This is a genomic window from Edaphosphingomonas laterariae, from assembly GCF_900188165.1.
Lineage (GTDB): Bacteria > Pseudomonadota > Alphaproteobacteria > Sphingomonadales > Sphingomonadaceae > Sphingomonas_E > Sphingomonas_E laterariae.
Map to the genome: position 1 here is coordinate 224,861 of NZ_FZOS01000002.1, position 52,991 is coordinate 277,851.

At 64.9% G+C, this 52,991-nt stretch carries 69 protein-coding genes (1 of these 69 cut by a window edge); 52 read left to right on the plus strand and 17 right to left on the minus strand.

Translation table 11 applies throughout. From position 1 onward, the window contains the following. Positions 1 to 106 precede the first annotated feature (106 nt). Complete coding sequence (locus CHB74_RS03465) at positions 107 to 2,473, plus strand: arylsulfatase (protein WP_089218213.1); 2,367 nt, start codon at positions 107 to 109, stop codon at positions 2,471 to 2,473. 92 nt (positions 2,474 to 2,565) lie between these two features. Here the strand turns inward: CHB74_RS03465 and CHB74_RS03470 are convergent, their stop codons facing one another. From CHB74_RS03470 to lptF, 7 genes are all read right to left on the minus strand, one after another. Continuing rightward, positions 2,566 to 4,797, minus strand: a complete 2,232-nt coding sequence (locus CHB74_RS03470) for a TonB-dependent receptor (RefSeq protein WP_089218214.1) — start codon at positions 4,795 to 4,797, stop codon at positions 2,566 to 2,568. A 480-nt stretch (positions 4,798 to 5,277) separates the two neighbouring features. Then, positions 5,278 to 5,934, minus strand: coding sequence for a DUF6515 family protein (locus CHB74_RS22605; RefSeq protein ID WP_144033701.1), 657 nt, complete (start codon positions 5,932 to 5,934; stop codon positions 5,278 to 5,280). Then, positions 5,931 to 6,725, minus strand: coding sequence for a DUF2092 domain-containing protein (locus tag CHB74_RS03480; protein ID WP_089218216.1), 795 nt, complete (start codon positions 6,723 to 6,725; stop codon positions 5,931 to 5,933). Before CHB74_RS03480 ends, CHB74_RS22605 begins: the two co-directional genes overlap by 4 nt. Before the next feature lie 156 nt (positions 6,726 to 6,881). Beyond that, complete coding sequence (locus CHB74_RS03485) at positions 6,882 to 8,036, minus strand: N-acetyltransferase (RefSeq protein ID WP_089218217.1); 1,155 nt, start codon at positions 8,034 to 8,036, stop codon at positions 6,882 to 6,884. Positions 8,037 to 8,041: 5 nt separating this feature from the next. Continuing rightward, positions 8,042 to 8,809 carry a sterol desaturase family protein gene (locus CHB74_RS03490; protein ID WP_425442231.1) on the minus strand — a complete coding sequence of 256 codons (768 nt, stop codon included), beginning with the start codon at positions 8,807 to 8,809 and terminating at the stop codon, positions 8,042 to 8,044. 122 nt (positions 8,810 to 8,931) lie between these two features. Beyond that, positions 8,932 to 10,026 carry an LPS export ABC transporter permease LptG gene (gene lptG, locus CHB74_RS03495; RefSeq protein ID WP_089218219.1) on the minus strand — a complete coding sequence of 365 codons (1,095 nt, stop codon included), beginning with the start codon at positions 10,024 to 10,026 and terminating at the stop codon, positions 8,932 to 8,934. Next, a complete protein-coding gene (gene lptF / locus CHB74_RS03500) occupies positions 10,023 to 11,231 on the minus strand; it encodes an LPS export ABC transporter permease LptF (protein ID WP_089218220.1) in 1,209 nt (402 codons plus the stop codon). Before lptF ends, lptG begins: the two co-directional genes overlap by 4 nt. 124 nt (positions 11,232 to 11,355) lie before the next feature. On the opposite strand from lptF, the gene CHB74_RS03505 reads away from it, so the two are divergent. Genes CHB74_RS03505 through CHB74_RS03515 form a run of 3 tightly spaced genes read left to right on the plus strand, consistent with a single transcriptional unit; the run spans position 11,356 to position 13,775 of the window. Further along, positions 11,356 to 11,886 carry a DUF2141 domain-containing protein gene (locus CHB74_RS03505; protein WP_089218221.1) on the plus strand — a complete coding sequence of 177 codons (531 nt, stop codon included), beginning with the start codon at positions 11,356 to 11,358 and terminating at the stop codon, positions 11,884 to 11,886. Positions 11,887 to 11,890: 4 nt separating this feature from the next. After that, the gene (locus CHB74_RS03510) at positions 11,891 to 12,853 is read left to right on the plus strand and encodes a diacylglycerol/lipid kinase family protein (protein WP_089218222.1); all 963 of its coding nucleotides are present in this window, start codon (positions 11,891 to 11,893) and stop codon (positions 12,851 to 12,853) included. A gap of 19 nt (positions 12,854 to 12,872) precedes the next feature. Then, complete coding sequence (locus tag CHB74_RS03515; RefSeq protein ID WP_089218223.1) at positions 12,873 to 13,775, plus strand: hypothetical protein; 903 nt, start codon at positions 12,873 to 12,875, stop codon at positions 13,773 to 13,775. Between the two features lie 432 nt (positions 13,776 to 14,207). On the opposite strand, the gene CHB74_RS03520 is transcribed toward CHB74_RS03515, so the two are convergent. Both CHB74_RS03520 and CHB74_RS21900 read right to left on the minus strand, forming a co-directional pair. After that, positions 14,208 to 14,912: a BRO-N domain-containing protein gene (locus CHB74_RS03520; RefSeq protein WP_179220701.1), complete on the minus strand. Its 705-nt coding sequence runs from the start codon at positions 14,910 to 14,912 to the stop codon at positions 14,208 to 14,210. A gap of 8 nt (positions 14,913 to 14,920) precedes the next feature. Then, a complete protein-coding gene (locus tag CHB74_RS21900; protein ID WP_179220702.1) occupies positions 14,921 to 15,073 on the minus strand; it encodes a ribbon-helix-helix domain-containing protein in 153 nt (50 codons plus the stop codon). Positions 15,074 to 15,250: 177 nt separating this feature from the next. On the opposite strand from CHB74_RS21900, the gene CHB74_RS21530 reads away from it, so the two are divergent. Continuing rightward, the gene (locus CHB74_RS21530; RefSeq protein WP_144033702.1) at positions 15,251 to 15,466 is read left to right on the plus strand and encodes a hypothetical protein; all 216 of its coding nucleotides are present in this window, start codon (positions 15,251 to 15,253) and stop codon (positions 15,464 to 15,466) included. Between the two features lie 120 nt (positions 15,467 to 15,586). Here the strand turns inward: CHB74_RS21530 and CHB74_RS21535 are convergent, their stop codons facing one another. Then, positions 15,587 to 15,904 (minus strand): hypothetical protein, encoded by a 318-nt coding sequence (locus CHB74_RS21535; RefSeq protein WP_144033703.1) that lies wholly within the window; start codon positions 15,902 to 15,904, stop codon positions 15,587 to 15,589. 219 nt (positions 15,905 to 16,123) lie between these two features. Here CHB74_RS21535 and CHB74_RS03525 point away from each other — a divergent pair, with 219 nt between their 5' ends. Further along, entirely contained in the window at positions 16,124 to 16,462 is a 339-nt protein-coding gene (locus CHB74_RS03525; protein ID WP_144033704.1) for a hypothetical protein, read from the plus strand. Between the two features lie 9 nt (positions 16,463 to 16,471). Here CHB74_RS03525 and CHB74_RS03530 read toward each other — a convergent pair whose 3' ends face one another. Genes CHB74_RS03530 through CHB74_RS03540 form a run of 3 tightly spaced genes read right to left on the minus strand, consistent with a single transcriptional unit; the run spans position 16,472 to position 19,647 of the window. Next, positions 16,472 to 16,765, minus strand: a complete 294-nt coding sequence (locus CHB74_RS03530) for a hypothetical protein (protein WP_089218226.1) — start codon at positions 16,763 to 16,765, stop codon at positions 16,472 to 16,474. 24 nt (positions 16,766 to 16,789) lie between these two features. Continuing rightward, positions 16,790 to 17,839, minus strand: coding sequence for a phage portal protein (locus CHB74_RS03535; RefSeq protein ID WP_089218227.1), 1,050 nt, complete (start codon positions 17,837 to 17,839; stop codon positions 16,790 to 16,792). Continuing rightward, positions 17,839 to 19,647: a terminase large subunit domain-containing protein gene (locus tag CHB74_RS03540; protein WP_245842584.1), complete on the minus strand. Its 1,809-nt coding sequence runs from the start codon at positions 19,645 to 19,647 to the stop codon at positions 17,839 to 17,841. The genes CHB74_RS03535 and CHB74_RS03540 overlap by 1 nt, the downstream gene beginning before the upstream one ends. 194 nt (positions 19,648 to 19,841) lie before the next feature. Between CHB74_RS03540 and CHB74_RS03545 the strand changes: the two genes are divergently transcribed. From CHB74_RS03545 to CHB74_RS03700, 30 genes are all read left to right on the plus strand, one after another. Then, a complete protein-coding gene (locus tag CHB74_RS03545) occupies positions 19,842 to 20,654 on the plus strand; it encodes a GPO family capsid scaffolding protein (protein ID WP_089218229.1) in 813 nt (270 codons plus the stop codon). A gap of 56 nt (positions 20,655 to 20,710) precedes the next feature. Continuing rightward, complete coding sequence (locus tag CHB74_RS03550; RefSeq protein WP_089218230.1) at positions 20,711 to 21,793, plus strand: phage major capsid protein, P2 family; 1,083 nt, start codon at positions 20,711 to 20,713, stop codon at positions 21,791 to 21,793. A 49-nt stretch (positions 21,794 to 21,842) separates the two neighbouring features. Then, positions 21,843 to 22,724 carry a phage terminase small subunit gene (gene gpM / locus CHB74_RS03555; RefSeq protein WP_089218231.1) on the plus strand — a complete coding sequence of 294 codons (882 nt, stop codon included), beginning with the start codon at positions 21,843 to 21,845 and terminating at the stop codon, positions 22,722 to 22,724. 112 nt (positions 22,725 to 22,836) lie between these two features. Beyond that, positions 22,837 to 23,319: a head completion/stabilization protein gene (locus CHB74_RS03560; RefSeq protein ID WP_089218232.1), complete on the plus strand. Its 483-nt coding sequence runs from the start codon at positions 22,837 to 22,839 to the stop codon at positions 23,317 to 23,319. Beyond that, positions 23,319 to 23,531 carry a tail protein X gene (locus tag CHB74_RS03565; protein ID WP_089218233.1) on the plus strand — a complete coding sequence of 71 codons (213 nt, stop codon included), beginning with the start codon at positions 23,319 to 23,321 and terminating at the stop codon, positions 23,529 to 23,531. The genes CHB74_RS03560 and CHB74_RS03565 overlap by 1 nt, the downstream gene beginning before the upstream one ends. A gap of 3 nt (positions 23,532 to 23,534) precedes the next feature. After that, entirely contained in the window at positions 23,535 to 23,867 is a 333-nt protein-coding gene (locus CHB74_RS03570) for a hypothetical protein (protein ID WP_089218234.1), read from the plus strand. Between the two features lie 300 nt (positions 23,868 to 24,167). Further along, positions 24,168 to 24,665, plus strand: a complete 498-nt coding sequence (locus CHB74_RS03580) for an N-acetylmuramoyl-L-alanine amidase (RefSeq protein ID WP_089218236.1) — start codon at positions 24,168 to 24,170, stop codon at positions 24,663 to 24,665. 2 nt (positions 24,666 to 24,667) lie between these two features. Beyond that, positions 24,668 to 25,141, plus strand: coding sequence for a hypothetical protein (locus CHB74_RS03585; protein ID WP_089218237.1), 474 nt, complete (start codon positions 24,668 to 24,670; stop codon positions 25,139 to 25,141). 31 nt (positions 25,142 to 25,172) lie between these two features. Continuing rightward, positions 25,173 to 25,370 (plus strand): hypothetical protein, encoded by a 198-nt coding sequence (locus CHB74_RS03590; RefSeq protein ID WP_245842586.1) that lies wholly within the window; start codon positions 25,173 to 25,175, stop codon positions 25,368 to 25,370. After that, entirely contained in the window at positions 25,370 to 25,864 is a 495-nt protein-coding gene (locus CHB74_RS03595; protein WP_089218239.1) for a phage tail protein, read from the plus strand. The genes CHB74_RS03590 and CHB74_RS03595 overlap by 1 nt, the downstream gene beginning before the upstream one ends. Position 25,865: 1 nt before the next feature. Continuing rightward, complete coding sequence (locus CHB74_RS03600) at positions 25,866 to 26,549, plus strand: phage virion morphogenesis protein (protein ID WP_245842588.1); 684 nt, start codon at positions 25,866 to 25,868, stop codon at positions 26,547 to 26,549. Between the two features lie 76 nt (positions 26,550 to 26,625). Further along, entirely contained in the window at positions 26,626 to 27,528 is a 903-nt protein-coding gene (locus CHB74_RS03605; RefSeq protein ID WP_089218309.1) for a baseplate assembly protein, read from the plus strand. Positions 27,529 to 27,531: 3 nt separating this feature from the next. Then, the gene (locus CHB74_RS22210) at positions 27,532 to 28,530 is read left to right on the plus strand and encodes a phage tail protein I (protein ID WP_218821375.1); all 999 of its coding nucleotides are present in this window, start codon (positions 27,532 to 27,534) and stop codon (positions 28,528 to 28,530) included. Then, positions 28,527 to 28,883 carry a winged helix-turn-helix domain-containing protein gene (locus CHB74_RS03615; protein ID WP_089218240.1) on the plus strand — a complete coding sequence of 119 codons (357 nt, stop codon included), beginning with the start codon at positions 28,527 to 28,529 and terminating at the stop codon, positions 28,881 to 28,883. The genes CHB74_RS22210 and CHB74_RS03615 overlap by 4 nt, the downstream gene beginning before the upstream one ends. Continuing rightward, on the plus strand, positions 28,880 to 29,287 hold the full coding sequence (locus CHB74_RS03620) for a phage tail fiber protein (protein WP_089218241.1): 408 nt from the start codon (positions 28,880 to 28,882) through the stop codon (positions 29,285 to 29,287). The genes CHB74_RS03615 and CHB74_RS03620 overlap by 4 nt, the downstream gene beginning before the upstream one ends. A 39-nt stretch (positions 29,288 to 29,326) precedes the next feature. After that, on the plus strand, positions 29,327 to 31,606 hold the full coding sequence (locus CHB74_RS03625; protein ID WP_089218242.1) for a gp53-like domain-containing protein: 2,280 nt from the start codon (positions 29,327 to 29,329) through the stop codon (positions 31,604 to 31,606). A gap of 12 nt (positions 31,607 to 31,618) precedes the next feature. Next, the gene (locus CHB74_RS03630) at positions 31,619 to 32,011 is read left to right on the plus strand and encodes a tail fiber assembly protein (protein ID WP_089218243.1); all 393 of its coding nucleotides are present in this window, start codon (positions 31,619 to 31,621) and stop codon (positions 32,009 to 32,011) included. A 22-nt stretch (positions 32,012 to 32,033) separates the two neighbouring features. Further along, complete coding sequence (locus CHB74_RS03635) at positions 32,034 to 32,258, plus strand: hypothetical protein (RefSeq protein WP_089218244.1); 225 nt, start codon at positions 32,034 to 32,036, stop codon at positions 32,256 to 32,258. Positions 32,259 to 32,423: 165 nt separating this feature from the next. Then, positions 32,424 to 33,245, plus strand: a complete 822-nt coding sequence (locus CHB74_RS03640; protein WP_089218245.1) for a DNA adenine methylase — start codon at positions 32,424 to 32,426, stop codon at positions 33,243 to 33,245. A gap of 101 nt (positions 33,246 to 33,346) precedes the next feature. Next, positions 33,347 to 34,756, plus strand: a complete 1,410-nt coding sequence (locus CHB74_RS03645; RefSeq protein ID WP_089218246.1) for an SGNH/GDSL hydrolase family protein — start codon at positions 33,347 to 33,349, stop codon at positions 34,754 to 34,756. Between the two features lie 567 nt (positions 34,757 to 35,323). Further along, positions 35,324 to 35,875 (plus strand): phage baseplate assembly protein V, encoded by a 552-nt coding sequence (locus tag CHB74_RS03655; protein WP_089218248.1) that lies wholly within the window; start codon positions 35,324 to 35,326, stop codon positions 35,873 to 35,875. After that, positions 35,872 to 36,321, plus strand: a complete 450-nt coding sequence (locus CHB74_RS03660; protein WP_144033705.1) for a hypothetical protein — start codon at positions 35,872 to 35,874, stop codon at positions 36,319 to 36,321. Before CHB74_RS03655 ends, CHB74_RS03660 begins: the two co-directional genes overlap by 4 nt. A gap of 2 nt (positions 36,322 to 36,323) precedes the next feature. Then, entirely contained in the window at positions 36,324 to 36,671 is a 348-nt protein-coding gene (locus CHB74_RS03665; RefSeq protein WP_089218250.1) for a GPW/gp25 family protein, read from the plus strand. 11 nt (positions 36,672 to 36,682) lie between these two features. Further along, positions 36,683 to 37,846, plus strand: coding sequence for a phage tail sheath subtilisin-like domain-containing protein (locus CHB74_RS03670; protein WP_089218251.1), 1,164 nt, complete (start codon positions 36,683 to 36,685; stop codon positions 37,844 to 37,846). 44 nt (positions 37,847 to 37,890) lie between these two features. Beyond that, positions 37,891 to 38,397, plus strand: a complete 507-nt coding sequence (locus CHB74_RS03675) for a phage major tail tube protein (RefSeq protein WP_089218252.1) — start codon at positions 37,891 to 37,893, stop codon at positions 38,395 to 38,397. Positions 38,398 to 38,473: 76 nt separating this feature from the next. After that, positions 38,474 to 38,794, plus strand: coding sequence for a phage tail assembly protein (locus CHB74_RS03680; RefSeq protein ID WP_089218253.1), 321 nt, complete (start codon positions 38,474 to 38,476; stop codon positions 38,792 to 38,794). A gap of 8 nt (positions 38,795 to 38,802) precedes the next feature. Then, a complete protein-coding gene (locus tag CHB74_RS03685; protein WP_218821376.1) occupies positions 38,803 to 38,925 on the plus strand; it encodes a GpE family phage tail protein in 123 nt (40 codons plus the stop codon). A 12-nt stretch (positions 38,926 to 38,937) separates the two neighbouring features. Continuing rightward, positions 38,938 to 41,481, plus strand: a complete 2,544-nt coding sequence (locus CHB74_RS03690; RefSeq protein ID WP_144033706.1) for a phage tail tape measure protein — start codon at positions 38,938 to 38,940, stop codon at positions 41,479 to 41,481. Then, positions 41,478 to 41,891 carry a phage tail protein gene (locus CHB74_RS03695; RefSeq protein ID WP_245842589.1) on the plus strand — a complete coding sequence of 138 codons (414 nt, stop codon included), beginning with the start codon at positions 41,478 to 41,480 and terminating at the stop codon, positions 41,889 to 41,891. The genes CHB74_RS03690 and CHB74_RS03695 overlap by 4 nt, the downstream gene beginning before the upstream one ends. Continuing rightward, positions 41,888 to 42,889 (plus strand): contractile injection system protein, VgrG/Pvc8 family, encoded by a 1,002-nt coding sequence (locus CHB74_RS03700; RefSeq protein ID WP_089218255.1) that lies wholly within the window; start codon positions 41,888 to 41,890, stop codon positions 42,887 to 42,889. Before CHB74_RS03695 ends, CHB74_RS03700 begins: the two co-directional genes overlap by 4 nt. Before the next feature lie 10 nt (positions 42,890 to 42,899). Here the strand turns inward: CHB74_RS03700 and CHB74_RS03705 are convergent, their stop codons facing one another. The 4 genes from CHB74_RS03705 to CHB74_RS03720 form a co-directional block, all read right to left on the minus strand. Next, a complete protein-coding gene (locus CHB74_RS03705; protein WP_089218256.1) occupies positions 42,900 to 43,328 on the minus strand; it encodes a BrnA antitoxin family protein in 429 nt (142 codons plus the stop codon). Beyond that, positions 43,321 to 43,572: a BrnT family toxin gene (locus CHB74_RS03710; RefSeq protein ID WP_089218257.1), complete on the minus strand. Its 252-nt coding sequence runs from the start codon at positions 43,570 to 43,572 to the stop codon at positions 43,321 to 43,323. Before CHB74_RS03710 ends, CHB74_RS03705 begins: the two co-directional genes overlap by 8 nt. Positions 43,573 to 43,639: 67 nt before the next feature. Then, the gene (locus tag CHB74_RS03715; RefSeq protein ID WP_089218258.1) at positions 43,640 to 44,119 is read right to left on the minus strand and encodes a lipoprotein; all 480 of its coding nucleotides are present in this window, start codon (positions 44,117 to 44,119) and stop codon (positions 43,640 to 43,642) included. A gap of 18 nt (positions 44,120 to 44,137) precedes the next feature. Next, complete coding sequence (locus tag CHB74_RS03720) at positions 44,138 to 44,797, minus strand: XRE family transcriptional regulator (protein WP_179220703.1); 660 nt, start codon at positions 44,795 to 44,797, stop codon at positions 44,138 to 44,140. A gap of 85 nt (positions 44,798 to 44,882) precedes the next feature. On the opposite strand from CHB74_RS03720, the gene CHB74_RS03725 reads away from it, so the two are divergent. From CHB74_RS03725 to CHB74_RS03785, 16 genes are all read left to right on the plus strand, one after another. Then, positions 44,883 to 45,299: a transcriptional regulator gene (locus CHB74_RS03725; RefSeq protein ID WP_089218260.1), complete on the plus strand. Its 417-nt coding sequence runs from the start codon at positions 44,883 to 44,885 to the stop codon at positions 45,297 to 45,299. Next, positions 45,296 to 45,781: a hypothetical protein gene (locus CHB74_RS03730; protein WP_089218261.1), complete on the plus strand. Its 486-nt coding sequence runs from the start codon at positions 45,296 to 45,298 to the stop codon at positions 45,779 to 45,781. The genes CHB74_RS03725 and CHB74_RS03730 overlap by 4 nt, the downstream gene beginning before the upstream one ends. Positions 45,782 to 45,798: 17 nt before the next feature. Further along, a complete protein-coding gene (locus tag CHB74_RS03735) occupies positions 45,799 to 46,095 on the plus strand; it encodes an Ogr/Delta-like zinc finger protein (RefSeq protein WP_179220704.1) in 297 nt (98 codons plus the stop codon). A 112-nt stretch (positions 46,096 to 46,207) separates the two neighbouring features. Continuing rightward, positions 46,208 to 48,913, plus strand: coding sequence for a toprim domain-containing protein (locus CHB74_RS03740; protein WP_179220705.1), 2,706 nt, complete (start codon positions 46,208 to 46,210; stop codon positions 48,911 to 48,913). Between the two features lie 2 nt (positions 48,914 to 48,915). Then, positions 48,916 to 49,353, plus strand: a complete 438-nt coding sequence (locus CHB74_RS03745) for a hypothetical protein (protein ID WP_144033707.1) — start codon at positions 48,916 to 48,918, stop codon at positions 49,351 to 49,353. Further along, positions 49,353 to 49,583, plus strand: coding sequence for a hypothetical protein (locus CHB74_RS03750; RefSeq protein ID WP_089218265.1), 231 nt, complete (start codon positions 49,353 to 49,355; stop codon positions 49,581 to 49,583). The genes CHB74_RS03745 and CHB74_RS03750 overlap by 1 nt, the downstream gene beginning before the upstream one ends. 14 nt (positions 49,584 to 49,597) lie before the next feature. Next, positions 49,598 to 49,852 (plus strand): DUF2312 domain-containing protein, encoded by a 255-nt coding sequence (locus CHB74_RS03755; RefSeq protein ID WP_089218266.1) that lies wholly within the window; start codon positions 49,598 to 49,600, stop codon positions 49,850 to 49,852. Next, positions 49,852 to 49,986, plus strand: a complete 135-nt coding sequence (locus CHB74_RS22610) for a hypothetical protein (protein WP_281253519.1) — start codon at positions 49,852 to 49,854, stop codon at positions 49,984 to 49,986. The genes CHB74_RS03755 and CHB74_RS22610 overlap by 1 nt, the downstream gene beginning before the upstream one ends. Positions 49,987 to 50,023: 37 nt before the next feature. Further along, positions 50,024 to 50,605: a glycine--tRNA ligase subunit beta gene (locus tag CHB74_RS22710; protein WP_089218267.1), complete on the plus strand. Its 582-nt coding sequence runs from the start codon at positions 50,024 to 50,026 to the stop codon at positions 50,603 to 50,605. After that, positions 50,602 to 50,766 carry a hypothetical protein gene (locus CHB74_RS21905; protein ID WP_179220706.1) on the plus strand — a complete coding sequence of 55 codons (165 nt, stop codon included), beginning with the start codon at positions 50,602 to 50,604 and terminating at the stop codon, positions 50,764 to 50,766. The genes CHB74_RS22710 and CHB74_RS21905 overlap by 4 nt, the downstream gene beginning before the upstream one ends. Beyond that, a complete protein-coding gene (locus tag CHB74_RS03765) occupies positions 50,759 to 50,974 on the plus strand; it encodes a hypothetical protein (RefSeq protein WP_144033708.1) in 216 nt (71 codons plus the stop codon). The genes CHB74_RS21905 and CHB74_RS03765 overlap by 8 nt, the downstream gene beginning before the upstream one ends. Then, the gene (locus tag CHB74_RS21540; RefSeq protein WP_144033709.1) at positions 50,967 to 51,233 is read left to right on the plus strand and encodes a hypothetical protein; all 267 of its coding nucleotides are present in this window, start codon (positions 50,967 to 50,969) and stop codon (positions 51,231 to 51,233) included. The genes CHB74_RS03765 and CHB74_RS21540 overlap by 8 nt, the downstream gene beginning before the upstream one ends. Continuing rightward, positions 51,230 to 51,895: a hypothetical protein gene (locus CHB74_RS03770; protein WP_089218269.1), complete on the plus strand. Its 666-nt coding sequence runs from the start codon at positions 51,230 to 51,232 to the stop codon at positions 51,893 to 51,895. Before CHB74_RS21540 ends, CHB74_RS03770 begins: the two co-directional genes overlap by 4 nt. Positions 51,896 to 51,963: 68 nt before the next feature. After that, a complete protein-coding gene (locus CHB74_RS03775; protein ID WP_144033710.1) occupies positions 51,964 to 52,539 on the plus strand; it encodes a hypothetical protein in 576 nt (191 codons plus the stop codon). A 17-nt stretch (positions 52,540 to 52,556) separates the two neighbouring features. Further along, a complete protein-coding gene (locus CHB74_RS03780) occupies positions 52,557 to 52,778 on the plus strand; it encodes a hypothetical protein (protein ID WP_218821377.1) in 222 nt (73 codons plus the stop codon). Next, positions 52,772 to 52,991 carry the 5' portion of a DNA-methyltransferase gene (locus tag CHB74_RS03785; protein WP_089218272.1) on the plus strand. Its footprint extends 500 nt past the window's final position, so only the first 220 of its 720 coding nucleotides appear in the window; its start codon is at positions 52,772 to 52,774; its stop codon lies off the right edge, out of view. The genes CHB74_RS03780 and CHB74_RS03785 overlap by 7 nt, the downstream gene beginning before the upstream one ends.

Genomic DNA, 52,991 nt, shown 5'->3' on the forward strand with positions numbered 1-52,991 from the left:
CGCGTCCGTGGCGGCCCGGATGGCGCCCCTATGAAGGGCAGGCGCAAGCTCGGCATCCCGGCCCCTTCCGTGCGGGCCTGATCCTCATCGAGTCGGAGACGTCACCATGACCGACAAGAAAGGCCCCCAGTTTCCGCTGCACATCGACCGCAATCATCTGCCCGAGCCGGAATGGGAATTCCCCAACGCGCGGATCGGCATGTATGCGGTCAATTCGACGCCCGATTTTCCGCCGGTCAAGCAAGCACGCGAAGGCGCACCCAATATCCTGCTGGTGCTGCTCGACGATGTCGGTTTTGGCTGGCCCAGCGTGTCGGGCGGGCTGGTGCGGATGCCGACGGCCGAACGGATGCACAAGGCGGGGCTGCTCTACAACCAGTTCCACACCACCGCGCTCTGCTCGCCCACGCGCGCCGCGATGCTCTGCGGCCGCAACCATCACAGTGTCGCGGCCGGCGTGATTCAGGAAATTGCCACTGGCTATCCCGGCTATTGCGGCATCATCCCCAAGAGCTGCGCCACCTTTGCCGAAATGCTCAAGCAGGCGGGCTACACCTCGGCCTGGTTCGGCAAGAACCATAATGTGCCCGACAATCTGACCAGCGCGGCCGGGCCGTTCGACAACTGGCCGACCTATCAGGGCTTCGACTATTTCTACGGCTTCATCGGCGGCGAGACCGACCAATTCTATCCCTCGCTCGTGCGCAACACCACGCCGGTCGAACCGCCCCGGCGGCCGGACGAAGGCTATCAGCTGACCCGCGATCTCGCCGATGAAACCATTGCGTGGATCCGCCAGCAAAGGGCCATCGCCCCTGATCGCCCCTATCTCGCCTATTTCTCCGCCGGCGCGGCGCACGCCCCCCACCAGCCGCCGCTCGACTGGCGCGGCAAGAATAAGGGGCGCTTCGACATGGGCTGGGATCAGTATCGCGAACAGGTGCACAAGCGGCAGCTGGACATGGGGATCATCCCCAAGGGCACCGGCCTTACGCCCCGGCCGGAGCAGATCCCGTCATGGGACAGCCAGCCGCCCGATCACCAGAAGCTGTTCACCGTGCAGGCCGAAAATTACGCCGATTTCCTGGAACATGCCGATTATGAAGTCGGCCGCGTGGTCGACGCGATCGACGCGATGGGCGATCTCGACAACACGCTGGTGATCTACATCATCGGCGACAATGGTTCATCGGCCGAAGGCTCGTTGGTCGGTACGCCCAATGAACTGATGAACCTGAACGGGCGCGAGCCGACCATGGCGGATTCGATGTCGGCCGCCGATCGCTGGGGCATGCCGGGCACCTCGCCGCATTATGCGGTCGGCTGGGCCTGGGCGGGCGACACGCCGTTCCAGTGGACCAAGCAGGTGGCCAGCCATTTCGGCGGCACGCGCAACACGATGATCGTTTCCTGGCCCAAGGTGATCAAGGACAAGGGGGCGCTCCGAAGCCAGTTCCACCACTGCATCGATCTGATGCCGACGCTGATGGAAGTGGCGGGCATCGCCGAAGCCAAGGAGGTCAACGGCTATATCCAGCGGCCGATCGAAGGCACCAGCTTCGCTTACACCTTCGACAAGGCGAACGCGCAGACGCCGAGCGCCCGGACCCGGCAATATTTCGAGATGTTCGGCAATCGCGCCATGTATGCCGATGGTTGGGTGGCGGCTTGCCGCCATGGCCGTCTGCCGTGGGAATTGCACGCGGAAGGCGGGTTCGACGACGACGTGTGGGAACTCTATCATATCGAAAAGGATTTCAGCCAGGCGGTGAACCTGGCCGCCAAGGAACCGAAACGGCTGCGCGCCTTGCAGGATCTGTTCCTGACGGAAGCGGCCAAATATAATGTGTTCCCGCTCGACGACAGCTTTGCCGAACGGCTCGATGTCACGCTGCGCCCCAGCTATTTTTTCGGGCGCGACGAAGTGGTCTTCTACCCCGGCATGACCCGCCTGCCCGAAGGCAGCGGCCCCAAGCTGATCGGCGTGCCGTTCCGCATGACGGTGCCTGTCGAAATCCCCGATGGCGGGGCGGAAGGGGTGCTCTTCGCGCTCGGTGGCGATGCGGCGGGCTTCTCGCTCTTCCTGTGGGATGGCAGGCCGCGCTTCCACTATAATTTCTTCGGCCTCAAACGCTTCGATGCCGTCGCGCCCGACAAGCTGGCGGCCGGCAAGCACGTCATCACGCTGGATTTCACGCCGGAAGCGGACACCCCCGGCTGCCCCGCCGATGCCGTGCTGGGGATCGATGGCAAGGCCATGGCGGCCGTCCATCTCGACGAACAGGTGCCGCAACGCTGCGGCACCGAGTGCATGGATGTCGGCATGGACTGCATCTCGCCGGTCTGCGCCGATTATGAAAAGAAGGGGCTGTTCCCCTTCACCGGCACGATCGAGAGCGTGACGATCGCGTTCGGCAAGCACAAGCCGCCCACGGGATGGGACCGGCTGAAGCTGGCGACCGCGATGGATTGATGGCGGGAGGCGGGATCGTGTCCGCCCTTCGCCCATGAAAAAGGGGCGCGCCCGGCATGGACGCGCCCCTCTTTCTGGTCTTCTGACGCGGGTCAGAAATTATAGTTCAGGTCGATGCCGAAGCTGCGCGGCTCGCCATAGACGTTGCCGGCATAGCCGAGCCCGCCAAAGTCGATGCCGTTGGCGCGATATTCCTTGTCGGCCAGGTTCTTGCCCCACACCGCGATCGACGCTTCATTGCTACCCAAAGCCAGCTTGGACAGCGTGATCCGCCCGTCGAACAGGCCGCGGCCGGGGCTCGCGATCACGTCGTTATAGGGCGTGCCGACCAGCGTCGGGTGGAACCAGATCTTGCTGCGGTAATTATAATCGACCCGGAAGCTGAGCTGGCCGAAATCGAATTCGGGCACGTCATATTGCGCGCTCGCATTCACCGTCCATTCCGACGAGAAGGGGAAGCGGGCAGTGTCCTTCACATCCTCGATCTCGTTGGTCTGCGGATTGAGGATCAGGAACTCCTTATATTTGCGGTCGATATAGCCGACCGACGTGCCCAGCGTCAGGCCGTCCACCGGCACCGCCTGGATTTCGCCTTCGACGCCCCAATATTTCGCCTTGCCGGCGTTGACGGTGACGCTCGACGCGCCGGCCGTGCCCGCCTGGAACTGCTGCAGCTGCAGATCCTCGTGGATCGAATAATAAGTGGCGAGGTTCAGGCGCAGGCGGCGATCGAACAGCTCGGACTTGATGCCGATTTCATAGCTGGTCAGATCCTCCGGCTTGTAGCCGTCGTTGCTCGACCGCGCGTTGAAGCCACCGGCCTTGTAGCCGGTCGACACGCGGGCATAGGCCAGGAAGTCGTCGGTCGCCTGATAGTCGATCGTCGCGGCCCAGTTGATCTTGTTGAAATCGGCCTTCAGGTCGCGCTGGAACGCGGCCTGCTGGATCAGGTGCTTCTTGTCCTCGGTATAACGGATGCCGCCGGTCAGGCTCAGCTGGTCGGTCAGGCGATAGGTGCCCTGCGCGAAGCCGGCCATCGATTTCGAAATGTGACGGTAGATCAGCGGTGTCGCCAGCGGCACCGATGCCTGATCCGAAATCACGATGGTCGGGAACTGGTTGTTCTGCTCGTAGCTCTTCTCCTTGAAGTAGAAGAAGCCGACGACATATTCGAAATTGTCGCCCACCTGGCCGAGCAGGTTGATTTCCTGCGACCACTGGTTCTGGCCGCGCCGGTTGTTCGACGTGAACAGGTGCACCGGCTGCACGCCGAGCGGGATCACCGTGCCGTCGAAGAACAGGATCGGATCGAGCTGGAAGCCGAGCAGGCCGCCCTGGCCGTCCAGTTCGTCGCCGCGGTCGATATTCTTCCAGTTGCGATAGCCGGTCAGCGACTTGATCGTCAGATCGTCGCTGACATCATATTCCAGCGTCAGCGTGTGGCCATAGACGCGGTCGGTCAGCAGGCCTTCGTCGTCCGACAGGAACTTGTCGAGCCGCTTGGTCGAAAGCTGCGGGGCGTTGCCGCCGAAATTGGGCGAATTGTTGATATAGGCTAGCACGGCCGGATCGATCACTGTCGCCTGGAAGGCGGCCGCGATGCTCTCGCGCTGGTTATAGTCGAAGGCATAGGTGGCGCGCAGGTCGCCGCCCTTGTCATATTCCAGCACCGCGCGCATCGCGTCGATGTTCAGCGCGCCCGGATCGCGGTTGTCCGGCGCGTCGAGATCGTCGACGAAACCGTCCTGCTGGCGATGGATGTAGGACAATTTCATCCGCACGCCGCTGTCGCCCAGCTCGCCGCTGTCGATCGACGCGCGCGCCTGCCACTGATCGAAGCTGCCATAGCCGAACTTCAGCTTGCCGCCGAACTCGTCCGCCGGCCGGGCCGAAATCAGGTTCACCGCGCCGCCGATGGTGTTGCGGCCGTAAAGCGTGCCCTGCGGCCCGCGCAGCACTTCGATCCGCTCCAGATCGACAAGGTCGAACACGGCGCCGGTGGAACGGCCCAGCACGATGCCGTCGACATAGATGCTCACCGGCGCGTCGCTGGTCAGGATCGGTTCCTGATCGCCGATGCCGCGGATGAAGATGTTGGTGTTGGAACTCGATGCCGGCGCCGTCGCGACGTTGATGCTCGGCGCGATCGCGGTCAGGTTGCTGATGTCCTTGATGCCACGGCTTTCGATCGTGTCGGCAGTCACCGCGCTCACCGCGAGCGGGGTATCCTGCAGGCTTTCCGAACGCTTCTGGGCGGTGACGACGATGTCTTCGAGGCCGTTGAACGTTCCCGTATCCTGCGCGACGGCAGGCGCGGCGATCATCGCTGCGGCAATCAGGCAACCGGCATGGGTGTATACGCGTCGATTCTGCAAGTCATCCTCCCCAGGGTTTTGCGCAAAGTGGCGTCTATTTTTTTGGGAGGCTGCAATATGCGCAGCGGCATTGCAATGCCTACCAGCGCGTAGAAATGCGCTTATCCGCTGGCTGTGGCATTTCGGACATTCGCGTTCGGGAACGGGCTTATGGAATCGGGCAATCAGCCTCTGAGCGCGAGGATTGCGGCCAGCGCCGACGCCGCTCGCTGCCTGGCGCCTTCCGCGATCGCGAGATCCGGCCGGCACGGGGGGATCTGATCCATCCCGCGCGGCCAGCCAACCAAAAAATGGGCCGCGACGGGATCCGAAGATGCCATCGCGGCCAGGAGCCCCGAAAAGCGGGGTGGGGGGACTGTGTGTCGGCGGGGTTGGCCGGCGGCGCGGCGCACTCCCGCCATGAGCATCCGATCTCCTTTGCCTTGCGGGTCAGCGTGGGGGCGCCACCACGACATATTGCAGGCTGGTTCCTACATATTGCGGTCGATACCAGGCCGATCCGCACTGCTGATAGGTGATGTTGCCGATCATCACGGCCGAGCATCCGGCGGGCAGGGTGACGACCACCGTGCCGACGGCGGGTGCCACGACGACCGTCGTAGAGGATGACGATGCGGCGGCCGATCCGACGACCGCGCCGGTGACGGCGCCCACCGCCATGCCGACGGCGAAATCATCGTCATTGTCATACCAGTCCCAATAAGGGCCCCAGCCCCAGGCCGGCGGCGGCGGGGGTGGCGGCAAAGGCCGTGGTGGCGGGCCCGGCGGGCGGGGGTGCGGCCCCGGCCCAGGGCCGGGGCCCGGTGGCCGGGGGTCCGGCCCGGGCCGGGGTGGCCTTGGGTCCGGGCCGGGGCGGGGCGGGCCGTGGCTCGCACGGTCCCAGCCGACATCGCCCCGGCGGTTGAGATCATGGATGCCCGCACCGGCGCCTCCGCCATGGGGCGGCCGCATCGCGCCACCGCGCCCGCCCATGCCGGGGTGGATGCCCATGCGCGCGCCACGCCCTTCGGCGGCGCTGGCCAGAATGCCGGAGGTGACGAGGGCCAGCGTGGCGCCGGCGGCCAGCAGCGATCGACCCATTTTCATTGCGCGGCTCCCGCTGCACGGAAGTTGACGATATCGATCGGCCGCGTCCCTTCGGGCGGCTGGAAGGTGAAGCGATCGGGCGTCAGTTCGGGGTTCAGATTCCACTGCAACAGCGCCGAATATTTCGGCTGGAGCGGATCGGTGCGCGACGTGAGGACGATCTTGCGCAGCAGCGGCCGCTCGCCGCGTTCGATCCACACCTGCCAGTCGACGTCGCCGTCGCGGAACAGATACTGGTCGGTATCGGCCCCTGCGATCCGGGCATAGCCGACGCGGAGCGCGCGCTGCGCCTTATAGGGCGGCACCGTCTTGATCGCCCACAGGAAGATATCGGGTAGCGGGAAGATGATGCCGTAATCCTGCGCGGCGCTCAGCAGGAAATCCTCCACCGTGCCGGGCATCGCCAGCGAGGCATAATAGCCCATGCGCGGGGCGAAGACGGTGGCGGTCTTGCCGTTGAAGTAGAGCTGGCGCGACACCCGATCGCTGCGCCAGTCAATGAACAGCTTGTCGGGGCCGGTGAAATCGTAGCGCACCTGATCGATCAGCTCGATCTTGGTGTCGTCGTCCACCACCTCGTCCGACGTCGCCTCGACGCGGAGCTCGAAGGATTTGAGCTTGCGCAGATAATCCACCGCGACCTGCAGCGCCGCCAGCGCCTGCTTGTCCACTTCGCCAGTGGTTGCGGCGGGGGCGGGCGGTGCGGCGGGGGGCGGCGTCGCCTGCGCATATGCGGTGCCGGAAATGGCGAGGCTGATCGCCCCAGCCAACAGCTTGCCGATGATCCGCATGGGCGCACGTCTCCCTTATGACGTGCCATTTCTGGATTGTGCGCAGAGGGGCGGCAATCAGTCCTTTCCCGGATAAGTGGTCAGGGAAAGTCCCGGTACGCGCGCTTTCGGATCGAACGTCCGGCCGCCGCGTGGTGGCGGCGGCCGGAATGCCGATCACAGTGCCTTTTCGTAGATCCGGTAGAGCTTGTTGACGCGGCTATCGATCGTCTCGGCGATCGATTTCATCCCCTGATTGTCTTCAAGGATCCAGCCGATCTCGCCGCGTGTCGCGCCATAGCGGGTCACGGCGTCGCGGCGGATATATTCGATCATCATGAAGGCAAGCTGGCTGGCCAGCCGCGTCGCCTGCATGCGCTTGACGACGCCCATCAGCGGCACGCGCATCGTCCTCACCTGCGGCTTGCGCAGCCGCCACAGCAGCTTGGCCCAGCCGAAGGGAAAGAGATCGCCGTTCAGGTCGCGGGTCAGTTCGTTCAGGTCGGGCAGCGTCATCATGAAGGCGACGGGTTCGCCATCCACCTCGGCGACGCGGATCAAATCCTCGAACACGATCGGCTTCAGCTTCTTGCCGGCATAAGCGATCTCGGCGTCGGTCAAAGGCACGAAGCCCCAATTGTCCGACCATGCATCGTTGAGGATGCCCAGCAGCAGCGCCGCTTCCTCGTCGAAGCGCGATTTATCGACCTTGCGGATGTTGATCCGCGCATTGCGCTCGCCCGATGCCACGATGCGCTGCACCAGCACCGGAAATTCCTGCGTGATATCCAGATCATAGGTGGCAAGATCGCGCACGCCATCATAGCCGGCGGCTTCGATCCAGGCCTGATAATCGGGGCGGTGGTGGCCCATCATCACGGTCGGGGCATGATCATGCCCCTTCACCAGCAGGCCGGGCTCGTCCCAGATCGACAGGCTGTAGGGGCCCATCGCGCGGGTCATGCCGCGATCGCGCAGCCAGCCCTCGGCCGCCGCGATCAGCGCCGCCGCCGTTTCGGCGTCCTCGGCCTCGAACATGCCCCAATGGCCTACGCCCGGGCCGCCGCCCTGTATCTCGGGCATGGCCAGCACCAGCTTGTCGATCTGCGCGGAGATCCGCCCCGTCACCCGGCCGTCGCGCCGGGCGAGCATGAAGGCCGCCTCGGCATGGCCGAACCAGGGGTTCTTCTTCGGGTTGATCAGGCCGCGCACCTCGTCCTTCAGCGGCGGCACCCAATGCGGGTCATTGGCGTAAAGCCGCCACGGCAGCTCGACGAAGGCTTTGCGGTCGGCGGCGGTCGCCACCGGGTTGATGGCGATCGCGCCGGTCATCGATGTCACCCGTTCTGGCGCTTGCGGGGATGGCCGGTGGCGACGCCGCCCGACAGATCGGAAACATAGGGATAACGCTCGGCCACTTCCTGCGTGTAGCCAAGGTTGAACACCGTCGGGCTCTTCGGCCGTTCACCCGCCTTTTCGTAGAAGGTGCCGAACAGGCGATCCCAGAAATAGTTGGTGATGCCGTAATTGCCATTTTCGTTGTGGAAATGGTGCTGCATGTGGCGCTGCTTGATCGATGCCACCCACTTGTTCTTCGGCTTGTAGGCAAGGTGCTGGATGCAGTGGAAGAATTCGTACACGCAGGTCGTGATCAGGCCCGTCGCCATCGCGATCGCCGCGCCACCGATGCCGCCGATGGCATAGCCGATCGGCATCGTCGCCGCCGCAATCGTCGGCAGCGTGGTGTGCAGGCCACCGAACAGCACCTCCAGATGATTGGGGTCCTGATGGTGATCGTAATGGATGCGCTTCCACGTCGGGGCCAGCAGCTTCGACTTCCACATCCACTTGCTGTGCAGCACCCAGCGGTGCAGGCAGTACCAGACCAGCGGATAGACGAGCGTCGCGACAAGCATCGCCGCCAGCGTCTGCACCGGCGTTGCCGGGCGCCACGCCCAGACGCCGATCGCGCCCGCGGCGGCGGCCAGATAGGCGATGATCGCCGGATACTGGAAATAGGCGATCCAAAGTTCGCGCAGCGTCATCCTGTCCAGATGGTGCGAACGGTTCCAGAAGCCCGCGCGCATCGATTCCGTGGTCTTCACTGCAATCTGATCCTTGAAGAATGGCATGATGAACGGACGCAGATAGCGTCCTTAACGTGAACGGTAATGTAATCGCAATGCGGCGGTTTCGGGGCGCAATAAGGCCGTGGATGCGGCGGCGGCTATTCCTCGGTGCGGATCAGCACCGTTTCGCCGATCAGGAAGAACAGGATCGGCGGCCCCCAGGCGGCCAGCATCGGCGGGTAAGCGCCGATATTGCCCATGGCGAGCGCGAAATTGTCGGCGACGAAATATGCGAAGCCCAGCGCCATGCCGATCACCGCGCGCACGAACAGATGGCCCGAACGGGCGAGGCCGAAGGCGGCGACGGCGGCCAGCAGCGGCATCAGCGCCGATGAAAGCGGCCCGGAAAGCTTGTGCCACAGCCCTGCTTCCAGCGCCTCGGTCGGGCGGCCGGCGGCCTGCAGGTCGGCGATGGCGACGCGCAGTTCGGCGAAATTGCGTTCGTCGGCGTCCACATTGGCCAGCGTGAAGCGATCAGGCGTCACGCCGCGCGCCACGGTCAGGCTGGGCAGGGTGGTTTCCACCCCGCGCTGCACGTCGAACCGGCGGACATCGTGGAGCAGCCAGCCACCCCGATCGTAACGCGCGCTCTGCGCCCTGATGATCGTCTCCAGCGTGCCGCCGATCCGGTCATAGACCTCGACGCCGGTCAGTTGCACCGCCGCGCCCCGGCCGCTCGCCTGATCGGCGTGGATCAGATCGTCGCCATCGCGCACCCAGACATTGGATACGACGCCCCGGTCTTTGGGGATGGGGCCGTAATCGGCCGCCTCCCACGCGGTCAGCGTCGCGGTCGCGCGGGCGACGATGCGTTCGTTGAACGCCAGCGACAGGCCGGCGATGAACAGGCTGGCCAGGATCAGTGGCGCCAGGATCTGGTGCGCGGAAACGCCGGCCGCCTTCATCGCGATGATCTCGCTGTTCTGGTTCAACGTGACGAAGGTGATGATCGCGCCCAGCAGCACCGCAAAGGGCAGGAAGCGCTGGATCAGCTGCGGGATGCGCAGCGACACATATTGCCACAGCTGCGGTTCGCCATTGCCGGGATAGGCCAGGATGTTGCCCGATTCGCCCAGCAGGTCCAGCGTCTGCAGGATCAGCACCAGCGCGGTCAGCACGCCCAGGCTGGTCAGCACGAACTTCTTGGCCATGTACCAGGTGATCGTGCGCGAGGAGAAGAAGCGCAGGTTCATGCCGCCGCCTCCAGCCGCCGGCCAAAGGGCCACCAGCGTTTCAGCGCCTTGCCGGCCTTCGCCGCCCAGCGTTCGAGCGCGCCGATCGGCTGGCCGCCGGGCACGAAGGCGATGGTGTAATACATCCACCAGGTCAGCCCCGCGAACCCCAGGAACGGCACCCACAGCGAAATCAGCGGGTCCACGCGGCCCAGCGCGCCCAGCGCCTCGCCATATTCGTTGATCTTGTGTTGCGTCACCAGCATCACGATCGACAGGAACACGCCCAGCGACGATGTCGAACGCTTGGGCGGGATGGCCAGCGCCACCGCCAGCAGCGGCAGCAGGAACATGGTCGCCACCTCGACCAGCCGGAAATGGAAATTGGCGCGCAGTTCGTTGCGGGTCTGCTGCGGCGTTTCCGGGTCGCGCGCGGTCATCACCAGCTCAGGCATGGTCATTTCGAGATCGCGGCCGCCGCGCTGGCGGAAGGCTTCCATCTTGGGCAGGTCGATCGGCAGGTCGTGGCCGACGAAGCTCAGCACGCGCGGCGTGCGGAAGCCCGGCGCGTCATGCACCAGCGTGCCGTTGGAAAGCCGGAGGATGATGACGTCGGGATCGTCGGTCGCCATGAAGGTGCCGCGTTCCGCCGTCACCGCCAGCGATTTGCCGTCGCGCGTCTCGGTCATCACGAAAATGCCCGAAAGGTCGCGCCCGCTGTCGCGGCTCTGTTCCACGCGCAGCGTCATCCGGCTGCCGAGGCGGGTGAATTCGCCCACCTTGATCGACGCGCCGAGCGCGCCCGATCGCAGTTCGAACCGCAGCCCTTCATAGGCATAGCGTGCATAAGGTTGGACGAAGCCGACGATGGCGAGGTTGAGCGCGGCCAGCGCGATCGCGAACATGTAGGGCACCTTGAGCAGCCGGCCATAGCCGACACCCAGCGCGCGCAGCACGTCCAGCTCCGACGACAGGGCAAGCCGGCGGAAGGCGAGCAGGATGCCCAGCATCAGCCCGATCGGGATGCCCAGCGACAGATATTCCGGAATCATGTTGGCGAGCATCTTCCACACGACGCTCACCGGGCCGCCTTCGCTGGCGACGAAATCGAACAGCCGCAACATCTTGTCGAGCACGAGCAGCATCGCCGCGACGACCAGCGTGCCGACAAGCGGCATCGTGATCAGGCGGGCCAGATAGCGGTCGGTGAGGCTCGCAAGTCTCAAAATATGGTCGCCTCGTCACCATGATCTGGCCGCAATCGCAGCCGATTAAGGAATGCGTCGGGGGCATGCGTATCCCGCCGGGCGCGTTTTCAGCCCGGCTATAGCTTCCGGGAGTAGAGAGGTCATGCTGAAACTGACGAGCTTCGTAACCATCCCCGTCGCGGCTTTCGCCGTGTCTTTGGGCGTGGGTGCGGGCGCGGCCCAGGCGGCGGTGCTCGGCCCCGATGCCGCATCCTGCGCATCCGGCGCATCGGGCGCGGCCGTGCTGGTGAAGGTCGAAGGTTTCAAGGCGCGGACCGGCAATCTCCGCGTCCAGATTTATGGCGGCAATCCCGACGACTTTCTGGCCAAGGGCAAGAAATTGTCGCGGGTCGACCTGCCGGTCTCGTCATCGGGGCCGATGGAAGTGTGCGTCGCCTTGCCCAAGCCGGGCAATTATGCGGTCGCCGTCCGCCACGATGTCGATGGCAACGGCAAGTCCAGCCGCAACGACGGCGGCGGCTTTTCGCGCAACCCCGGCCTTTCGCTGGTTTCGCTCAAGCCCAAATATGACGAAGTGGTGATCTCGGTCGGCGGCCACGCCCGCAACGTGCCGGTGGTCCTCAATTATATCCAGGGATTGTCGATCAAGCCGATCAAGACGGCGTCGAGGTAAGAATATGGTCAGTGTCGCCCTGCTGTCTAACCCTCGTTCTACGGGCAACCGTGCGATGCTGCCGCGCATCCGCAGCTTTTGCGCGCAGCATGGCGAAATCTTCCATTATGAGGTCGAATCGATCGATCAGATCTCGGCCGCCTTCCGCACCATCGCGCGCGTCCAGCCCAAGGTGCTGGTCATCAACGGCGGCGACGGCACGGTGCAGGCGGCGCTGACCGAGCTTCACCTTGGCGGCCATTTCGGCGATTCGCCGCCGCCGGTGGCGGTGCTGCCCAACGGCAAGACCAACCTGATCGCGCTCGATCTCGGCGCCAAGGGCGATGCCATCGTCGCGCTCGAACGCGTGCTGGAAATCGCGCGCGGCGACATGACCGATCATATCGTCCCGCGCGAACTGATCGCGTTGTCCGATGGCGGCGTGCGGCCGGTGCTCGGCATGTTCCTCGGCGGTGCGGGCCTGGCCGATTCGATCCTGTTCTGCCGCAACAAGATCTACCCGCTCGGCCTGCCCAACGGCTTCAGCCATGTGCTGACCGCGCTGGCCGTGTTCATGTCGCTGATCTTCGGTATCCGCGCCGCGTTCCTGCCGCCGCGCCCCAGCCAGGTGCGCGTGTCGCTGATTCGCCAGGGCCAAATCGAAGGCCGTTTCGCGCTGCTGATCGTCACCACGCTCCACAAGCTGCTGCTCGGCAGCAAGACGGGCGGGGCGGGGGCTTCGGGCCTGCAATTGATGATGGTCGAACAGCGCCCGCTGTCGCTGCTGCGGGCGATGGTGGCGGCGGCGTTCGGGCGGCTGGACCGGCAGGCGCTGGATGGGGTTCACCTTCAGCGCGGTGACGAGATCCGCATCGAAGGCGATCGTTCCAGCGTGATCCTCGACGGCGAACTGTTCCAGGCGAACAAGGGCCGGCCGATCGTGCTGAAGCAGACGCCGCCGATGCCTTTCCTCCGCCTCGCGGCCTGAAAGGCGCATAACGCCCCTTATGGATGCGCTTGTTGCCCTAGTGGCGGCCGAACTCGGCCAGCCGGTCGATCCGCGTGCGGCGAAGCTCGCCGCCGCGATCGCCGCGCGCTATGGCGGTGCCTCGCGCGCCGTGCTCTTCTACGGCTCCTGCCTGCGCGAAACCCGGCTCGACGGGCTGATGCTCGATTTCTACCTGATCGTTTCGGATTATCGCGCCGCTTATGGCAAAAGCTGGCTCCCCTCCGCCAACCGGCTCATCCCGCCCAATGTCTTTCCGTTCGAAGCGGATGGCCTCGCCGCCAAATATGCGGTGTTGAGCGAGGCGGATTTCGCCCGGCTCTGCTCCACCAAGGCGGATAATGTTTCGGTCTGGGCGCGCTTCGCCCAACCTTCGCGGCTGGTCTGGTCCGCCGATGAAGCGGCGGCGGCGCGCGCGGTTGCCGCTGTCGCGCAGGCCGCGCCGACGCTGCTCGCGCTTGCGGCGCCCACCCGCGCCGCGCCCGCGGAAGATCCGCTCGATCTCTGGCGGCAGGGCTTCACCCTCACCTACGGTGCCGAATTGCGGGCCGAACGTGGTGGCCGCCCCGGCGCGATCGTCGATGCCGATCCCGATCGCTATCGCCGCTTTTCCGCCCCGGCGCTCGCCGCCGCCGGCATCGATCCCGCCGCCATCTACTCGCCGGCCGATCGCACCCGCGCGCAGGCCCGCTGGCGCGCGCTCCAGCGGCGCGGCAAGGCGCTCACCCTCGTCCGGCTGGCCAAGGCCAGCGCCACCTTCGCCGGCGGCATCGATTATCTGGCGTGGAAGATCAACCGCCACGCCGGCACCGCGATCGCGATCAAGCCCTGGCAACGCCGCTGGCCGCTGCTCGGCGCCATGGTGCTGCTCCCCCGCCTGCTGATGAAAGGCGCGGTCCGCTAAAAGCGCAGGCTGGCTGGAATGGGCCGCTGCTGGATGTGCAGCTCAACGACGAAATTTGATCGAGAGGAAAGGCCCCCGGCGAGCAGGCGCGGCTAAGCCGCGCGCCTCGCCTGGCGGGCCGTGGCAGGCGCAGGCTTCCCTCGGGATCGGAGCGACTGTCTCGGACGATTAAGCGCCACAGTGACGATGGCGCCCACAGCTTTGCGAGCGCGTGAATTCAGGCGCCATGCCGTGGTCCGCAGACGATGAATCACCCACCGGAGGTGGATGATTTTAAACAGTTTTCGGGTTTGAAAATATGGCGGAGAGGGTGGCCGTTAAATAATCGGCCTAACGAATTGATATAACGAGCCTAAGCGGCGAACCTCCCCGCCATTTTCCATATACCTTACCATATTCGGCGATCGGTGTGAGATCCCGGCTCGATAGCGCCTAGGCGTTGCTAGCCAGCAGCTTGATGGCGTTGGCGCGAGCCAGCACCGTCGAGCGTAGGACATCGCCGCCATCGCGCATCGCATTGATGACGCGCCTTTCCTGCCCCGTAATCTGTCGGCGGCCTGTCAACACATAGAGCACGTCGATCTCGGCGTAGATCAGCACCTCGATGCGTTTGCCTTTTCGGATACCGCCGTGACCTTGTTCGATCGCACGGATGATCGGGGTCGAGAAACCGGGGAGTGCGGCCAGCGGCTTGCCACTTTCCGCCTCCCAGCGAAGCCGCTCCTCGCGGAAACGATCGCCAACACTCTTCTCAATGCCATCGTACAGGCTGTCGGCCGCGATCGGATCAATCGCGGGCGGCGGGTAGCAGCCATGCTTGCGGATCGAGGGGAGGACTTCGTGGGTTACCAGGCGCCGGAGACGATAAGCGCTTGTGCCCGGTTTGAGAGCCGCATCAGATCGAAGGATTATCTGCAGCGCCCCCGGTTCGCTGACGAGAGTCACCTCCTGTCGGCCGCCAAGGGTCGCACTTTGAATAGTCGCTTTGTCTTCGTCGTCTAGGCGCGACGCCACATCTCGCGAGTTGCGAATCCCGAGAGCGTGGCAAAGGTCAGGTAGGACAAACCAAGGCTCACCGTTTCGGCCCAAGATGCGGAAAATTTCGCCATCGAAATCAATCGGAATTAGAGCGTCCACGCGGTCTCTCACCCCTGCAGATAACCCTTCGCGCGAAGCCAGTCAGTGAGTATTTTCACCACAAGAGATGACAGCGACCGCTGATCATCTTTGGCGGCTTTCTCCAAGGCCGATTTAAGCTCGGCGTCCACGCGGAACGCAATGGGGTGATCCTTTTTCATGACAAGATGCATCTTGTAAACGTATGAGCTTGTCAAACCTTTAATGAAGGGTGTCGGTTAAACCGACACCCTTCATTATTTCATTGACGTTCTCATAATATGTATGAGAAGTGATGCGGCCCGGTATAAGGCGGCAACCTTACACCGGGCCTAACTCCAACCGAGGGATCAGACCCCATGGCTAAAGCTGCGGCCGATCATAGACCGAACGCTCACCCTGGCGACATGCCAAACATCTACCGGGCGACACCCGCCTGCTCGCGCGGCTGTTCGCGCTGTTTGATCGCGTGCGCGGTCGCGGTGCGCGCGCGCGACGACATCCTCAAAGAGTTGGCGCTCGCGGAAAAGGCTGTGCTCGAGTTTATGCCATCAGCGTCGTTCTCTCGCCATTGAGTGTGGCGGTGGCTGTGGAACGGAGCCGGCCATTACATGATGACGGCTATTCCGGAAAAAAGGCAACATCCGTTACCTTGGCGGAAATCTGCGGTTTTTGACGCAACAAAAAGGGCAACCTCACCGCAACAAGGTAACGTTAGAAAAAGGCAACATTTCATATCGAAAAACCCTAGGATTTCTGCGGGTGTTGCGTTTTTTCGCGCCAGAGGTGACGAAAGGTAACGCCTCAAAGGCAACACAGATTTCCATTGCAATCCAATAGGTTGACCTATCGATTTCGGGGCAGGTAGCGGATGTTGCGGTTTCCCGCCTATGCCATATCCTCTGGCGGCCACCGGCGGCGAAAGCCTCACGCGGATTGACCGCTGCGCCGTGATCCACCCGCAAGCGCGCCTGGACGATAAGAGTGGGGCCGGTGGCTGCATCAAAGCGCATCAGCGCGTCGCCTCTGCAGATCATTCATCGGCCTAGGCTGCCGGCCATTTCCGGCCTGATCGGATCGTGCATCAAAAGGGACATGAAAAGTGCGCGGGCGAGGCGGGGGGAAAAGCGCGCGATTTGGGGTCGCGGCGAGCGGGGCGCCCCCTCGGGGCGGCAGCCCTCGCGGCCGAGTTCGACCGCATGGTGCGTCGGCACCACTGACTGGACATGAGGATGGTGACCGATCACAACGCTGGCATGGACGGACTGCAGGAGTATCAGCGCCGCTTTTTCGAGCTGGCGACCAGCGACGACGCTGCCATCAGGCGCTTTGCGTTCATCGGCGCGCGGCGTGGCGACGCGCGCCGCTTCTATCAGGTCGAGCAGCTCCGCATCGACGCGACGGTCCTCGGCCTATCTCTCGAGACCTTTCAGGGCATCGTGGAGCGCGTGAACGATCGTGCGAAGATCTCGGCGACATGGGGAACCTTCGGCGACCGCCTGGCGGCGATCCGCGAGGAAATCTTCGCCGTCGCCGACAACAAAAAGGGCGCCGGTTTCCCGACGCCCTGACTTTGGAAATTAGCCGTCAGTTCTGCGGAACCGGGCAATCGTATCGCCTTCAAACACGGCGATAATGGGCCCCCAGCCCGCCATAGGGCCGTGGTCGATTGTTCCCAAAAACCCGTTGATTACGCCAAGAATACCAGTGCGATAGGTGTCACCATGCTTCGCCACTTGAACGGAGGGATGGTTCGCAATTGCACACCCGCAGGGCGGTCGATGGGAAACGAGGTCGTTCACAAAGGAACTGTCGAGCGCGAGCAACTCGTTCAGGAAGGCTATCATCGCGTCGGCTTCGGGTCTGACGGTCATGTCTCCGCTTCCTTTCGTGATCTATCACGCCGCTTCGGCGCGCACCCGTTCGCGGAAGCGCACCGCTTCGACGCCGAGCTGATCGTTGAGATCGAGGAACACGGCCTGCAGCGGCTCGATCTCCAGTTCGAAGAACCCGTCTAGCGCCTTGGCCGGATCGCCGAAGCCGCCGGCATTGGCGGGCACGATGCCGAGCAGCTGGGGCGGCACACGGTGCGCGGCTAGGACGTCGTCGCGCGTCGTGTTCTTGATGCCGAGAAACTCGTCCTTCGCCCCGGCCTCGGCGATCGGCAGCAGCTTGAGGCCATCCTGTTTGCCATCGGGCGCGTGGAGCAACAGATTGCGGAAATTGCCCGGTCCCTTCGCGTTTTTCAGGGCCTCCTTCATCTTGTCGACATCGCCATCCGCGAACTGGCCCGTCGCGTACAGGATATAGCCGGCATGGCTGCCGTTCAGATAATAGCGGCGGCGGAACAGTGTCGCGCTTTCGTTGAGCAGCGCCGACTGCAGGGCCGACAGATATTCGGGCAGCCCATAGATCTCCTGATTGATATCAGGCGCCATGATCGCGGCGATGCGCCCTTCGGGATATTCCACCTCGTCGCGCTGGCTGGGCGTCCACCAGAAGGTGCCCGGCTTCACGCCGCGCCGGGTGTATTTGGCGAGGCTGTGGCCGATATCGAGCACCCCGCCCAGGCGGTTGCGCCGGATCTCGAAGAATGCGTTGCCGAAAACGAGATAGTCCATCACGGCAGCCATGAACGTCTTGCGCGACAGCCAGGGCGTCGGATCAAGGCTGGCAGCCAGCAGGTTGCGCTTGAGCAGGATCGCCGAGCTGTGGTGCGGCGAAACGCGGAAGGCGCGGGCAAGGCCATGGAAGGGCACCGGCGGCTCGTACCAACGATGATTGTGCCAGCATTCGAACATCTCGAGCATGGTGGCGCGATCAAGCACCGGCTCGGGATCGCCGAAGCTGAACGCCTGAATGCCGCGATTGTCATTGGACGCCTCGATCGCGCCGGAACGGGCGTCGCGGGCCTCGGCCCGGCTCATGCGGCGCGCGCGCTTGCTCATCAGAAAATCTCCATGGTTGATTTCGGCCGTTCCTTCCCGTCGAGCGGCTCGTTCATCAGGATATGCATCGTCGCCCAGGCGAGATCGGCGTGGCCGTCATTGCCGCCGCGCCCGGCCTTGAAGGTGACGTTGCGCCCGCTGGTGGTCAGCGTTTTCTTGATCGAGACGAAGGCGGACACGAGATCCAGCCACCCACCGTCGAACGCCAGGCGGCCACGCCGGATGACGTTCTGCGCCTTCATGATCATGCCGGCTTTCAGCTCGAGCGAATATTCGATCTTCGCCACGGCGGTATTGGGCATCGCGCCCGGCTTGGCGAGCAGCTGATAGACGCCGGCGCCGACGCCCTTGGCGTCGATGCCGAGATAGGTGCAGTTGTACCGCTTGAGCACCGCCTTGATGAATTCGGCCTGCTGCTCGAAATCCAAGCCCCGGAGCTGGTGGCGCTCGAGCAGGCGGAACGGCCCGCCCTCGACCAGCGGCGGCGCGGCAATGACCAGCGCGGCGTTGTCGCCGTCCTCGCTTTCCTGCGGATCATAGCCCGCCCACACCGATCGGCTGCCATAGGGACGATCGGCGTCGGGGTTGAAATCCTCCCAATCGGCCAGGCTGTCGCAGCCGCAGGCGATCAGGTCGTTGAACTTGAAGGCGGACAGGCTGTCATCGACAAACTCGCACCCAAACAGGTTGGCGAATTCGTCGGGCGCATATTCGTCCTGCAGCTCGTCGATATCGAACAGGTCACAGCCACCGGCTTCGGCGTCGCGAATGGTGACGATATGGCGCCAGATCCGATCCGGCCCGACCGATCCGGCAGCCAGCGCGGCATGGCTGACATCGAATTCAACCCGATCGGCCTTTTTCCGTCGCCGGTTGCGGCGCTCGCCCGTCCAATAGGGATAGGCCGGGTGGGCGACAGTCGATGGCGTGGAAAAGTAGGTTTTTCGCCATTTCTTATGGGTCGCCATGCCCGAGGCGACCTTGTTCAGCTCCTCGAACGAATGGACCCAGAAGAATTCGTCGAAATAGAAATTTCCGTGCCGGCCCTGCGCCGTGCGAAAGTTCGTGCCAAGGAAGTGGAATTCGGCCGCCGCTTCCTCGGCCGGGCGCAGATCCGACGTGATCAGCATCGGGTCGCCGGTGAGGCTCACCCCGACCAGCTTGGCGAAGCTGACGATGTAGGACCGGAACTGATGCGCCTGCGCCTTGGAGGCCGACAGGAAGATCTGGTTTCGGCCCGTTTCGATCGCGTCGATCAGCGCTTCGAAGGCGAAATAATAGGTCGCACCGATCTGGCGCGACTTGAGGATCATGCGCGTGCGCTGATCCTTCTCGTCCCACCATTTGCGCTGATAATCGTAGAGGCCGGCAAGGAAGATGCGCTTCAGCTCGGCGCATTGCTCCTCGGTGAAATGGTTCTTTTTCGGCTTCTTGCGCGGCCCGGCGTTGCGGTTGCCGACATTTTCGTTGAGGTCGCCCTCATGGCCGCCCGGCTCTTCATAGCGGCGGACGCGGGCAAGCGTGGCGATCTGGCGGCCGAGCGAATCCAGCTCGGCGAGGTCGCCGGCGGTCTTCTTCTCCTTGGCGACCAGCGCCATGAACCGGATTTCGATCGCGTCTTCCAGCTTGCGGATCGAAGGCGCATCGTCCCAGCGATCGCGTTGCTTCCAGCTTTCGATGGTGGAGCGCGCGATCGCATCGCCCTTTTCGTTCGCAATGCCGTGCAGGGCGAATTCGTCGGCGATCTGGCTGATGCCCCAGCCACGCCAGAACAGGCTGCGCGCATGGCGGCGCGGATCGAACTGCACATAGGCAGGCGGGACGATCGGAGGGACGCGCGCATCATTCATCGCGGCGGACGTTAAGCGGCGCCCACGCCCCGCCCACGGCCGTCATCTTGTGGAAATACCTTCCCACACCATGACTTGCTTGAGCCTCACGGCCCCTTCGGTCCCTGTTCGGCGGCGATCACGCCACGCTGCAGCAATCCGAGGGACCGTTCATGGCCAAGTCCAAATTCTTCCGCATCGCCGTCGAAGGCGCCACCGTCGACGGGCGTGAGATCACGCGCCAGTGGCTGGAAGAAATGGCCGCGTCCTACACGCCCGACACCTATACGGCGCGCATCAATTGCGAGCATATCGCCGGTTACAGCCCCGATCGGCCCTTCAACGCCTATGGCTCCGTGCTGTCGCTGAAAACCGAGGCGGTTTCACTCAAGATCGACGGCAAGGATCAGCCCCGTCTGGGCCTGTTCGCGGAGATCGAGGCCAACGATCAGCTGGTCGAGATCAACAAGGCCGGGCAGAAGCTGTTCACCTCGTGCGAGATCCACCCGAATTTCGCCGGCACGGGCAAGGCCTATCTGGTCGGCCTGGCGGTGACGGACAGCCCGGCCTCGCTGGGCACCGAACCCCTGAAATTCGCGGCCATGTCGCGGCCCAACCTGTTCACGCCGGCGGAAGAAATCGAACTGGCCATCGAGCCTTCGGCGCCCGATCCCAGCGCCGGCGCATTCGCAGCGGTGAAAGACTTTTTCGCAAGCCTGACCGCCAAGCCGCAACAGCAGGAGCCGCCGGCGCAGCCCGATCCCAAGCCGGCCAATGACAATGTCGCGCTCGCGCAGCTGGCCGAGGGCATGTCGCGGATGACGGCAGCGATGGAGACCTCGGCCACTGCCACCACCGCCCGCGTCGACAAGCTCGCGGCGGATCTCGGCGCGCTCAAGGCCCAGCTCGAAAAGACCGAACAGCCCGGCAATTTCACCCGCCCCCCGGCGACCGGCGGCGGCGGGACGATCCAGACGGACTGCTGATCCGCGCCCGCAACCGCACGCCCACGCCCCTGCCAGCCCGCCCCTAGGAGCACTCAATGCGCAACTCGACCCGCCTGCTGTTCACCGCCTATGTCAGCCAGATCGCGCTGCTGAACGGCGTCGCCGACGCATCCGTCAAATTCACCGTCTCGCCCGCGGTCGAACAGACGCTCGAAGAGAAGATTCAGGAATCGAGCGAGTTTCTGCAGCAGATCCAGATCATCGGCGTGCCGGAGCAGACCGGCCAAAAGGTAGGTGTGGGCGTCACCCGATCCATCGCCGGGCGCACCAACACGGCCGCCGGCAATCGCCGCACGCCGACCGACCCCACCGACACCTCGGACGAAGGCACCTATTTCTGCCGGCAGACCAATTACGACCATGCGATCAAATATGCGAAGATCGACGCATGGCGGCATAAGCCGGAGTTCCAGACGCTGCTGCGCGATGCGATCCTGAAACAGCAGGGCCGCGACCGGATCATGATCGGCTTCAACGGCACGTCGGCGGCGGCGGGGACCGATCGCGTTGCCAATCCGCTGCTGCAGGACGTCAACGAGGGCTGGCTCCACAAGATCCGCACGCGCGCGCCGGCGCGCTATCTTGACGACGGCGCGCTGACCGCCAACCCGACCAAGGCGATCTATGTCGCTTCGGGTGTCGAGGTGGTCGACGCCGACGCGACGAACATCGCCACCGCGAAGGCCGATTACGCCAATCTCGATGCGCTCGCCTTCGACGCGCTGGATCTGCTCGATCCCTGGCATCGCGGCGATACCGATCTTGTCGTCATCGTCGGCTGGAAGCTGGTGAAGGACAAGTATCTGAACCTGCTGCAGGCCGCTGGCGATACGGCGACCGAGGGCGAGGCGGCGCACCGCATCCTCACTTTGCCCAAGCAGCTCGCCGGCAAGCGCGCGATCATCGTGCCCTTCTTCCCGGAAGATGGCCTGCTGATCACCAGCCTCGATAACCTGTCGATCTATTGGCAGGAAGAGACGCGCCGCCGCCAGATCAAGGATGAACCGGCGCTCGACCAGATCGAGAATTACGAGAGCGTCAACGAGGACTTCGTGGTCGAGGATTACGGCCGCTGCGCCTTCGTCGAAAACATCGTCATGGGCAAGAAGCCCGCCTGATCGGCCGACACAGGCCTTCGCTAACCGCCCCACCTGACAGGACACGCACATGAGCCTCGCTCGCCGTCACAGGGATCGCATCCTTGCTGCCCAAACCGTTGCGTCCGCTCCCAATCGTGGGGCGGGGCAGCCTCCCGCCGCCGGCACCCCCACGCCGGCGGCGGGAGCGCAAAACCCACCGGCAGAACGCGCGGCCGCGCAAGTCGCGCTGCGCTTCACCCATGATCTCCGCCGCTTGAAGGAAATCAAGGCGGTCAGCGGCAAGATCGCGGCCAAGGCGGTGATGCTGCCCGAATATCAGAGCTGGGTCGAAGGTACGGTGGCGGCGGACGCTGGCGTCGGCGCGGGCACCACGGCCGAGATCGTGCCGACCTATATGGTGTGGCTGATCGACACGGCGGCCTATGGCGAAGCGCTGGATCTCGTCCCCTTCCTGCTCCGGCACAAGGTCGCGATGCCGGCGCGCTACAATCGCGACGTCGCCACCGTTGTCCTCGAGGAGATCGCCGACGCGGCGCTCAAGCAGCAGAATGCCGGCGAGGCGTTCGAGCTGGCCGTGCTGGAACGCGTCGCCACGCTGACCGACGACATCGATCTGCACGATGAACCGCGCGCCAAGCTCTACAAGGCGATCGGCATCGAACATATGCGCCAGGGCGAGGAAGCCGAAGCCGGCCCCGCCGCGCGCACCGCGCTGCTGGCCGCCGCCAATGCCTTCCGCAAGGCACACGGCCACGACAGCCGCATCGGCGTGCAAGGCAGGATCAAGCGCGCCGAAAAGCTGATCGCCGTGATCGACGCCGCTGCGGCAGCGGCCGAAAAGGCGGCCGAACAGGGCGGGGGCGAAACCCCGACCGACGCTGAACAGACCGAAACGAAGGCCGAGGGCGAAGCCCCGGCCGATACCGATCAGGGCGGCACCGCCGCCTGACCAGCTCGCCCCCCGGCGCTCGGGGGCGGATCGCGCGAAGCGGGAGGCCATCATGGCCGCAGGGCCGCTTTCTGCCCCGATCCTCACCCCCGTAAGCCCGTGAGGCGGCCCGATGTCCTTCGTCATCAATCTCGACGATCCACCCGTTCCCCCCGAACCCGGCCCCGCCGACGCGCCGATCGCCGGCGGCTGGTTTCCCGCAATCGATCCGCGCAAGATCCGCGAAGGCTATCGCATCCGCGAAGCGGTGACGCCGGCGCGGCTGCGCGAGGCGCTGATTGCCGCCATCATCACCGTGACCAACGATCTTGGCGCATGGCAGGCTGGGCAGGACGCCGCCGGCCATGCCTCGCTCGCCGCCGTTCCCGCGCCGTCGATCGACGGCCAGTCGCGCCTGCTGCACCTCTATGTCCGCGCCGTCGCCCTCAACGCGAAGGCGGAGATCGTCGAACGCTATCGCGACATCGATATCACCGGCCCCGGCGAACGCCGCGCCGAGGATCTTGACCCTTCGGTGGGCGAGCTGCGCCGCGATGCGCTCCATGCCGTGCGCGACATTCTGGGCAAGAGCCGCACCACGGTCGAACTGATCTGATGCCGATCATGGTCCGCGCGCGCCAGGGCGACACGCTCGATGCATTGATCTGGCGGGAGGCCGCACTCGGCTCGGCCGCGATCGGCGCGGTGCTGGAAGCCAATCCCGGCCTTGCCGATTTCGGGCCGGTGCTGCCGCTCGGCACGCCCGTCACCATCCCCGACATGGCGCCCGTCGCCGTCGCCGACCCTCTTATCAACCTGTGGGATTGACGCATGGACCTTCGCCACATCCTCGAACCCGCATTGTCCGCACTTGGCGCGCTGGCCCCGTCGCTGATCGGATCGGCTGTCGCACAGGCATGGAAGCCGGGCCTGCCCTGGCGCCAGCGCATCCTGCAATGGGTCGTTGGCTCGACAGTCAGCTATTACGCCACCATCGGCGTGATCCAGCTGACGGGCTGGAACGAATTCGTCGCGCAGTCGATCGCCTTCGCGATCGCGCTTCTCGCCTTCGATGCAACGCCGCGCGTGATCGCCGCCGCCGGCGACGTGCTGGCGGACCTGCCTGCTCGGCTGATTGACCGCCTTTTCGGAAAGGGCCGCTGATGGACTGCCTATCCCTCCCCTGTGAATCGATGTTTCAGGTGGATTTGATCGATGGGATCCACTGCGAAGTCGATCCCGTCACGGGTGCCTACGTAGTCGTGGATCCGCTTACACCCGACCAACGGACATCGTGCGATGCATGGCTGCTGATCGGCGGAGTTGAGATCCCGGCGGAGCGAAGGGCAGCGGCTGAGGATAAGCGCGCGCATCTCGCCTCGCTGATCGAGCGGGTTCGCGCCTGCCTAACCCTCGCATCTCCCTGCAACGATTGTCCAATCCACGACGTGGAAGGCTGTAACAGTGCGCAAAATTGACCGCATCAACGTCCATTGCACCGCCACGCGCGTCGGGCGGCCCTATACCATCGCGGATATCGACCGCGATCATAAGGCGCGCGGCTTCGGCAAGGGCGCATCGCGGCCCTGCGGCTATCACTACGTGATCTATGCCGATGGCACCGTCCATATCGGGCGGCAGGAATATGAGGTCGGCGCCAACGCCGCCGGCTACAACGCATCTTCGATCGGGATCGTCTATGTCGGCGGTCTCGATGCGAACGGGAAGCCGGCGGACACCCGCACGCCCGCGCAGAAGGCGGCACTGGCGAGCCTCGTCCGTAGCGTCGCCCGGCGCTACAACGTCCCGCCCGCGCGCATCCTCGGCCATCGCGATCTGTCGCCGGATCTGAACGGAAACGGCAAGGTCGATCCGTTCGAATGGACGAAGGTCTGCCCGTGCTTCGACGTGCAGGCCGAAGTGCCCGGCTGGCTGCCCCCCTCCCCATCCGGCGGAGCCTGACGATGATCAAGCTCGTCCGATCCGCATGGGCGCTGCTGACCGGATCGCGGGAAACCGTGATCCTGATCCTGCTCGCCGCCGTCGCCGCCGGTCTCTATGCGACATGGGCCACCACGCGCGCCGATCGCGATCGGCTCGCCGCGTGGGCGAACACGGCCTGTCTCGCCGCCGGCAGCAGCTTCGACGCGGCGGCCGAGGGCGGCGGCGTGCCCTGCACCCGGCGCATTGCCGAACTGGCACGCATCGATCGCGAATCGCAGGCCGCCAGCAACCGCCTGCTGGCGGACGCGGCGGCCACGCGCGCCACCAAGATCGCCGATGATCGAACCCTTGCCGCCAACCAGACGGGCGCGCGCCTCGACGCTGCCCGGCAGATGGAGAAAGCCGATGAAGAAGTGCCTGCGGATGACCGCGTTGCCGGCGATTGGTTTGATGCTCTCAATGGCCTTGGCGGCCTGCGCCCACCGGGCCGTTGACGCTCCACCCGCTGCGATCGTCGCCGTCGCGGTGAACGATCCCCCGCCGGCAGACCTGATCCTGTGCCCGCAGGCGCCGGAAGGTTTCCCGACCGACGCGGCAGCGCAGATCCCGGCCCCGGTGCGCGCGGCCATGAAACGGATCGCCGCCTTCTCTGCCGCGACGCATGATCAACTTGTCCGTCTGATCCGCTGGCATGTGCCCGGCGCCTGCGCGGGTGACCGCTGATGCGCAAGGCGGAAAGCCTGAAGAAGCTGCTGCTGGAAACGGTGCCGGGCTTACGCGACAATCCCGAACGCCTGGCGCTATTCATCGACAACGGCACCGTCGCGGGCGGCCACGGCCCCAGCCTGTCGTTCGAATATCGCTATGTCGTCAATCTGGTGTTCGAAGGCTTCACGGGCAGCACCAACCATCTCGTCGTGCCGATCCTCGCGTGGATTGCCGACAACCAGCCCGAGCTGCTGGGGCGTCCCGGCGTCGAACCGTTCAGCTTCGAAGCCGAAATCCTCGATCAGGATAGCCAGGACGTTTCGATCCGCGTCGCGCTGACCGAACCCGCCGTCGTCACGCCGCGCGAAGACGGCGGCTATGCTGTCAGCCACCCGAACCCCGGAAACCCACGCGACCTTGATCTGCTGCCCGGCAACGCGAAGCTGTGGCAGCTTTTCCTGCGCGATACGCTGATCGCCCAGACCAGCGATCCCGAATTCCAGCCCTGACGTGGCGGCTATCGACGCGAATGAGCTGATAGAGCTGGAGCGCATGGCCGGCGCCATGGTCGCCAGCCTGTCGGCGGCCGAGCGGCGCCGGCTGCTGCGCGCGATCGCGCGGGATCTCCGCAAATCGCAGGGCGCGCGCATCGCCGCGCAGCGCGATCCCGATGGCGGCGCTTACGCTCCGCGCAAGGAACGGCCACCGGCCACGCCCGGCGCCTATCCCGTGCGCTTCCTCTATCCCAAGGGATCGCCAGCCCCTCGCCTCGTCGTCATGAAAAGCTGGGTCCGCCAAGGCCCGCTGCTCACCGGCTTCGACATCGAGGCCGGCGGCATTCGCAGCTTCTTCTGGGACAAGGTGGACCGTTGGCTGCCCGTCGAGGCCGAGGATAAGGCGCGTGCCGGCGGGAAGCTGCGCCGGCGCGGATCGATCCGCCGTCGCGCCATGTTCCGCAAGCTGCGCGGCGCCCGCTATTTGCGTTCGGACGCCAGCGATCTGGAACTTTGGGTCGGGTTCAGCGGCAGCGCCGCCGCGATCGCCGGCATCCATCAGGACGGCGGATCGGATCGCCCCGCCCCGAAGGCGCCGGCGGTGCGATATCCGCGCCGCGTGCTGATCGGCATGACCGTCGCGGAGCGCAACCGCGTCCTCGATCTGCTCATCACCCACCTCGACCAAAAGGCGGCCTGATCGCTTATCTTGTGGGAAGGGCTTTCCACAACAGGGGGTTATGGCCGCCGCCGGCGATCGTCGTCGACATGGCGCCATGGCCGACCATTCCGCCACCTTCACCGCCGTCGATCTGTCGCGCCTGCCCGCGCCGACGCTGATCGAGGAGCTGTCTTACGAGGCGATCTACGCGGCGATGCTTGCGCGCCTGGTGGAGCTGCTGCCCGATTTTGACGCGACGGTGGAATCCGATCCGGCGGTCAAGCTGCTGCAGGTCGCCGCCTATCGCGAGCATCTGATCCGCCAGCGCGTCAACGAAGCGGCCCGCGCCAACATGGTCGCTTATGCCATGGGGGCCGATCTCGATAATCTGGGCGCGCTGATGGGCGTCCAGCGCCTGATGCTCGATCCCGGCGATGAGCAGCTCGGCGTTGCGCCGACGATGGAATCCGACGTGGATTTCCGGCGGAGGATCGTGCTCGCGCCCGAAGGCTTCTCGGTCGCCGGCCCCGAAGGCGCCTACATCTTTCACACGCTTTCGGCCGACCCGGACGTCCTCGACGCGAGCGCCACCAGCCCCAGCCCCGGCGAAGTGGTTGTCACCGTGCTGTCGCGCCTCGGCGATGGCACCGCGTCGCCAGAACTGCTCGATATCGTCGAAACGCGGATCTCCGGCGAAGGCGTCCGCCCGCTTACCGATTTCGTCACGGTGCAGGGCGCCACCATCGTGCCCTTCGTCGTCACGGCCGAGGTGCGCACCTTTGCCGGCCCCGATGGCAGCGTCGTTATTGCCGAGGCCCGCCGGCGCTTGGATGCCTATATCGACGACAGCCATCGGCTGGGTCGCGACGTGACGCGTTCGGGCATCTTCGCCGCGCTCCACAGCGAGGGCGTCCAGAACGTCAACCTGATCGCCCCGGCGGCGGATATCATCCTCGATCGCGACGCGGCGAGCTGGTGTTCGGCCATCACCGTCACCCATGTCGGGGTTGGTGAGTAGGCGATGAGCCTGCTGCCGCCCAACGCCACGATGCTGGAACGCGCGATCGAACAGGCGATCGCGCGGATCGGCGATGTGCCGACGCCGCTGCGGACGCTGAAAAACCCGTCAACCAGCGCGATCGATCTGCTGCCGTGGCTGGTGTGGGAATTGTCGCTCGACGCATGGTCATCCGATTGGCCCGAAAGCATCAAGCGCGCGCGCGCGCGGCAGGCCATCCCGATCGCACGGCGCAAGGGCACCGTTGAATCGGTGCGCACCGTCGTCGCCAGCTTCGGCGGATCGGTCGCGTTGCGCGAATGGTGGGAAACCGCGCCGCGCGGGACGCCCCACACTTTCGAGCTGGTCCTGAACCTCGATCGTGATGACGCGCCGGCCAGTGCCGCCTTCGTCGATCAGGTCATCGCCGAAGTGATCCGCGCCAAGCCGGTGCGCAGCCACTTCACCTTCACGCAAGGCCTGACCGCGACTGCGCGCATCGGCCTGGTCGGGGCAATCCGCCCCGCCGTCTATGCCCGGCTGTCCTTTGCTGCCGCCGCCTATGTGCCGCCGCCCGGCCTGTCGCTGGAAGGCGTGGCGCAGGGTGCGGGCGACGCGGCGGGCGACATTGCGATCGCGGCGGACCTGACGGGCGAGGCGCGCGGCCAGGGGCAGGCGCAGGCCGCGCCCGCCTTGGCGATCCACCTTGGCGGTGAAGCCGCTGCGCAGGGGCAGGCGCAGGGCGATCTGCGCGCCGGATCGGCCATGGAAGGCGCGGCGCAGGGCACAAGCGAGGCGACCGGCGATATCGCCATGACGCTGCCGATCGCCGCCGATGCCGTCGCCACCGGCGAAGCGGCCGGCGATCTGGCCACCGCCCTTCCCATCGCGGCCGAGGCGGAAGGCGCCGGCCAGGCGAGCGGCGATGTGGCCATCGTCATGCTGCTCGCTTCGCTTCGTCTGGAAGATGGCGGGCGGCTGCTGCTCGAGGACGGTGGCGCGCTGCTGATGGAGGCTGAATGATGCAGCCCTTCGGCCCGGCCTTTTGCAACCATTGCGGTTACGATCTTCGGCAGGACCGGCCGATCGGGAGCGGTGGCCTGTTCCTCGATCCCGGAAGCCGGATCGCGATCTGGCGCGGTCAGCAGGTGCGCCTACGCCCTTCGACGTTCGAAGCGCTGCACGCGCTGGTCAAGGCCCGCGGTGCCGCCGTCAGCCATGGCGTCCTCGCCGAACGCATCGGCAGCGAGGGCGAAGACGCGGGGCGCAGCATGGCAGTCCGCATTGCCGAGATCCGCCGCGTCATGCCCGGCGCCCCGATCATCAATCTTTTTGGCCATGGCTACGCCTGGCGCCCGCAGGGAGACCGAAAATGACCGCGATGAGCGACTATCTCGAAACCAAGGTGCTGCAGTGGTTGAAGGGCACGGCCATGCCGCCGGCGCCGGTGGCGGCCTATGTCGGGCTGTTCAACGGTGATCCGCTCGACGCCGGCACCGGCGGCGCCGAGGTGACGACGACGATCCGCGCGGCGGGCCGCGTGGCAGCGACGTTCGGGCCGATCAGCGACGTCGGCGGCGCCAGCAAAATGAGCAACAGCGCGGTCGTCGATTACGGCGCCGCCGCCGGTGCGGCGGACATCAGCCATTTCGGCCTGTTCGATGCGGCCGCCGGCGGCAACCTGCTGATGCGCGGAACGATCCTGAACGGGCAGAAGACGGCGGCCGTAGGGACCAGCGTCAGCTTCCCGGTGGGCACGCTCGTCCTCGGCCTCGACTGATCGACCTTGCGCCGCCTGCCTCTCTAGCCGGGATCGACCATGGCCCTTGAAATCATCATCACCAGCGCCGGTCGCGCGGCGCTGGTCAATGCCCAGCACACTGGCACCGCGCCGGTTGTCATCGCGCGATGCGGCGTATCGCCGACGACGATCGCCGCGACGCCGGCCACGGTCGCCATCCCGAACGAGACCAAGCGCATCGCCACGCTGGCGGGCACGGCCGTTTCGCCCGACACGATCCACCTGATCGTTCGCGATGAAAGCGCCGATAGCTACACGGTGCGCACCGTGGGCCTGTATCTTGGCGATGGCACGCTGTTCGCCGTCTATAGCCAGGCCGACGTGATCGCCGAAAAGGCGGCGGCCTCCATGCTGCTGCTGGCGATCGACTGCCGGTTCGAAGATATCGCCGCGACCGATATCAGCTTCGGCGATACCAATTTCCTCAATCCGCCGGCGACGACGGAAATGCTCGGCGTTGTCGAGCTGGCGACGGACGCCGAGGCAACGACCGGCGTGGACGTGGCCCGCGCGGTCACGCCCAAGGCGATGTCGGCGGCCGTCACCAGTTGGCTGAACGATCGCCTCGGTGCCGGGGCGCCATCGGCCTTCATGAAATCGCTGCTCCCCAGCGCGAGCGCGGTGGCACTGCGCATGGCGCTGTCGCTCAAGGGCGCGGCGCTCAAGGACGAAGGCCACGGCAACGGCCTGAACGCCGACATGCTCGACGGCCAGCATGCCAGCGCATTCGCCACCGGCGCCCATCTGCACGATGATCGCTATATCCTGAAACAACCTGCCGGCAGCTATGCGGAAAGCCAGGCGAGCGGCATGTCTGTGGCGGCTTCCCGCACCGGCTATGTCGGCGGGTGGGCGCGCGGCTATTCAATCTCCGGCAACAGCGATAGCGACGTCCGCGCGATCTACGGCGCCTATGGCTCCAGTGAGACCCCGCAATATGCCTATATCGCCATCGGCTCGATCTCCGGCGCGACCACTTATGCGCAGAATAACGCGCTGCGCGTTTCTGCGGTCGATGTCCGCTGGGGCAACAGCCTGATCTGGCACGCCGGCAATGATGGCGCGGGGTCGGGCCTCGATGCCGATCTGCTCGATGGCCAGCATGGTGCCGATTATATCGCCTATCGTGGCGTTGTTCAGACCGGCGCGATCGGCGACCTTGCCGGCAATGGCATTTATTACGAGCAGTTTAGCGGATTTTCGGCGACGCTGCTGACGTTGAATGCCTTCGGATCGACCGGCCCCGTCCAGATGCGCTTTTCCTATGGCGGCGATCTGGAGTGGCGCAACAAGCAGAACAGCAGCGCCTGGAACGATTGGCGCAAGATCTGGAATTCGGCGAATGACGGCGCCGGCTCCGGGCTGGACGCTGATCTGCTCGACGGCCGCCAGGCGACGGAATTCGCGCTGCTGACGGGCGCGTCTTTCACCGGGCGGATCTATGCTTCCGAAATTGTGATGTCCGCTCCCGGCAATGCGATCTACTGCAATAACTGGGGGTCGGTTTCCAGCGCCATGCCGATGCGCTGGTTCAACAATGGGGCTTGGAGCTGGGAAAACGGCAGCGGCAGCGTCCTGATGTCGATGACGACGGGCGGCGCGTTGAATGTGGGCGGGGCAATCACGCGCTCCGGCTATACCGTCTGGGATGCGACGAATGACGGTGCCGGATCGGGCCTCGACGCTGATCTGCTCGATGGCCAGCAGGGCAGCTATTACACGGATGTGGTCGGCCGCCTCGGCTACACGCCGCTGAACGCCGCCGGCTATACCGCCAGCGACATCCGCGCAAAGCTGTTGACGGTCGATGGCTCGGGATCGGGTATCGACGCCGATCTGCTGGATGGTCAGGACGGCTCTTATTATTCGAACGTCCCAGCGCGGCTGGGCTACACGCCGCTCAACGCCGCCAGCTACACGGCCGCCGACGTGCGCGCGAAGCTGCTGACGGTTGATGGATCGGGCACCGGCATTGACGCCGATCTGCTCGACGGCCTGCACGCAAGCGATCTGATCCCGAGCGGGACGCTGGCCGCCACCGGCTATTGCCTGCTGCCCAATGGCCTGATCCTGCAATGGGGCCGGGTGACGGTGCAGAGCAACAGCTATGGGTCGATCACCTTCCCCATCGCCTTCCCCAACGCCTGTTTTCACATCCATTCCGGCGTCGCGACCGAGCTGGGCAACGGCGATGCGCAGGCCAACTGTCCCCTGCCCTATCAGGTATCCAAAACCGGCGCCGATTTCTGGAATGCCGCGCCCACGGCCAGCGCCTGGTGGATGGCGCTGGGCAACTGAGGATCATCGTTCATGCCGCTCTATTTCAGCCCCTCGACGCGTGGTTTCTACGATGCGGACATCCACGTCGATTTCCCGGCGGATGTCCGCCCGGTCACGGCGCAGCGGCGCGAGGAACTGCTCGCGCAGGGCCAGCTGGGGCGGATCATCATGCCTGACGAAAATGGTGATCCCGTCGCGGTCGATCCGCCGCCGCTGGACAATGCCGATCTGCTCCGCCGTCTGCGCGAAAAGCGCGACCGGCTGTTGCGGGAAAGCGATTTCGCGGTGCTGCCCGACGCGCCGTTCACCGCCACGCGGCGGGCGGAATGGACCGCATATCGCCAGGCCCTCCGCGACCTGCCGGAAAGCTGCTCCGAAGATCCCGGCGCCGCCATCTGGCCTGTCGCCCCTGCCGCCCTTTGATCCCCAGCCCAAGAGAGAAGCCATGAAGATCACCCTCGGCAAGTTCGATCCCGAAACCCGCAGCGTTCCTGCCACCTTCAAGACCGGCGAAATCGCCCACAAGCGCAGCATCAACGCGGTGCTGAAATCCGATGGCAGCTATGACGCTGCCGCCACGCGCACCCGCGCGGAAGAGGTTGGGCGCGGCGTTGCGGCCAAGATCAGCCTGGGCGTCATCGGCAACGAACCCGAGCCAGCGGCCGAATAAGCATCCGGCGGTGGCCCAAGGCCATCGTCGCAACCCCGAGGGGGGCGGGATGCGTCAACATCCCTCACCCTTGCGAGATCCTGCCTCGCATTCTCCGGGCGGCGCGCCGCCCTTCGATCCCCCGTGTCGGTCGACCGGGGAACCCATTTGCGCAGGAAATCCTACATGTATAGCGCGCTTGAACCCGTTAACCCCGTTTCTCCCGTCGCCGGCTATATCGGCGGCAAGCGCAACCTCGCGCGCAGGATCTGCGCGATTATCGATCGCACGCCGCATAGCAGCTATGCCGAACCGTTCGTCGGCATGGGCGGCATCTTCCTGCGGCGAAAGATGCGGCCGCGCGCCGAGGCGATCAACGATATCTCCGGCGACATCGTCACCCTGTTCCGCTGCCTGGCCGAACATCCCGCCTATGTGATCGATCAGCTTCGTTTTCGCGTTTCGAGCCGTGCGGAGTTCCGGCGGATGCTCGCGCAAGATCCCGAGCACCTTACCGATCTGCAGCGCGCGGTGCGGTTCCTCTACCTGCAGCGCCTTGCCTTTGGCGGCAAAGTCGTCGGCCGCAGTTTCGGCGTGGACGCGGCCGCGCCGGCGCGCTTCGACGCTGGCAAGATCGAGCCGATGCTCGCCGCGCTCCATGAGCGGATGCGATCCGTGGTGATCGAGCAGCTACCCTATGGCGATTTCATCCGCCGCTATGATCGCGCCGGCGCGCTATTCTATCTCGACCCGCCCTACTGGAATTGCGAGCGGGATTATGGCGCCGATGTCTTCGCCCGTGCGGACTTCGCGGCGCTCGCGTCCCAGCTCGGCGGCATCAAAGGCCGATTCCTGCTGTCGATCAACGACAATCCCGACGTGCGTGAAACCTTTGCCCGGTTCGCCCAGCTGCCCGTGAACACCACCTATCAGATCGGCACCCGCCACACCGAGGCGGGCGAGTTGATCATCTCCAATCTCCCGCTGGAGGCTTTGACGGCCGCCTAGCCTTCGATCTTGTCGGGCAGGCTTCCCACAAGATCGCATCGATGCCGGGCCGAGGGTGCTTGATCCAAGGTCCGGCATGGATTGCATGAGAAAGGGCGGGCATGGCTGACAAGATGATTTCCGAGCTGGCAATGGCAGGTCCGCTGTCGAACTCGATGTTTATCCCGGTCGCGCAGGGAGGCAGCAATTTTGCACTGCCCGCCCACCGACTGATCGGGGCGCAGCCCTTTGTTCAGCTGTGGGGCGACGGCGACAGCAAGACGGGCGAAGGCGTCGGAGCTTTTGAGTGGGCCGTCGCGCGCCTCAATCTGGACGCGTGGGTCGGTGGTCGGCAATTTGGTGTTGGTGGCACCAATACGTCCAACAGCGGCAATAATCTGACCAGCCCGGCGCGTATGGCAACGATCGTCACCGCGATCGAAACTGCATCGGCAACCGGGGATATCATTGACGTCGTCATGACGATCGGAACCAATGACGTCGTGCTCGCCAATATGACTTCGGAAGCCATCATCGCCAACATCCGAAACTATCACGATGTGATCCGCGCGGCGGGTTGCCGCAATCTTATCCTGATGTCGATCGATCCGCGCACCAATCTGACTGCTACGCAGCAGGGGCAAATCGCATCGGCGAACCGCGCCTATGAGGATTATTGCAGGGTCGTTGCGGATGCGATCTTCGTGGACGCCATGCCGTGGATGCTGGACCCGGCAAGTCCATCTTTCATCCCCATCGGCGGAGCGGGCGGAACCTTTGGAGCCGTGACGAATGACGGCCTCCATTGCAGCGCTTATGGCATCTTTCGGAAGTCGTTTGCCGTCGAGGCCGTTGCCGAACAGCTCTATCGATTCCGGCCGGTCGAGCTGATCGGATCGGGGATCGCGTTCAACAGTGTGACCGCCGTCCGTGGAAATATCCTCGGGACGGGTGGACGCTTCGTAGCGATGGGTGGCACGGACAGTTTTACAAAGGTCGACACCTCCAGCGTCGTGGGGACGCCGCCGGCGACGTTTACAGGATCGGGAACCCTCAACGGTGATACGAAACTCACGTATTCGGTCGCAAACTGCGCCGATCTGGGTAGCCGATACGGCGGTGACTGGCCGTGTATTAATGTCGCGCTAAGCGGCACTCCAGTCTCTACTTCCGACATCCAGCTTGCCGGTCGGTACGTTGTATTCGCCTACCCAGCCTCTACCCGGATGCGAGGACGGGCCTTGGTAAATCTCAACAATGTGACCGGATTGTCCAGGCTCCGCCTGCAAACCCAGAACGTCAATCCGCCGTTGTCCAAGACGCTCGGCGCCGCCGGCGCTGCCGCTCCACAGCATGAACTACCGACCCTTAATGGCCTGCACGCGCTCGAAATTGTCTGCGACCCGGTAAACGCGGGGAATTCGGGCTTGAACCTGTTGATTTCGGGCGTTGCCGGCAGGCCTTTCGGCGGCTCGATCGATTTACTCGGGATTGAGTGGCGGCGGGCTGATGCTATCCCGATGGTGGCCTAGAGCTGCTGTCCAAGCTGCCCCCGCCGCCGCGCGCCCATCCGCCACATGACCACCGCGATCGCGCCGCCGAACATGAACCATGGAAGGGCGCCTCCGGTGGGTCTGTCCGCCGGCGAGGGCGTTGTCGCCGGCCAGCGGTTGGACGCAAGGGCTTCGGGAGTTGGTCCGTTGCGCCAGGCAGTCGCATCGGCGGCCGGCGTTACGGCTGACATGAATATGGCGACGACTTCGGGGGCCGGTTCCCGTGCATTCTCCGCTGAGCGACGCGCCACGACCCGCAAATAATCAGGGTCATCATCGTGCGATGCACCGTCCAGCACGTCGCTCAGAATGCCGGCCGCCTCGCTATCCCCCCGAGCAGACAACAGCATCGCAGTATTGCCGACGACCAATATGATGGCGAGAAATTCAAGACAACGCTTCACCATAGCCCCCCAGCTCCGCGCCCTATTCCGCCAATAGATCAGAACGGTACCGCAAGGAAGCCGCGCATGATCTTGTGGGATGCGCTTTCCACAACATAGCGTCGGTGCCGGTTCCGCCGGGCTTGATCCATGGTCCCGCACGATGAGCGGAAATCCTGATATTCAGCGACTTGTGGGCGATATCATTCGCCCCGGCGTGATCGCGTCCGTCGATATGGTGGCGCGGACCTGCACCGTGGAGATCGGCGACATGACGACAGGGCCGCTCCCCTGGCTCGCCATTCGTGCCGGGCGCGTGCGGATCTGGTCGCCGCCCAGCGAGCGCGAACAATGCCTGCTGCTCTGCGCGGAGGGCGACACCAACGCCGGGTTCGTGCTGCCGGCGCTCTATTGCGATGCCTTCCCGCCGCCCGCCAGCAGCGCCGATATCGTGGCCATCGCATTCGATGACGACGCCATGCTGTCCTACGACATGGCCGCGCACCATCTGGCCGCGACCATCCCTGACGGCAGCGTCGCGATCGATGCGCAGGGCGGCGTTGCGATCACGGGCGATGTCACCATCACCGGCAATGTCACCGTATCCGGCACGCTGGACGCCAGCGAAGACGCGATCGGCGGCGGCATCAGCCTCAAATCCCACAAGCATGGCGGCGTCCAAGCCGGCTCCGCCCAGACCGGAGTGCCCGCATGATCGCTTTCCTTCGTCGACTGAACCTCTTTTCGCTTTGGCTGATGGTGCCGGCATTGCTGATCGCGGCGCGATCGGCGCTGGCCACCTTCACCAGCCTCGACGAGACATGGCCCCTGTTCGATGGCGCGCTCGATCTGATCTCGTTTGCCGCCGCCTGCGCCTTCCACTTCGCTCTCGGGTCTCGACTGTTCGATGCGGTCGAGCCGCTGGCCATCTCGCGAGCCGCAAAGCTGCTGATCTGGCTGCTGCTGGCCGGCGTGCTACTGCTGACGCAGCCGCCCGTATATGTCCTGCCTTTCGCCGTTCTGGCCTTGGGATCGGTGATTGTAGCGAGCTTTGCCCTGTCGCTGCTCTCAACCGCCATATGCTTCGTCCTTGCCGCTCTGTTCCTCCCCGCCGGCGTCGCGAGCGTTGATGGCTGGGCCGATCTCCTCGATCGCGACTGACGATGCGGGGCATGTCGGCCAGCAGCGGCAAGCCGATCACTGGCGAGGAGCATCTTCGCCAGTCGATCCGCGATATCCTGACGACGCCGATCGGCACGCGGCTTGGCCGTCGCGATTATGGATCGCTGCTGCCGCTGATGATCGATCAGCCCCTGAACGCTGCCGGCCTTGTCCGCCTGTATGCCGCCAGCGCCATCGCGCTCGCACGCTGGGAACCGCGCCTTCGTGTCACCGCCTTCGATCTCACCGTCTCTGCTGACGGCAAGGCCAGCATCGCCGTGATCGGCCAGCGCCGCGACGTGGCGCAGGCCAACCAGCTCACCCGCCTTCTCGTCCCTCTCTCCGCCTGAAAGGACCGCCCGTGCCCGATTTCCATGGTATCCAGACCGTCGAGGTGAACGATGGCGTTCGCTCGATCGCTACCGCCGCCACCGCGATCGTCGGCCTGGTCGTCACCGGCCCTGCTGCCGACGCGGTGAAGTTCCCGCTCGATCGCCCCGTTCTTGTCACCGATGTCGAAGCCGCGATCGGCGCCGCCGGCGATACGGGAACGATGAAGGCGGCGCTGCGGGCGATCGCGAACCATGCCAAGCCGGTCATCGTCCTCGTCCGCGTCGCGCCCGGCGCCGACGATGCGGCAACCGATGCGGCCGTCATCGGCACGACGGCTGCCAATGGCCTGAAAACCGGGATGCAGGCGTTGCTGGCGGCCGAAGGGCAGATCGGCATCAAGCCGCGCATCCTTGCCGCGCCGGGCCTCGATACGCTGGCGGTGACCACCGCGTTCATCATCGTCGCGCAGAAGCTGCGCGCGATGGTCTATGCCGCCGCCGTGGGCGACACGATCGCGGAAGCCGTGACCTATGCCGGTGGCTTCGCCGCGCGCGAGCTGATGTTGCTCTACCCCAACGTGAAGGTGGTGGACGAGGAAGGCGCCATCGTCACCAGCCCGGCGGCGGCCCATGCTGTCGGCCTGCGCGCGGCGATCGACCGCGACACCGGATTCTGGAAGACGCTGTCGAACGTCGAGCTGCAGGGCATTGTCGGGCTGGAGAAGGATATCCAGTGGGATATCACCAATCTCGACAGCGAGGCGAAGCTGCTCAACGACGCGGGCATCACCGCCGTGGTGCGGGCCAATGGCGGCTATCGATTCTGGGGCAACAAGACGCTGTCGAGCGAGCCGCTTTTCCAGTTCGAAAGCGCGGTGCGCACCGCGCATGTGCTGATCGACACGATCGGCGCCGGGCTGCTGTGGGCGATCGACAAGCCGCTGCGCCGTAGCCTTGTGACCGATATCGTCGAGACGGTGAACGCCAAGGGGCGCGAGCTGCAGTCGATCGGCGCGGTGCTGGGGTTCAACGCCTGGTACGATCCCGCACGCAACACGGCCGCAACGCTGGCCGCCGGCAAGCTGTGGATCGACTATGACTACACGCCGGTCCCGCCGCTCGAGCAGCTCACGCTGACCCAGCGCATCACCGATTCCTACTTCGCCGAGTTCGCGGGCGGTCAGCAGGTCTGACCATCGCGCGCCGCCACCTTTCCATCTGACAGGAGCCTTCTTCCATGCTGCCACGCATCCTCAAGGACATGGCGACGTTCAACGACGCGCAAAGCTATCTCGGCCAGGCAAACGCGATCGTGCTGCCCAAGCTCGTCCGCAAGCTGGAGGAGTATCGCGGCGCCGGCATGGACAGCGCCGTCAAGATCGACATGGGCGGCGAGCCGATGGAGGTGGAGCACACCTATGGCGGGCCGATCCGGCAGATCTTTGGCCAATATGGCCTGATGACGATCGCCGGCGTCGGCCTGCGCTTCGTCGGCGCCTATCAGAACGATGAAACCGGTGCCTATGACGCGATCGAGGTCATCGTGCGCGGCCGTCATGAGGAAATCGATCCGGGCGAAGCGAAGGTGGGCGAGCCGGGCGAGTTCAAGGTCAAGTCCGCGCTCGCTTATTACAAGCTCGTCTGGAACGGCGCGACCGTGATCGAGATCGATCCGATCAACATGAAGCTGATCGTCGACGGCGTCGATCGCCTCGCCGCCCGCCGCGCCGCGCTGGGCGTCTAACCCCCTCTCCGCCGACTGGCGGCCCCGCGCGTGAGGCCGGGGCCGCCACTTTTTCACTCTCCCAAGGATTGCCCGCATGGCCGACGAAGCCGAAACCACCAGCAACCCGAAGATCCGCACCGTCCCGCTCGACACGCCGATCATTCGCGGCGAGACGAAGATCGAGAGCATCCAGCTCCGCAAGCCCGGCGGCGGCGAATTGCGCGGGATCTCGCTGGTCCAACTTGGCCAGCTGCAGGCGGACGCGCTCCATACGCTGATCCCGCGCATCTCCATCCCGCCGCTCACCAAGCCGGAAGCCATGGCCTTGGAGGCCGATGACCTGCTCGCTTGCGGGATCGAGATCGGGGATTTTTTGTTGCAGAATCGGCGCCGCACGGCTGCCCCCGAACAATAGAGGACGCGATGGCCGACGTGGCGGTCATCTTCCATTGGCCGCCCGCTGCCATGGACGGCATGTCGCTGTCCGAATTGATGGGCTGGCGCGCGCAGGCCGCCCGCCGGACCCAGCCCCCCGAAAAATCCTGATGGAGCGCCGCCGTGGCTGACCGTAACCTGCGCATGAAGGTCATCCTCGAGGGCCTCGACCGGCTGACCGCCCCGCTCAAATCGGTCGCTGCAGCGTCGGGGGGCGCAGGACGGTCGTTGAAGGATACCAACGACAAGCTGCGCGCCCTGCAGGCCAGCCAAGCCAAGATCGCCACCTTCCGCGCGCTCAAGCAGCAGTTCGGCGAAACCGAGGCGGCAATGGGCGAGGCGCAGCGCCGGGTTGCCAGCCTTGCCCGCGAGATCGCGGCGACCGATAGCCCGACCAAGAAGATGGCCGCCGCCTTCGAACGCGCCAAGCGCGAGGCGCGTACCCTGAAGGTCGAGCATCAGCAGCAGGCCGAAAAGCTGCAGCAGCTCCGCCGCGATCTTGGCGATGCAGGCATCAACACCGGCAGGCTGGCGGAACATGAGCGCCGGCTGCGCACCGAGGTGGCGGCGACGACGGCCAGGCTGAAACAGCAGACCGATCAGCTGGGCAAGATGGAGGCCGCGCGACGCAATTCGGACAAGATGCGCGATCTTAGCGGCACGGCCGCGACGGCGGGCCTTTCGATGATCGGCGCCGGTGTCGCCGCCGGCGCGCCCGTGGTCGGCGCGGTGAAACAGGCGATGACGCTTGAAAGCGCCATGGCCGACGTCGCCAAGGTCACCAATATGACGCGGCCGCAGATCGAGGGGCTGTCGAACGATTTCCTCGACATGCAGGATAATATCCCGGTCGCCGCCGCCGAGCTGGCGGCGATTGCCGCTGCCGCCGGCGCCGCTGGCGTGGGCATGGACAAGCTGGGCCGCCCGATGGCCGATCAGCGCGCCCAGCTAAAGGAATTCACGCGCGACGCGGCGGAAATGGGCGTCGCATTCGACATGACCGCCGATATCGCCGGCGAGACCATGGCAAAGTGGCGGGCGGCGTTTCAGCTTCCCCAGCAGGATATTCGCGCGCTTGGCGATCGCGTGAACGCGCTGACCAACACCTTCGGCGGCAAGGCCGCCAATATCAGCGACATCGTGACGCGCATTGGCTCCCTCGGTGCGGTGGGCGGCCTTGTCGCGCACGAAATCGCCGCGCTCGGATCGTCGCTCGATTCCATCGGCATCCCGAGCGAGGTTGCCGCCACCGGCATCAAGAACACGATGCTGGCGCTCACCAAGGGCGAGGCGGCGACGAAATCGCAGGCCAAGGCGTTCCGCGCGCTGGGGCTGGATGCGGTGAATGTCGCCAAGGACATGCAGCGCGACGCCGGCGCCACCATTCTCGATGTGTTCGGGCGGCTGCGCAAACTGCCCAAGGAAGCGCAGGCGGGCGCCCTCACCCAGCTTTTCGGATCGGAAAGCGTCGCGGCGATCGCGCCGTTGCTCACCAATCTCGACGGCCTGAAAGCGCGGCTCGATCTGGTCGGCGATGCCAGCAACACGGCCGGGTCGATGCACGCTGAATTTCTCAACCGCATCGGCACGACGGAAGGCGCGACCGGCCTGGCGGCCAATGCGCTATCGGGCCTCAACATCACCATGGGCAAGGCCCTGTTGCCGACCGTCGTCAAGCTGGCCGGCATCGTCGGCCGCGCGGCGAGCGCCACGCGCAAATGGGCTGGCGAGCATCCGAAGCTGGCCAAGGGGCTGATGATGTTCATGGCCGCCGGCGCGGGCCTGCTGATCCTGCTGGGCGGCCTGGCGCTCGGCTTTGCCGCGCTGACGGCCGCTGCCGCCCCGCTCGGCATCGCGCTGGCGCCCCTGTTGCTGATCGTTGCGGCCGTCGCCGCCGTCGCTGCCGCTGCCTATCTGATCTATGACAATTGGGATGGCATCGTCGCGTTTTTCTCCGGGATCTGGACGCAGCTGAAACAGGCGTTCGACGGCGGCATTGTCGGCGTGATCGGCCTGCTCTGGAGCTTCCACAAAATGGTGTGGAACGCCCTGTGGGAAGGGCTGAAACAAGTCGCGGCGATGCTGCCATCGGCGGCGGGCTTCCTGTTCGGCGCCATGAAAACGCTGTTCTTCAACAGCTTCCTCGCCTTGCCTTCGTTGCTGTTCCAGTTCGGCGTGGATTCGATCAAGGGGCTGGTGAACGGCCTCCTCTCTTATGTGCCCAGCCTCCAAGGAACGGTGAACCGGATCGCCGGCATGATCCCGGAAAGCGTGCGCAGCCTGCTCGGCATCCATTCGCCCAGCCGCGTCTTCGCGCAGATCGGCGGCTTCGTCATGCAGGGCCTCGATCAAGGTATCGGCGCCAACGAGGGCGGGCCGATCGCACGCGTGAAGGGCATTGCCGGCGATCTCACCCGCGCACTGGCGGCAGGGGCAGCCGTGCCCGCGATCGCGGCGGCGCCGATGGCGGCGCCCGCCGCCGCCGCGACCGTTGCCGGCGGCGGCGGTGCCGCCAGCTATACCTTCAACATCCACGCGGCACCGGGAATGGACGCGGAGCAGCTCGCCGATCTGGTCGCGCAGAAGGTCCGCGAGATTGAGCGGGAGAAGGCGGCGGGCAAACGATCCAGCTACGATGATGAGGGCGATTTCGGAGGCTTCGTATGAGCAACGCCATCATGGGCTTCGGCATGTTCGTCTTTTCCATCCCGACGCTGCTGCACGATCAGCTCCAGCGGAAGATGGACTATGTGTTCGCCCGGTCGCCGCGCGTGGGCGCGCGGGATGCGACGCAGTTCGTCGGGATCGGTGATGAGACGATCTCGCTCGCCGGCATCACCTCGGTCGAGCTGGGCGACGGCGTTGCCTCGATCGACACGCTGCGCGGCATGGCCGAGGATGGCGAGGCGCAGCCATTGGTGGACGGCGCAGGCCGGGTCTATGGCACCTTCGTCATCACCTCGATCGACGAACGCTATCGCACCTTCTTTCCCGATGGCACGCCGCGCACGATCGATTTCGCGATCGATCTGCTGCGGGTCGACGATGCGGCCGATCAGGCGGGTGAACGGCGATGACCTATATCGTGCCCAAGGCGGCCTGGCGCATCATGCTCGACGGGAAGGATCTGACGTCGACCATGGAGCCACGCCTGCTATCGCTGTCCCTGTCGGAAAAGCGCGGCGGCGAGGCGGATCAGCTCGATATCAGCCTGTCCGATCAGGATGGCCGCCTTGCCATCCCGAAACCGGGCGCGCGGTTAAAGCTGCAGCTTGGCTTTTCGCGCGGCACCGGCGTTCCGATCGGCCTGATCGACAAGGGCGAATTCATCGTCGATTCGGTGGAACATTCCGGCGCGCCCGACGCGATCACGCTGCGCGCGCGATCCGCCGATCTGTCGAGCGACTTGCGCAACCGGCGCGAACAGAGCTGGAAAGACACGACGATCGGCGCGGTGGTTGCCGATATCGCCGGCCGCAACAAGCTCACGCCACGCGTCGCCGGCCAGCTCGCCGGCCTGGCCGTCAAGGCCATCGTGCAGAGCCGCGAAAGCGATCTCGCCTTGCTGCGCAGGCTGGGCAAGGAACATGACGCGGTGGCGACCATCAAGGCCGGCGCGCTGATCTTCGCGCCCGTGGGATCGGGCATGACGGCGAGCGGCAAGCCGATCCCGCCGGCGACGATCCAGCGCCAAACCGGCGACCGCCATCGCTACACGATCGAGAAGCAGGACGAGGCCACCGCCGTCGAGGCCGGCTATCATGATCTGGCGACAGGCAAGAAAAAGACGGTGAAGGCCGGCAGCGGCAAGGCGCGCAAGCTATCGCGCACCTATGCCAGCGAGGCGGCGGCGCTGGCCGGCGCCAAGGCCGAACAGAGCCGCCGCGCACGCCTGCCCGTAAAGCTGTCGTTCGAACTCGCGATCGCGCGCCCGGATCTCTATCCCGAACGGCGCATCACGGCCGAGGGGTTCAAGCCCGAGATCGACGCGACCAAATGGCTGATCGCATCCGTATCGCACCGTCTCGCCAAGAGCGGTGGCTTCACGACGTCACTGGAGATGGAGGCGGTTTAGACTGCCTTGCTCAATGCGCCGCGATCCATTCCTTCAACGCCGCATCGATCCGCGATTGCCAGCCTTCGCCCGACGCGCGGAAGTGCGCCAGCACGTCTGGCGATAGCCGGATCGTAGTGCTCACCTTGGTCGGTTTCTTCTGCGCCCCGCGCGGCGGACGCATCTTGGCAGCGAGGCCGGGGAACGCCTGGTCGAAGGAAACCGCCGCCCCGGCTTCTCGCAAGTTGAGCGGGCGCTCAATCTCGGGGTCCGGCCCGATCAGCTCGCCGGTCGCATCGCAGACCCACCAGCCATCATCGTCCTGATGGACGCCGCCTGCGGCGATCAGCGCGCTCATCTCATCGCGATAGATCAGCCAGCGCCGCTCCATCTCGGCAGCGTCCGCATCGGAGTTGCCGAGATCCTTGGTGACGAAGCTGGGCCATGCCTTCTTAGCCATCGATCTGTGTCCTTTCTCGCCGATTCGCGCGACGCATCGAAATGACCGAGAGGCCCTCGGTCCCGAGCGTCGCGAAAATCACGACGATCGTTCCGTCATTCAGCCGACCGATCGCCATATGCCGCCCGCTTTTGGCCGGGCGGATACGCGCGGAGAGGAAGAAATCCCCGGTCAGATCGGAAAAATCGAAGCCATGCTTGCCGATATTGGCGAGGCGCTTCACTTCGTCCCAAACGATCATCATGGGTTATTTTGTAGTAACAATATGAAGAGGCGTCAAGCAGATTGTTACTACAAAATGGGTGTCAGCCTTATCCCGCAAAAGCGTCCAGCGCCTTCCGATATTCCTCGCTTTCCGCTGGCGTGACGGCTTTATCAAGCCGGATCAGAATGTTGCCCGCGAGAAATTGATATTGGACCAACATCGGCATGTCTTTGGTCACTGCTTCGACATAATCACGCCGCGCCTTCGCGGATTCTTCGGAAGCGAAAATCTCGACAGTGTTGTTCGCCTCATCGGCTGGGTGTCGAGTGTCGAAGAAATTCGCCTTTGCGACGTATTGATTGGGACGTCCCAAAAGCTTGTTGGGATCATTCTCCGCCGTGTAAACCGTGATATCGCTAATCGGCAGGCCCTGTTTCTTGAAATGATCGATGACGTCGGCAGCCGTCACGGTCTTTTCAGGGGCCGGTGCGGCCTCGGCCGCTGGCTTCGTGTCTTCCTCCGCTGCCTTCTGATTACACCCGCTGACCGCAATCGCCAGGGCGGCAACGAAAACCATCTTCTTCATGGAACCCCCGTCTCGACGTCAAATCTTGCGCATCACTGCTACCACGCGGCCAAGAATGTGCAGCTCGCCATCATAGGCCAGCTCGGGCGGCACCGCCTGGTTGTCACTCAATATCTTAACCGACCCGTCCGCCATCGACCGCAGGCGCTTGACCATGCCGCTATGGCCGTATGCGATGGCCCATATCTTGTCGGCCAGACGCAAATCCCGCTCGGACGCGTCTATCAGCAGTAGGTCGGTGTCCAGAATCGTCGGCGCCATGGAATCTCCGATCCCCTGCGCGAAATAAAGGTGATCGGGCGATGCGCCCGTATACTGCTTGATCCAATCCCGCGAGAAGTGACGCACCGTCGTCGTCACCGGCACCTCGAGGTCGGTTGCACCCATGCCGAAACGGAGGTCAATCTCGCGGATCGGGACGATCCCCAGCTCGCTCGCCACCATTTCAGGGGACGGCGCTGGCACATACCCTGCCGATGGATCATCAGTCTGGCCAGCTAGGTACTCTGGCGTCGTTTTCAGCACCCTAGCGATCGAGTGCAGATGCTTCGACCCTTGGGCACCACTCTTGATGAGGTGGTTGATACTTGGTTGGCTGATCCCGACGCGCCGCGCCAGCTCAGCTTGGGACAAGCCGAGCGCATATATCCTCTCGCGAATGCGGCCGCCAAGATCCATGGGCGCACACCCTATAGACGCGGCTATAGGCCGAAAGTTCAATTTGTCTATTGACCGCCCTATAGCCCTGTCTATAGATGCCCCTATGGACACGGCGAAAACCCCGTTTGAAGCGCTTGAAAAAGCGGTGGAGATTGTCGGAGGGCAGTCGGCCATGGCGCGTCTTTGCGGGCGTTCGCAGCCCACCGTTTGGAAGTGGCTGCAAAGTTCAAAGCGTCTGCCCCCCGACTACGTACTCAAAGTCGAGGCAGCGACCGGCATCTCACGCCATCTGCTACGCCCCGACATCTATCCAACTGGCCATGAAATAGAGCCCCGCCAAGGGGTTGTCGTTTGCGATCCGGCGGCAATTTCGCAGTCGGTCGACACGAGATGGCGAGCGCTGCTGATGGCGGCAAAAGCCGTCATCGCGGCGCCGTCAGTGGCGCCCTTTCTCCGCATAGCGCCGTATCGCCCGCTGGTTGAAGCAGTCGAGGCGATTGAAACCGAGGTGGGCCGATGACCAAGCGCCGCGATCCTTTGACCTTCTCGCTCGCCATCACCCGCGTTGCCGGTCTGCTGGGCTGGGGCGACGCCGCCGCGATCGTCGATCGCTCCGAACGCACCGTCAGGCTGTGGAGCGAGAGCGACGCCGGCGGCACGCCGACGCTGGATCAGGCGATCGCGCTGGATCGGGCCTATCTGGCCGCCGGCGGCGATAGCGCGCCGCTGCTGCGGTCCTACGCGCTCCAGCTCGAAACCTCGATGGCCGATGCGTTCGCCGATCGGATCGCGCTTGCCGGCGATATCGCCCAGGCGGCGCGTGAATCGGCCGAGGCCGTGGCCAGCTCGATCCACGCGTCGCAGGCCGGCGCGTCGCCCACCGCGATCCATCACGCGATCGCCGAGACCGAGGAGGCCAGCGGCGCCATCACGCGCCTGCTCGGCCGCCTGAAATCCTTTCTGCCCGGCATTCAGGCCGGCTCAACAGGGGAGGCAGCATGAAAAGGAAACGGGGGGCGATGATCCCATGCCCCCATTGCCACGGTCCCGGCAGCGTCCGCACCAGCGAGCAGATCACGCCGCTGGCACGCGAAGCGCGTATCGTCTGCGAGACGGAAGAATGCGGCCACATCTTCGTGGTGCAGATCGAAATCCTGCGGACCATCGCGCCCAGCCTCACCCCCGATCCCAATGTCACCATCCCCGGCGGCAATCAGGATCGGCGGCGCGCGCGCACCGCGCCCGGCAACGACAATTTACCCCGGCCCGCAAACGATGACGCCGATCCACCGGAAAGTGCCCGTCGATTGACCTGATCGACGGCCGCTAGGCCGCCTCGCCCCCAGCTCCTGAACTTCGCCGCCCGGCGCACCGTGCCGCCGGGAACGCTCCCCCTTTGCCGATTGAAAGCCCGCCCCGCACATGGAAATGCGAGACGACATCCGCAACGAACTGCTCTCCAAGATGAAGGCCGAGTTCGGTTGGAAAACCGATCGCGGCAATTGGCTGCGCGGTGGAAAGTGCCCCGAATGCTCGGGCCGCGAGGTTTATGCCCGCGCCGACAACCCGTGGGTCATCAAGTGCGGCCGCCTCAACAAATGCGGCTGGGAACAATCGGTTCGCGATCGCTATCCCGAGATCTTCGACAGCTGGTCGAAACGCTACAAGCCGACGCCGCAGAACCCCAACGCCGCCGCCGACGCCTATCTTAGCCAGGCGCGCCGGCTCGATCTGCGCGGGATGCGCGAGGCGTATAGCCAGGAATATTATAACGATCCCGATCGCGGCATCGGTTCGGCCACGGTGCGCTTTCCGCTGCCGGGCGGATCATGGTGGGAACGGCTGATCGACCAGCCCGGCCGCTTCGACCGCAAGGCCCGTTTCGCGCCGGGCAAGTCGTACAAGGGGCAGGCGTGGAGCCGCCCCGACATCGGCATGGAAGATTTCGCGGCAGCCAAGGATATCTGGTTCGCCGAGGGCATCTTCAACGCATGGGCGCTTGAGCAGGCGGGACAGCGCGCCGCCTCGACCATGTCGTGCTACAACTATCCCGAGGAGTTCCTCAAGGCGCTGCGCCTGCATATCGCGGGTTCGGATCAGCCGACACGCCGCCCCCGCCTCATATTCGCTTATGACGCCGGCGCAGCGGGCACCAAGCACAGCCGCGAGCATGTCGAGAAGGCGCGCAACGATGGCTGGGATGCCAGCGCCGCGCAGCCGCTCGAGGAAGATGACAACGGTCGCGATCTCGACTGGAACGACCTGCTGGCGCTCGACCGGCTCACCGACACGCACCGCGCCGACTATCTGTGGAATGGCGAAGTGCTGTTGGCCCCGTCCGCGCAGGACAAGGCGTATCTGCTGTGGAGCCGCTATCGCTGGAACAGCTTCACCTTCACCTTTCGCAGCCGCACCTATTGGGCGTCGATCGACGCGGCGGCCGTCGAGGAACGCGTCACCGAATATCGCCAGGCACGCGCTCGCAAGCTCGAGGATATCGAGCCGGGCGAGGAACAGGATATCCGCCTCGAGGCGTCGCGCAAGGCGCTCATGGTCGAGGAAATCGCCAACTGCGCATTCCGCGTGCTGTATCGGCAGCGGGACGAGGCGACGGACGAAACCGTCTATTTCCTCAACATCGATTTCCCCAGCGAGAAGCGGCCTGCGGTCAAGGGCGGTTTCTCGGCCGCGCAGCTCCGCAAGGCCTCCAATTTCGAAGATCGGCTATTCGCCTTCGGCGGCGTGTGGACCGGCAATGCCCACCAGCTCACGCGCATCCTGCAGAAGCAGACGCCGGATCTTCCCGACGTGCGACCGCTGGGCTTCACGGGCTATTGCCGCGACGCCAAGGCCTATGTGTTCGGCGATATCGCCGTGTCCGAAGGTCGGGTCTATTACCCGAACGACGACGATTTCTTCCAGATCGGCAAGCAGGCGCTCAAGCTCGGCACCGCGGAGCGGCTGCTCGATATCGATTATGACGCCGATCGGCTCGACACGTCATGGCTTTCGGATCTCTGGACCGCCTACGGCCCGAAAGGCCTCGTCTGCCTGACCTTCTATTTCGGCGCGCTGTTCGCCGAACAGGTTCGTATCGAGCAGAAAAGTTTCCCCTTTCTCGAAATGCACGGCCTGCCCGGCACCGGCAAGACGACGCTGGTCGAGTTCATGTGGAAGCTGCTCGGCCGCGAAAATTACGAGGGCTTCGATCCGGCCAAGGCAACGCCGGCGGCGATGGCCCGCAATCTCGGCAAGGTCGGCAACCTGCCCGTCGTGCTGATCGAAGGCGACCGCCGCGAAGAAGCGAGCCACGCCCGCAAGTTCGAATGGGAAGAGCTGAAAACCGCCTATAACGGCCGCACCGTCCGCGCGCGCGGCGTCAAGAACAGCGGCATGGAGACCTTCGAGCCGCCGTTCCGGGGCGCGATCGTCATCGAGCAGAACGAGCCGGTCAACGCGAGCCGCGCCATCCTCGAACGCATCATGTCGATCGGCTTCGACATGACAGGCTGGTCGGAAGCCACGAAGGTCGCCGCGCAGACGCTCGAGCAATGGCCGATCGAGAAGGTCTCGGGCTTCATCATCCACGCCGCCCGCCGCGAGGCGGACATCATGGCACGGTTCCGCCAGGCCTTCGCGCAATATGAGGGCGAGCTGCTCGCCGATCGCGCGATCCAGACCAATCGACTGGCCAAGACGCACGGCCAGCTGCTCGCCTTTCTCGACGCGTTGCGCGCCATCGTGCCCGTTACCGACGACATGCAGGCGCAGACGGCCGCGATGATCGTCCAGATGGCCAAGGATCGGCAGATCGCGGTCAACAGCGAAGATCCCATCGTGTCGCTGTTCTGGGAACGCTTCGATTATTTCGAAGAGAACGAGAAGGCGACCGACACCAGCGGCCGCCTCAACCACCATCGCAAGGCAGCGGAAGGCATGATCGCCGTCCGTCTCAACGAGATGGAGGCTCGCTGCGCCGAACGCCGTCTGGAGCTGCCGAGCCACACCGAGCTGATCCGCGCGCTGAAAACGTCGCGGGGCCGCCGCTTCATCGAAATCACCACCGTCAATTCCCGCAACGAGGGCGCCGGGGCCGTCCGTTGCTGGGTCTTTCACCGCCCCGTGAGAGGCTGAAAATGAACGCAGTCCGTTCTCTCGCAAGCATGATCGAACAGCCGGCACCCCGGCCTGTGATCCACCCGTGGGATTATGTCCGCCTGCGCCGCAAGGCCGCCGGCCTTACGATCGCCCAGGCGGCCCGCCCCTACTGGCACCGCCCGGAACATCGCGACGATGTCGAGAGCAATATCGCCCGGCTCGAGCAGACCGGCTTCCGCATGATGCCGACGCTCGAGGCGGCCGACATGTCGCGCGCCTTCCCGTTCAGTCTCGATGTCTATCACCAGCTCTGCACGCTGCCGCCGCATCAGCATCCCCGTCTCTGCGCCGGATGCGGCTGGGATCAGTGGACCGATCAGATCGACCGGCAGGGCAACGACGTGACGTGGTCGGAAGACAATGCCGATCTTTGCACACGCTGCGCCGAGGCCGATCGCAAGCCGGATAACTTCTGATGATCCGCGCCGCGAACCCGGTCCACCCGATGCAATGTCGCTGCCGCGCCTGCAAGCCGGGTCTCGAGATCCGCCGCCGACAGCCCAGCATTGCCCGCCGTTTCGCCCGCGCCGCCGATCCCGCCGATCTCGCCGCCGTCATGTGGGGCGCGGCGCTCGGCGTCGGTTTCGCGGCCATCGTCCTCATCGCCAAATTCGGCCCGCGCCTGATCGCGGCCATCACCTCCTAACCGAAGGATAAATCGTGTCCGAATCCAGCACTGAACTTACGTCCGCCGGCAAGCAGCTCAAGCTGTTCATCGAGCGGATTATCAAACTCGAGGACGAGAAGAAGGGGATCAGCGACGACATCAAGGACGTCTACGCTGAGGCCAAAGGAACAGGCTTCGACACCAAGGGCCTGCGCGCGGTCATCGCCCTGATGAAGCTCGACAAGCACACGCGCGACGAAAACGAGGCGATCCTCGAAACCTACAAAGCCGCGCTGGGGATGGCCTGATGTCGCCCGCGAACCAAGGCCGCCCGCAGCCTCCGGTCGAGGGCATCTGGCGCGCGCTCGCGATCGTCGTCACGCTGATCGCACTGCCCTTCTTCCTCGCCGCCACGGCGGCCAAGGCGAAGCGCGGTCGATGATGGGCATCCCGGAAAACTCTGTGGGGAGGGAAAACCCATGATCGGACTTACCCCGTCGGTGGCGAACGCCACCTCGGCCGTCCTTCCCAGCCCATTCATCAGCGACCTTGCCATCTCTGTCACCAACGACGGTTCGGATGATGCCGCTGCTCGATGGCTGCTCGTGCTCACCAGCGATTTTCTCCGAAATCATGGCCAGCGACATTCGCTGCTGGACGCTTTCGATTTCGCGTCAACCGACTTCGAAGCGATTGGCGACGCATGGCCCATGATGGCGAAAATGGCGGAATTGGTGGGCGTCGATCCGGCCATCACAGCTCCACTCGCTCGCTTCGTCGCCGAACGGCTACCGGCGATCTGGGCACGAGGGCCGTGGATCAGAAACGCGCCCGTCACCCGCGCACTGATCTTGGCCGATCGGACTCATGACCTTGTCGGCCTGTTCGCTGCCGGCCTGAAACCGAACGGCTCGAAAGACCCCTACGCACTCCGCCGCGCCGCCAATCACTGGCTGATGCAGGTCGTTTGCCCGCTCACGGTCGGGCGGCGCCAGCGGGACTCATCTCAGCTCGCCGCGACCCTGCAGGGCCGGCCCCAGACGGAAGCCGCAACCGCATGACCCCAACGTCCGCTCTTATCATCGCCGCGCTCGCCGCGATCGCCATCCACCAGCGCGTCACCCTGACGCGCATCCGCGCCCGCCACCAGCTCGCCAAGGCCACGCTGAAACGCGTCGCCGGCGAGCGCGACCAGGCCATTTGGGAGAAGCTCCGTGGTTAATCCGACGACTAGGGAAACGGTGAACGGCGCCAAATGCTACGCCTGCGCATATCTCAATGACATGCCGATCGAATGCCTGCGCGATCATTGGCAGGATCTCGGGTGCGGCCGATGCGCCACGGCGCTCGAATATCGCGGCATCCACGTGGACGCGCCATGGGAATACGAAATCCACACGCGCGCGAAGGGGGAGGCCCCCCATGGCTAACGGCCTGTATTTGAGCGGGTGGAACCCCGACGGCGCCTCCAAGGAGTGGGAGCGCACCTCCATGGATCGGGAATCGTCGGGTGATTTGCTGCGCTCCAAGGGCGTGCCCGACCGTTTTGGCGATCCCGTTGAGGCCGTTGGGTGGTTCATGGGCGACTGGTTACGCGTGCTCGTCGCCGACTATTCCAACGGCCGCCGGATCACGCTGCGCGTCTCCGACGCCGGCTATCTCCTCGAATATGATCTGGTGACGGCATGAAGCGCGTCCTTATAGGTTGCGAGCGCAGCGGCGTTGTTCGCCGCGCGTTCGAAGAGCGCGGCTTCGACGCCTGGTCATGCGACATCGAGCCGGCGGACGATCGCAGCAACCGCCATATTCGCGGCAACGTTCTCGATCATCTGGACGATAGCTGGGATCTGCTCGCCGTGATGCATCCGCCCTGCACCGTGCTGTGCAACTCGGGCGCGAAATGGCTCTACATCGGCGGAAAGAAGATCAACGGGCCCGATCCGAAGCGCTGGACCGAGCTGCATCGCGCGGCCGCCTTCTATCGGGCGCTCCGCGACGCGAAGCAGATCCCGCACCGCGCCGTCGAAAATCCGATCATGCACCGCCATGCGATCAGCCTGACGAAGCGCGGCTTCGTCCAGTTCGTGCAGCCGTGGTGGTTCGGCGATCCCTATTTGAAGGCGACCGGCCTCGAGCTGGTGAACCTGCCGCCGCTGGCCCCGACAGACCAGCTCACCCCGCCGCGTCCAGGCACGGCCGAACACAAGGCATGGAGCCGCGTCCACCGGCATTCAGGCTGGGGTCGCCACGCCCAAGATCGCGCCCGCGCGCGCAGTCAGACTTACCCCGGCCTCGCCAACGCGATGTCCGACCAATGGGGAGCCTATATCAGCATGAGGTTGGCAGCATGATCGCCTATGCTTCCCGCACCGGGACAAAGCGCAATCTCGCGGCCCTGCGCGATGCAGGCTGGCGCCTTATGGTGTCAGCTCGCGGCGTGCTGCGCACGGAAGGCTTTCCCTATGCGCTCGACAACGGCGCCTGGACGGCCTTCAATCGCGGCGAACCGTTCGACGTTCCCGCCTTCGAAAAGGCGGTGAAGCTGCTCGGACAGGGCGCGGATTTTATCATCCTGCCCGATATCGTCATGGGCGGCGTCCCATCCTTCGAGATGTCGATCGCCTGGCTTCGCAAACTCCGCCGGCGCGTCGCCCTGCGCGGGACACGCTTCCTGATCGCTGTGCAAGACGGCATGGAGACGATCGCGCGCCGGATCACCCGTTGGCTCGGCCCGAAAGTCGGGATTTTCGTCGGCGGCAGCACCGAATGGAAGCTGGCGACGATGGCCAAATGGGCGCGGATCGCGCATCGGCGGAGTGCCGTTTGCCATGTTGGCCGGGTGAACACGGCGCGGCGCATCCGGTTTTGCGAGGCCGCCGGCGTCGACAGCTTCGACGGGTCGAGCGCCTCGCGCTTCGCTGTGACGCTTCGCCCGCTGGAGCTGGCGCGCCGCCAGATCGACCTAGAGGGCTATTTGACGAGGCTGGCAGCATGACGCCGGCGATGCTGAAAATGCTCCGCGAATCCGGCCACGATCCGCTTGACGGCCGAGGCTACGGCGTCGAGCTGCGCGGCGCCGGCGAGTGGGCGACAGCCCGCGCGCTGGTCGCCGCCAGCCTCGGGTGGATCGAGGGAGGGCGGCCGCAAGGTAGCGAGTTGCCCGGCCTGTTCTTCGCCAACCGCGACGGCGTCGCGATCGTCGCGGCCGAGGCGGAGGATGACATGCCATGGTGACGTCGCCCGTCCAGATCGGCCCGGCGACGCTCTATTGCGGCGATGCCTATCAGATCCGGCCCAGCCTCGGCTTCTTCGACGCCGATGTCATGGATCCGCCCTATCTGTTCGATAATTCGGGCGGCGGGACGTTCCGCAAGTCGCGCGTCGGCGCCGACCGGATCGTTGCCGAGGGCCTCGATCAAGGGTTCGACCGGACCATCATCAATCCGC

Excerpts from the sequence above, each read along its gene's own strand:
- CHB74_RS03505 (WP_089218221.1), top strand. The coding sequence starts at position 11,356 with ATGCTGAAACTGACGAGCTTCGTAACCATCCCCGTCGCGGCTTTCGCC.
- CHB74_RS03645 (WP_089218246.1), top strand. The coding sequence starts at position 33,347 with ATGGCTGACAAGATGATTTCCGAGCTGGCAATGGCAGGTCCGCTGTCG.
- CHB74_RS03485 (WP_089218217.1), bottom strand. The coding sequence starts at position 8,036 with ATGACCGGCGCGATCGCCATCAACCCGGTGGCGACCGCCGCCGACCGC.
- CHB74_RS03715 (WP_089218258.1), bottom strand. The coding sequence starts at position 44,119 with ATGAAGAAGATGGTTTTCGTTGCCGCCCTGGCGATTGCGGTCAGCGGG.
- CHB74_RS03705 (WP_089218256.1), bottom strand. The coding sequence starts at position 43,328 with ATGGCTAAGAAGGCATGGCCCAGCTTCGTCACCAAGGATCTCGGCAAC.
- CHB74_RS03775 (WP_144033710.1), top strand. The coding sequence starts at position 51,964 with ATGGTGTCAGCTCGCGGCGTGCTGCGCACGGAAGGCTTTCCCTATGCG.
- CHB74_RS21900 (WP_179220702.1), bottom strand. The coding sequence starts at position 15,073 with ATGAAAAAGGATCACCCCATTGCGTTCCGCGTGGACGCCGAGCTTAAA.
- CHB74_RS03565 (WP_089218233.1), top strand. The coding sequence starts at position 23,319 with ATGCCGATCATGGTCCGCGCGCGCCAGGGCGACACGCTCGATGCATTG.
- CHB74_RS03545 (WP_089218229.1), top strand. The coding sequence starts at position 19,842 with ATGGCCAAGTCCAAATTCTTCCGCATCGCCGTCGAAGGCGCCACCGTC.
- CHB74_RS22610 (WP_281253519.1), top strand. The coding sequence starts at position 49,852 with ATGTCGCCCGCGAACCAAGGCCGCCCGCAGCCTCCGGTCGAGGGCATC.
- CHB74_RS03620 (WP_089218241.1), top strand. The coding sequence starts at position 28,880 with ATGACCGCGATGAGCGACTATCTCGAAACCAAGGTGCTGCAGTGGTTG.
- CHB74_RS03595 (WP_089218239.1), top strand. The coding sequence starts at position 25,370 with ATGCGCAAGGCGGAAAGCCTGAAGAAGCTGCTGCTGGAAACGGTGCCG.
- CHB74_RS03585 (WP_089218237.1), top strand. The coding sequence starts at position 24,668 with ATGATCAAGCTCGTCCGATCCGCATGGGCGCTGCTGACCGGATCGCGG.
- CHB74_RS21530 (WP_144033702.1), top strand. The coding sequence starts at position 15,251 with ATGGCTAAAGCTGCGGCCGATCATAGACCGAACGCTCACCCTGGCGAC.
- CHB74_RS03570 (WP_089218234.1), top strand. The coding sequence starts at position 23,535 with ATGGACCTTCGCCACATCCTCGAACCCGCATTGTCCGCACTTGGCGCG.
- CHB74_RS03510 (WP_089218222.1), top strand. The coding sequence starts at position 11,891 with ATGGTCAGTGTCGCCCTGCTGTCTAACCCTCGTTCTACGGGCAACCGT.
- CHB74_RS03535 (WP_089218227.1), bottom strand. The coding sequence starts at position 17,839 with ATGAGCAAGCGCGCGCGCCGCATGAGCCGGGCCGAGGCCCGCGACGCC.
- CHB74_RS03770 (WP_089218269.1), top strand. The coding sequence starts at position 51,230 with ATGAAGCGCGTCCTTATAGGTTGCGAGCGCAGCGGCGTTGTTCGCCGC.
- CHB74_RS03480 (WP_089218216.1), bottom strand. The coding sequence starts at position 6,725 with ATGCGGATCATCGGCAAGCTGTTGGCTGGGGCGATCAGCCTCGCCATT.
- CHB74_RS03745 (WP_144033707.1), top strand. The coding sequence starts at position 48,916 with ATGAACGCAGTCCGTTCTCTCGCAAGCATGATCGAACAGCCGGCACCC.
- gpM (WP_089218231.1), top strand. The coding sequence starts at position 21,843 with ATGAGCCTCGCTCGCCGTCACAGGGATCGCATCCTTGCTGCCCAAACC.
- CHB74_RS03710 (WP_089218257.1), bottom strand. The coding sequence starts at position 43,572 with ATGATGATCGTTTGGGACGAAGTGAAGCGCCTCGCCAATATCGGCAAG.
- CHB74_RS03720 (WP_179220703.1), bottom strand. The coding sequence starts at position 44,797 with ATGGATCTTGGCGGCCGCATTCGCGAGAGGATATATGCGCTCGGCTTG.
- CHB74_RS03530 (WP_089218226.1), bottom strand. The coding sequence starts at position 16,765 with ATGACCGTCAGACCCGAAGCCGACGCGATGATAGCCTTCCTGAACGAG.
- CHB74_RS03750 (WP_089218265.1), top strand. The coding sequence starts at position 49,353 with ATGATCCGCGCCGCGAACCCGGTCCACCCGATGCAATGTCGCTGCCGC.
- CHB74_RS21535 (WP_144033703.1), bottom strand. The coding sequence starts at position 15,904 with ATGCGCTTTGATGCAGCCACCGGCCCCACTCTTATCGTCCAGGCGCGC.
- CHB74_RS03560 (WP_089218232.1), top strand. The coding sequence starts at position 22,837 with ATGTCCTTCGTCATCAATCTCGACGATCCACCCGTTCCCCCCGAACCC.
- CHB74_RS03515 (WP_089218223.1), top strand. The coding sequence starts at position 12,873 with ATGGATGCGCTTGTTGCCCTAGTGGCGGCCGAACTCGGCCAGCCGGTC.
- CHB74_RS03605 (WP_089218309.1), top strand. The coding sequence starts at position 26,626 with ATGGCCGACCATTCCGCCACCTTCACCGCCGTCGATCTGTCGCGCCTG.
- CHB74_RS22605 (WP_144033701.1), bottom strand. The coding sequence starts at position 5,934 with ATGAAAATGGGTCGATCGCTGCTGGCCGCCGGCGCCACGCTGGCCCTC.
- CHB74_RS21905 (WP_179220706.1), top strand. The coding sequence starts at position 50,602 with ATGACCCCAACGTCCGCTCTTATCATCGCCGCGCTCGCCGCGATCGCC.
- CHB74_RS03615 (WP_089218240.1), top strand. The coding sequence starts at position 28,527 with ATGATGCAGCCCTTCGGCCCGGCCTTTTGCAACCATTGCGGTTACGAT.
- CHB74_RS21540 (WP_144033709.1), top strand. The coding sequence starts at position 50,967 with ATGGCTAACGGCCTGTATTTGAGCGGGTGGAACCCCGACGGCGCCTCC.
- CHB74_RS03550 (WP_089218230.1), top strand. The coding sequence starts at position 20,711 with ATGCGCAACTCGACCCGCCTGCTGTTCACCGCCTATGTCAGCCAGATC.
- CHB74_RS03730 (WP_089218261.1), top strand. The coding sequence starts at position 45,296 with ATGACCAAGCGCCGCGATCCTTTGACCTTCTCGCTCGCCATCACCCGC.
- CHB74_RS03665 (WP_089218250.1), top strand. The coding sequence starts at position 36,324 with ATGCGGGGCATGTCGGCCAGCAGCGGCAAGCCGATCACTGGCGAGGAG.
- CHB74_RS03680 (WP_089218253.1), top strand. The coding sequence starts at position 38,474 with ATGGCCGACGAAGCCGAAACCACCAGCAACCCGAAGATCCGCACCGTC.
- CHB74_RS03525 (WP_144033704.1), top strand. The coding sequence starts at position 16,124 with ATGGTGACCGATCACAACGCTGGCATGGACGGACTGCAGGAGTATCAG.
- CHB74_RS22710 (WP_089218267.1), top strand. The coding sequence starts at position 50,024 with ATGATCGGACTTACCCCGTCGGTGGCGAACGCCACCTCGGCCGTCCTT.
- CHB74_RS03780 (WP_218821377.1), top strand. The coding sequence starts at position 52,557 with ATGCTCCGCGAATCCGGCCACGATCCGCTTGACGGCCGAGGCTACGGC.
- CHB74_RS22210 (WP_218821375.1), top strand. The coding sequence starts at position 27,532 with ATGAGCCTGCTGCCGCCCAACGCCACGATGCTGGAACGCGCGATCGAA.
- CHB74_RS03630 (WP_089218243.1), top strand. The coding sequence starts at position 31,619 with ATGCCGCTCTATTTCAGCCCCTCGACGCGTGGTTTCTACGATGCGGAC.
- lptG (WP_089218219.1), bottom strand. The coding sequence starts at position 10,026 with ATGAACCTGCGCTTCTTCTCCTCGCGCACGATCACCTGGTACATGGCC.
- CHB74_RS03640 (WP_089218245.1), top strand. The coding sequence starts at position 32,424 with ATGTATAGCGCGCTTGAACCCGTTAACCCCGTTTCTCCCGTCGCCGGC.
- CHB74_RS03740 (WP_179220705.1), top strand. The coding sequence starts at position 46,208 with ATGCGAGACGACATCCGCAACGAACTGCTCTCCAAGATGAAGGCCGAG.
- CHB74_RS03695 (WP_245842589.1), top strand. The coding sequence starts at position 41,478 with ATGAGCAACGCCATCATGGGCTTCGGCATGTTCGTCTTTTCCATCCCG.
- CHB74_RS03655 (WP_089218248.1), top strand. The coding sequence starts at position 35,324 with ATGAGCGGAAATCCTGATATTCAGCGACTTGTGGGCGATATCATTCGC.
- CHB74_RS03685 (WP_218821376.1), top strand. The coding sequence starts at position 38,803 with ATGGCCGACGTGGCGGTCATCTTCCATTGGCCGCCCGCTGCCATGGAC.
- CHB74_RS03700 (WP_089218255.1), top strand. The coding sequence starts at position 41,888 with ATGACCTATATCGTGCCCAAGGCGGCCTGGCGCATCATGCTCGACGGG.
- CHB74_RS03660 (WP_144033705.1), top strand. The coding sequence starts at position 35,872 with ATGATCGCTTTCCTTCGTCGACTGAACCTCTTTTCGCTTTGGCTGATG.
- CHB74_RS03675 (WP_089218252.1), top strand. The coding sequence starts at position 37,891 with ATGCTGCCACGCATCCTCAAGGACATGGCGACGTTCAACGACGCGCAA.
- CHB74_RS03625 (WP_089218242.1), top strand. The coding sequence starts at position 29,327 with ATGGCCCTTGAAATCATCATCACCAGCGCCGGTCGCGCGGCGCTGGTC.
- CHB74_RS03725 (WP_089218260.1), top strand. The coding sequence starts at position 44,883 with ATGGACACGGCGAAAACCCCGTTTGAAGCGCTTGAAAAAGCGGTGGAG.
- CHB74_RS03635 (WP_089218244.1), top strand. The coding sequence starts at position 32,034 with ATGAAGATCACCCTCGGCAAGTTCGATCCCGAAACCCGCAGCGTTCCT.
- CHB74_RS03465 (WP_089218213.1), top strand. The coding sequence starts at position 107 with ATGACCGACAAGAAAGGCCCCCAGTTTCCGCTGCACATCGACCGCAAT.
- CHB74_RS03470 (WP_089218214.1), bottom strand. The coding sequence starts at position 4,797 with ATGATCGCCGCGCCTGCCGTCGCGCAGGATACGGGAACGTTCAACGGC.
- CHB74_RS03735 (WP_179220704.1), top strand. The coding sequence starts at position 45,799 with ATGATCCCATGCCCCCATTGCCACGGTCCCGGCAGCGTCCGCACCAGC.